Raw genomic sequence first — 56,877 nt, 5'->3', positions numbered from 1 at the left:
TCGCCCCCGTCAGCCATCCCGGAGAGCGTCACCCCGTACGCCTCGGCCCCGGTCTCCCGCAGCCGCGTCACCACCTCCCGCCACACCCACCCGCCGGTGAACGGCCCGGACACCAAAACGAAAACCGCCATCCCGCTCTCTCCTCGTCTCGCGACGCCCTCGTCCGTACGGGCGGCACGGTAGGAACTCCCCCTGGGGGAGGTTCAAGCGCCGGTGACGCGCGGCCCGGCGACCGGCCCCGACCTCAACCGACGCGAGGAGAACGGTGACCGGGATGCGAGAGTGGGGGCGACGCGAAGGAAGGCCGGAGAGGAGGGCGGCGGCGTGGGAACGGACACGGTAACGACGACGGGCGCTGCGGGGACCGCCGGTTCCGTGCCGCGGGAGGCGCCGCGCGCCGCCGCGGTACGGCTGGTCCCGGTCGACCGGGCGCTGCGTCCTGGGGCGGGCAACGAGGAGGTCCGTACCGCGGACCCGCGGGACGCGGCCGCCGTGGAGCCGGCGCCGGCGGGCGCCGACGCCGTGCCCCACCACCCGGGCGGCCCGCCGGACGAGGCGCCGCACCCCGAGCTGCTCGACACCGACGTGCCGGGCACGCACCACGTCCCGGAGGCGACCGGACGCACGGTCGTGTCGACGAACACCCGCCGCTTCGGGGAGCTCCCCGGTCCCGCCGTCGTCGACCGCGCCCCGGTCGACGACGCCGAGCCCGACGCCGGCATCCCGGGCGCGGACCCGGCGGTGGCCCAGGACGGTCCGTACGCCCGGCCGGAGTTCCCCCTTCCGCAGCTCCCGCAGCCCCCGGCCGGACCGTGACCGTGACCGAGGACGACGGCCGATGGAGCATCGGCGAACTCGCCGAGCGGGCCGGAGTGACCGTCAAGACCGTCCGCTTCTACTCCGACCGGGGGCTGCTGCCCGAGGCCGCCCGCAGCGGCGGCGGACACCGCCGGTACGGCCCCGGGGCCCTGGAGCGGCTCCGGCTCATCCGCTCGCTGCGCGCGCTCGACCTCCCCGTGTCGGACGTCGGCCGGATCCTCGACGAGGACGACGCCCTGGAGGACGTCGTCGCCCGCCGGCTGGGCGAGGTGAGCGGCCGGCTGACCACGCTGCGCTGGCGGGAGGCGTCGCTGCGCCTGCTGCGCGACTGCACGCCGGAGGAGCGGGTCGAGCGGCTGCGGCTGCTCGGCGACGTCTCGCTGCCGCCCGACACGACGGCACTCGCGCGTTTCTGGCGGCGCACCCTCCCCGTACGCGTGCCGGCCGCCGTCGCCGCCACCGTCGTGGACGCTGCCGTTCCGCAGCCCCCGGCCGATCCGACGCCCGCTCAGGTGCTGGTCTTCGCACGGCTGCACGCCCTGGTCGCCGGGGCGGCCCCGCCCGTCGTGCACCTGGCGGACACGGACCACCGGCCGGGGGTGCTGTACGCCGGGCTGGGCGAGGCGTACGACCTGGCGGCGCCGGACCTGCGGGCGGGGCGGGCGCCCGCCCGCGGCGAGGCCCTGGACCGCTTCGTCGCCGCCTACGCGGACGCGCTCGGCGCCCGCGACAACCGGGCCTTCCGGCACAGGCTCGCCCGGCTGATGGTCGCGAGCGCGGACCCGCTGATCGGCCGCTACTGGCAGCTCGCCGGCCGGCTGGCGACCGAGCGGGACGGCCCCACCCCGGGGGCCGCCCACGGCTGGCTGTGCGCCGCCCTGAAGTCGGACTTCAGGGGGCCGCCGGGGATCGCGCCGGCTTCGGCGTGGACCTGGTGAACCCGCCGGGAAGCACGGCGGACGAGCACGATGAGGGTCGCCGGGGAAGCTCCGGACCACCGCCTCCTCCGCTGTCGTTCGTGGCACTCGCGTCGGGCTCACGGGCCCACCCGCCCGGGCTCACGCCGGTCGGGATCCGCCGCGCCGCTCGCCGGCGAAAGGGGCGGCCGCCACGAGCGTCGGCATCGCGACGGCCAGGCCCAGCGCCCACCCGAGCCCCGCGTGCAGCAGCAACAGCGCTCCGGCCAGGGCGCCCAGGAACAGGGTCAGGGCGGAGAGCAGCCGGCGCAGCGAGGGAGCGCCCCAGCGGTCCGCCGCCAGACCCGTGAGCGTACGGGTGAGGACGGTGGTCGTGAGGTCGGGGACCGCCAGCCGGTGCACGACGGCGTTCTGCAGACCCATGGCGCCGCCCATCAGGACGAGCACGGGGTAGCGGCTCGCACCGGTCTGCTGGGCGACGAGCGCGGCCGCGAGCAGGATCGTCTGCAGCCCGACCAGCGGACGGAACGGCACGGCCCGCGCTCCCCGCCGCCAGCGCCCGCCCGCCGCCGCACCGAGGAGAAAGGCGCTCAGCGCGGTGAGCGAGGCCGTCGCCGACAGTCCGGCCGCGCCGGCCAGCGCGAAGCCGCAGAAGACCACGTTGCCCGTCATGTTGGCCACGAACACATGCCCGAGACCGAGGAAACTGGCCGCGTCGACCAACCCGCTCGTGAAGGTCAGGACGATCAGCAGCCCCGGGAGCGCACCGAAATGCCCGGTGTCCGGAAACAGCCGCCACGCCCGCGTCCCCGGGGGCCGGTACCCGCCCCCGCTCACCGGCGGTCACCCCCGGGCGCCCCGCATCCACCACGCCGCCGTCCTCCGTCCGTCATGGCCCCAGTGGATCAGGGCCACGGAGCCCCCGCGACCGGACGGCCGAACCGTCGCAACGGTCGCCGAAGCTTCCTGTCGTGTCTGTCGGAACCGGCCGGCTGATCCGAAGGACAGGACCTACCGGTCCGCCGGCTCGCGGAGGCGGGCGAGTTCCGCGTCCGCTCGGCGGACGCCCTCCTGGTAGCCGTGGGCCAGGCCCAGTTCGCGGGCCCGGACGAGTGCCGCTTCCGCGTCGGTCGGGCGGCCCAGGTCGAGCAGCGCCGCGCCGACCGTGGTGTGGAGCATGCTGTGCCGGATGCCGACCAGGCCGTTGACGATGTCGCCGTCGAGGCCGAGTCCCTCGCGGGCGCAGGCGAGGGCCGCGGACGGGTCGCCCGACGAGAGGAGTTGGCGGGAGCGGTGCTCCAGGGCCAGGACCTCCGTCATCACGTCACCCGTGCCGCGTACGAGCGCGACGGCACGCGCCGTGTGGTCGAGCGACTCGGGGGTCACCCCGGTCCGGTCGAGCGCGACGGCGAGGTTGACCAGGGCGGTCGCCTCGCTGGACGGTTCGCCCGCGCGCGCCGCGAGCGGGGGCGCGAGCCGCAGGTGCACCAGGGCCTCGGCGAGCCGGCCGTCCTGGGTGAGCAGCCAGCCGAGCAGCGCCCTGGCCCGTGACTCGGCGTCCGGGTCGCCGACCCGGGCGGCCGAGTCGACGGCGTCCTCCAGCAGCGGCACCCATCCGTCGTGGCTGTTCCACAGGATGTACGGCCACTGGAGGATGCCGAGCCGCCAGGCCCGGTCGTGGTGTCCGGCGGCCCGCGCGGCGGCGACGGCCGCGGCGAGGTTGTCCCGTTCCGAGGCGTACCAGAGCAGCGCGGCGTCCCGGCCCGCGAAGGACGGGGTGGTACGCGGCACCCGGGACTGCGGCGGCGCCACGCAGCACGGTTGGTCGTCGGGCTCGGCGGCCCGTGCGGCCGCCATGGCCGTCAGCGTGTAGTGGTCGAGGAGCCGCAGCAGGGCGTCCTCGTCGGGGTCGAGACTGCGGGCGTAGAGCCGTACGAGATCGTGCAGCGAGTGCCGGCCCGGCGCCCACTCCGTGAGCAGATGGGCGTCGCAGAGCCGGTCGAGGGCCTCGGCGGCGACCGCGGGCGCCCGGTCGAGCAGCGCGGCGGCCGCCTGGCGGTCGAGATCGGTGACCGCGACCACCCCCAGCTGCCGGAACAGCCGGCCCGCCTCCTCCGGCAGCCCCTGCACGGTCAGCCGCAGCGCCGCGGGCACGTCCGCCCCGTCGGCGCCGTCCACCGAGAGCAGGGCCAGCCGGCGCTGCTCGTCGGCGAGTTCCGCGGCCAGGTCCGCGAGCCGCCACCCCGGCCGCGCGGCCAGCTGCGCGGCGGTGACCCGCAGCGCGAGCGGCAGGCCGTCGCACAGCTCGGCGAGCCGGCGGGCGGCTTCCGGTTCGGCGGCGACGCGCTCGGCGCCGACCGCCGCCGCGAGCAGCGCGGCCGACTCCTCGGGCCCGAGGACGCCGAGGGGCACCGGCCGTGCGAGCTCGCTGACGACCAGCCCGCCGAGCCGCAGCCGCGAGGTCACCACGGTCGCGCTCCGCGCTCCGGCGGGCAGCAGCGGCCGGGCGCGGTCGGCACTGCGCACGTTGTCCAGGACGACCAGCAGGGCCCGGTCCTCGGTGAGGGAGCGGTACAGGGCGGCGGCGGCCGTCGCCGACTCCGGCACCTGCCGCGGCGGCACACCGAGCGCCGGCAGGAACTCCCGCAGCACATCGGCCGCGTCGAGGCCGTCGTCGGCACTGAAGCCCCGCAGGTCCGCGTACAGCACCCCGTCCGGGAAGTCCCCGGCCCGTCGATGCGCCCAGTGCAACGCGAGCGCGGTCTTCCCCACCCCGGCGGGCCCGGTGACCAGCGCCACCCGTGCGGTGTCCACGGCGGCGTCGAGCGCGTCGAGCTCCCGCGCCCGGCCGAGGAAGCCGCGGGGAGTGCGGGGGAGGAGGTCGGGGACGGGGAAGGCCGTGGGCGCGGAGGCGGCCGCGGAGCCCGCGGGCGGCGGGCTGGTCGCCGGGGCTCCCCAGGCGTCGGCGGGGGGTCCGGCCTCGGCCGCGGGGGCGGAGGGCGAGGAGGAGAGGGGGAAGGGACCGCCCGCGGCCGCGACGCCGTTCGGGAGGGCGTCGCCGGGGTGGGAACCGGCGGGCACACGGCCGGTGGTGACGGCGCCTCCGGGCTGGGACCCGCCCCAGGCGGGCGCGCCGGCCGAGGCGTGGCCACCCTCGTACGGGAGCCCGCCGACCGACGCCGGGGAGTCGCCCCGGCCGAGGCCGGCGCCCTGGGCGTCGGAGCCGCCTCGGGCGGGGGAGCGGGAGGGCTCGTGGGCGCCGCCGTGGGCGGGTGCACCGCCGTGCGCCGGGTCGTATCCGTGGATGGGCGTGCCGCTCGGACCGTGGGCGCCGCCGTGCGCGGGGGCGCCGCCCGGACCGTGCCCGCCGCCGTGCCCGAGGGTGCCGCCCGGGCCGAGCGGGTCGGCCGGGCCCGGGGAGCTCTGCGGACCTGCCGCGCTCGCGGGACCCATGTGGCCCATGTGGCCCATGTGGCCCATGACGTCCGGCGCCCCGGCAGGACCCGGCCCGCCCGGGCCGCGCCCGGCGTCCTGGTGGCCGGGGGCGCCGCCCGGCAGGTGGCGGGCGGCGTCGGGACCGGGCGCTGCGCCCGGCGCCGACCGGCCCGAGGGCCCGGGTTCGGCGCTGCCGGGCCACGGCACGGCCTGGCCGGACGACGGCAGCCCGCGCAGCACCGCCTCGTACGCGGCGCGCAGCGCGGGACCGGGGTCGACGCCCAGTTCGTCGGCGAGTTGGGTGCGGGTGCGGTGGTAGCAGTCCAGGGCGTCGGACTGGTGGCCGGCCCGGTACAGGGACAGGATCAGCGTGGCCGCGAGGGACTCGCGGAGGGGGTTCGCGGCGGCCTCCGCGCGCAGGATGGCCGCTGCCTTGGCGTGCTCCCCGAGGCGTCCGTAGGCCGCGGCCAGCTGTTCCACGGTGACGAGCCGTGTCTCCTCCAGGGCGCGGGCCGCGACGAGCAGGTACTCGCTCGCGACCGTGCCGGTGAGGGCGGGGCCCCGCCACAGGGCCAGGGCCTCGCGGAGCATGAGGACCGCGTCCCCCGGGTGCTTCTGGTGCCCGGCGAGCTGGACCAGCTCCTCGAAGCGGTGGGTGTCGAGGAGCTGGTCGGGCATGCGCAGCTCGTACGCCTGGGCGTGGGTGGCCAGCTCCACCCCGTAGTCCTCGGCCCCGCCCTGCTCGAACAGCGCCCGTAGCCGCGAGACGTGTCCCTGCACGACGGTCCGGGCGCGGGCGGGCGGGTCCTCCTCCCAGACCGTGTCGATCAGGCGGTCGACGGGAACCACGGCGTTCGCGCGCAGCAGCAGCGCCGCGAGTACGCTGCGCCGCTTGGCGGGGCCGAGCGGCAGCTCACCTGCCTCGGCCGCGATGGACACCGTCCCGAGCAGGCGGAACTCCACCCGGCCCTCCCTGTCACTCTGTTCTCTTCCGTGGGCCTACCAGTATCCCCACGTCCCGGCCCAGGGCCTTTGTCGGAACCCTCCAGACGTGGGATGAGGCCGGAACCGGCGGTCCCCGGCCGAAAGCGGAGGTGTCAGGCGTTGGGGTCGAACGGGATGCCGGCCGGCATGGAGCGGCTCAGGTGGGAGGAGAAGTCGGAGTCGCGGATCTTCAGCGTGGCCGAGCCGAAGTTCGCGCCCGTCAGCTTGTCGCGCAGGCCTGCCGGGTAGCCGTTCCAGCCGACGAGCCGAGGGTGGAACCAGCCGCCGGTGGAGTTCTCGATGCGGTCGTCGGTGGCGTTGGCGAAGCGGTAGCAGTGGGTGGAGATGCCGTCCTTGTGGTAGACGATCTTGGGGTGGGTGCCGTCGAAGCGTACGGCCGAGCGCGCGGCGATCTGGTAGCCGCTGTGCTGCGACACCGACACGTACTTGACCTCGTCGGCGTTGATCCACACGACCACGTGCTCCCAGTCGTGGGTGTGCCCGATGGCGAGGGGGCCGAGGGTGGCCTGGTCCTTCTCGTAATAGCCGGCGTACATGACGGCGCACCAGCCGTTGTTGCACTTCGAACGGGAGTAGCTGTTGGCGGCGGCGAGCTGGGCGGGGTCGTGGCACCGGCCGTTGACGTCGCCGCCGAGCTTGAGGCCGGGGTTGAGGGTGCCGTCGGCGCCTATGGCGGCGGTCATGTAGCAGCCGTCGGTGTCGAAGTCGTACACCGGGGCGAAGGTCTGGTCGAGGCCTTCGGCGTTCTGGGGGAGCGGCGGGAGCACGGCGGCGTGGGCGGTGGCCGGCACGCCGAGGACGAGGAGCAGGGCGCACAGCACGGTGGCGAACGCCGACCGCCGGGCCCTGGACGATGATTGCAGGGGCATGTCAACTCCTAGCGCGGTGAGGGGCGGCCCAGACCCTGGCAGCCGCGCCGACGGACCGTCAAGGCCGCCCACCTGAACGCCGACCGAACGCTCGCGCCGGCGGGTGCGTGCCGGACCGGTCGGGCGTGCGGCCCGTGCCCCGCCGGAGTGGCGCACGGAGCACGTCGTGGTCCGCCCGCACGAGCCCCGCCTGCCGGCCGGTGCCCGGTCACCCGCCTGCGGTGGCATCCCCAACCTGCGCAATCCGCAAGGGAGATGAGGCGCAGGACCTCCTGCTACGGTGGTGCGATGGCATCGGTCAAGCAGTTCCAGGTCACCTTCGACTGCAAGGAACCCGAGCGCGTCGCCCGCTTCTGGTGCGAGGTGCTGGGGTACGTCGTACCGCCCCCGCCGGAGGGGTACGCCACGTGGGCCGACTTCGACCGTTCGCTGCCGCCCGAGCGCCAGGGTGCGGCGTTCGCCTGCACGGACCCCACAGGCGTGGGCCCGCGTCTGTACTTCCAGCGCGTCCCCGAAGGCAGGGTCGTCAAGAACCGGGTGCATCTCGACGTACGGGTCGGCACCGGGCTGGTGGGCGAGGAGCGTCTCGCCGTTCTGGAGGCCGAGTGCGCACGGCTGGTCGCGCTCGGCGCGGTGTGCGTGCAAGTGCTGCGTGCCGACGGCGTCAACGAGTCCTGCATCCCGATGCAGGACGTGGAGGGCAACGAGTTCTGTCTCGACTGAGCCCCCTGCGGAACCGCCGGGGCGGCTCCGCGGGGCGGGCCTGACCGAAGGGGGAGGCCGGCCCCACCGCCTCTGTCTTTCGGCGGAGGTGCACCTCCGCCGTGAGGTGCACGGGCTCGCGGGCCATCGGCGTCGATACTGGTCGGCGTGGTACGCAATCCTCCGTTTTCCGCCTCCGTCCCTGCCCGGCCGTCCCGGGGGACGGCATCCGTGGCGCTGCGGCCCGTGGCGGAGACGGCCGGGGTCGCGTCCGCGGGCCTCGGGGTGTGGGGAGCGGTCGGGTACCTCGACTTCCTGACCCACCCGCTCGCGCAGCTGTTCGCCCTCGTCGTCGGGGTCGGGCTGTTTCCGTTGCGGCGTCGCCTTCCCGCGCCCGTGCTGCCGGTGCTCGCCGTGCTCACGGGGCTCGCGCCCTGTGTCGGGCCGGTGGCCGCCGCGACCGCCTACACCGTCGCCCGGCGGACGGTGTCCGTGCGGCGGCGGGCCCGGTTGCTCGGCGGGGCAGCCCTCCTCGTCGTGGGGTGCGCGACGCTGTCCGCGCCGCTGATCGGGCCGGGGGCCATGCCGTACGGGCTCGCGCTCGGGCTGGTGCTCACCGCGACCGCCGTGGTCGTGCCCGGGCTGGTCGGCACCTCGTACGGGCAGCAGCGACGGCTCGTGCGGGCGCTGCGCGAGCGCGGGGACGCGGCCGAGCGGGCCAGGCGGTTCGCCGACAGCGAGGCCCGCATGCACGAGCGGTCCCGTATCGCCGCCGAGATGCACGACCTCGTCGGACACCGGCTCAGTCTCATCTCGCTGCACGCCGGTGGACTGGAGCTCGCTCTGGAGGCCGCCGACCCCGAGCTGCGTGAGGAAGCCGTACTCGTGCGGCGCACCACCCGCGACGCCATGCGCGAGCTCCGCCAGGCCCTCGGCGTGCTCGGGCCGCTCGGGCGGGACACCGGGTCCGAGGCGCTCACCGACGCCACCGGCACCCGCGCCGACATCGAGACCCTGGTGGCCGAGTCGCGCGACGGAGGCATCGCCGTGGGCCTCGACTGGACCGGTCCCGACCTCGACGCCCGGCCGGCGCGGGTGCGCCGCGCCGTGCACCGGGTCGTCCGCGAGTCGCTGACCAACGTGCACCGTTACGCGCCCGACGCGCACGTCACCGTGAGCGTCACCCACCAGGACGGGAGCGTACGCGTCGCCGTGCGCAACGGCGCCCCGCCCGCCCCACCCGCCCCCCTGACCGGCATCGGCACGGGCCCCCTGACCGGCATCGGCACGGGCCGCGGGCTCACCGGGCTCCGGGAGCGGGTCGAACTCCTGGGCGGGGCCTTCGACGCCGCGCCGCTCCCGTCAGGCGGCTTCCGGGTCGACGCGAGCGTGCCGACCGAACCGGACGACTCCTCCGTCCCCGACCCGGTCCCCGCGCCCGCGCGGTGGGCTCCCGGCGCACCGTCGGGTGGTCCCGGCGAGGACGGTGACGCGGGGCGCCCCGGGCTTCCCCCGGAGCGCCTCACCGCGCACCGGCTCACGCTCGCCCTGGGGCTCGGGGCGTTGAGCGTGCTCATGGTCCTCGGCGTCGCCTTCGTGTACGCGAGCGCGCCGCACCGGGACGCCGGTCCGCGCCCGTTGCCCCGGGTCGGCATGACCTACGACGAGGTGTCGGCCGCCGGCGTCCTGGACAACGCGGCCGTCCGCGCCGCCGCCACCGGGCACGAGCCCCCTCGCCCCACCGGGACGGCCGGCTGCGTCTACCCGTTCGCCGGAGCCACCGAGTCCCGTCCCGGGGCCCTCACCGTCGCCCGCTACTGCTTCGACGCCTCGCAGCGCCTCATCGCCATCGACCGCTTCACCGTCCCGTCGGTCCGGGACGCCTCACCCTGGGAGACCCCGTGACCGGAACCGACCGGCCGCCCGTCCGTGTCCTGCTCGCCGACGACGAGACGATGATCCGGCACGGTGTGCGCCTGATCCTCCGGCACGCCGAGGGCATCGATGTCGTCGCCGAGGCCGCGGACGGACGGCAGGCCGTCGAACTGGCCGCCGCCCACCACCCCGACGTGGTGCTGCTCGACATCCGGATGCCGGTGTGCGACGGGCTCGCCGCGATCGCCCCGCTGCTCGCGCTCGACCCCGCGCCGCGCGTGGTGATGCTGACGACCTTCGGCGAGGACGAGAACGTCGTACGGGCGCTGCGCGCGGGCGCCGCCGGGTTCCTCCTGAAGGACGACGGGCCGCAGGAGCTGATCAGCGCGGTACGGGCGGCCGCCGCCGGCGACGCCGTGCTCTCGCCGGGCGTCACCGGGACGGTCGTCGCACGGATGCTGCGCGCCCACGACCCGCTGGACCAGGGCGGCCCGGCCGCGGACGAGCGGATCGCCCGCCTCACCGCGCGCGAGCGGGAGGTCCTGGCGATGCTCGGCCAAGGCCTGTCCAACCAGGACGTCGCCGACCGGCTCGGCATCGGCACGGGCACGGTGAAGACCCACGTGGGCGCCATCCTGGACAAGACCGGCTCGACCAGCCGCGTGCAGGCCGCCCTCCTGGCCCACCGCACCGGCCTGGCATCCTGACGGGTCCCCGGCCGGGGCGACCCGCGGCCGGGCGGACACGGAGGACCGAACGCCATCCCTCCGCCCTTCGGCGGAGAGCACCCCGCCCCCACCGGTCATCCGGCAGAGGAGCCCTCTTCCCCACCGGACTTTCGACAGAGGCCAAGTCCCGCCTCCAGCACGACCTTTTCGCAGATCAGGGCCGTGAGGATGAATCCGTCCCCGGCCCTCGGAGCTCCTCCCGGGCCGTCGCACGCCAGGCGGAGTTGCCATGTCACAGTCCTTCCCTTCCTCCCGCACCGCCCTCGTGGCGCCGGCCGCCGCACGCGCGACCGGTCTGACCAAGACCTACGGCAGGGGCGAGACCCGCGTCACCGCGCTCGACCGGGTCTCCGTGGAGTTCGCCCGGGGGCGGTTCACCGCCGTCATGGGCCCCTCCGGGTCCGGCAAGTCCACGCTGATGCACTGCATGGCCGGCCTGGACCCGGTGAGCTCCGGCTCGGCCCGGATCGGCGACGTCGAACTGTCCGGGCTGGCCGACCGCGAACTCACCCGGTTGCGCCGGGAGAAGGTCGGCTTCGTGTTCCAGGGGTTCAACCTGCTGCCGACCCTCACCGCGCTCGAGAACATCACGCTGCCCCTGCGGCTGGCCGGGCGGCGGCCGGACACCGCGTGGCTGGACGCCGTCGTCGCCACCGTCGGGCTCGCGGGGCGGCTCGCGCACCGGCCCGCCCAGCTCTCCGGAGGTCAGCAGCAGCGGGTCGCCGTGGCCCGGGCCCTCGTCTCCCGACCCGAGATCGTCTTCGCCGACGAGCCCACCGGCAACCTCGACTCCCGTTCCGGCGCCGAGGTGCTCGGCTTCCTCCGGGAATCGGTGCGCGAACTCGGCCAGACCGTGGTCATGGTCACCCACGACCCCGCGGCCGCCGCCCACGCCGACCGCGTCGTGTTCCTCGCCGACGGACGCCTGGTGGACGAACTCCACGAGCCGAGCTCCGGGGCCGTCCTGGACCGGATGCTCGCCTTCGAGGCCCGCGGCCGTACGTCCTGAGGCCGGTCACCGCCCGCCTCGCGTCCCTCTTCCGCTCCTCCGTCGAAAGCACACCATGCTGCGAACAGCCCTGCGCAACGTCCTCGCGCACAAGGCCCGACTGATCATGACCGTCCTCGCGGTCGCCCTCGGCGTCGCGTTCGTCTCCGGCTCGCTCGTCTTCGCCGACACCACCACGGCCGCCTACCGCGCCTCCTTCGCGAAGAGCTATGCCGGCGTCGCGGTCACCGTCGAACCCACGTACGCCCCGGGCGCCCCCGCCGACCGGCGCGCCCCCGCCCTCGACGACGCGCTCGTGGCCCGGCTGGCCGCCGTGCCCGGGGTGGCCGCCGCCCGGCCGACGGTGGACGGCTCGGTCACGCTCGCCGCGAAGGACGGCTCACCGATGCGCGCCGACGACGCGATGGGCCGACTGGCCACCGCGTACGTCCCCGGGGCCGACGGCACGGACGCGCGCCACCCGCTGACCGCCGGGCGTGCCCCGCGCACGGCCGGGGAGGTGGCGCTGGAGCGGGGCACGGCCGCGGCCGGCGGGTACGGCCTCGGTGACACCGTCGTCCTGGCCGTCGACGGGCCGGTGCTGCGGATGAGGCTGGTGGGCCTCGTCTCGACCGACGACACCCGGGTCACCTCCGGCGGCACCCTCGCCCTCTTCGACCGGGCCACCGCGCAGAAGCTGTTCGCCGCCCCCGGTCGCTACACCGGGATCGACCTGTCCGCCACGCCCGGCACCGACGCGTTCGCACTCGCCCGGCGGGTCGAGGCGTTGTTGCCGGCCGGCCGGGCCGAGGCCTCCACGGCCGCCGCGAAGGCCGCCCAGCAGGCGGTCTTCATCGACACCAGAACCGCGAGCTACTCCCGGCTGCCGCAGATCTTCGCCGTGGTGTCGCTCTTCATCGGCTCGTTCCTCATCGTCAACACGTTCACCATGCTCGTCACGCGCCGCTCCCGGGAGATCGCGCTGCTGCGCGCGATCGGTGCCACCCGCCGCCAGGTCGTCGGCTCCGTGCTCGCCGAGGCCGCGCTCGTCGGACTCCTCGCGTCCGCCGCCGGATTCGCCCTGGGGCTCGGGGTCGCCTCCGTCCTGCCCGGACTTCTCGGCACCGCGGACGACCCCGTGCCGCGAGGACCGCTCGTCGTCGGCCCCGGCCCCGTGCTCGCCTCCCTCGTCGTCGGGGTGGGCGTCACCGTCCTCGCCGCGTGGCTGCCCTCACGCCGTGCCGCCCGGATCGCTCCCGTCGAGGCGCTGCGCGCCGTCGAGCAGCACTCCGCGTCCGCTCCCGGGCCGTCCCGGCTCCGTGCCGCGGTCGGCACGGTCGCGCTGTTGCTCGGCGCCGGCCTGCTCGTCTCCCTGAGCGACGCCGAAGACGCCTCGGACGCGAACCTGCAGACGGCGATGGCCGGTTGCGGCGTCCTCGTGACGGGTCTGATCGTGCTCGCGCCGCTTCTCGCGCGTCCGGTGATCCGGCTCATCGGCCGGCTCACCGCCCGCCTCGGCGTCGTGGGCGACCTGGCCAGGGACAACGCGCTGCGCGATCCGCGCCGTACCGCCGCCACGGCCATGGCCCTGATGGTCAGCACCGCGCTCGTCTCCGGACTGGCCGCCGTCGACCACTCCGCAGGCCGTGCCCTGGACTCCCAGGCGGCCGCGGGACTCGGCGCGGACTACGTCATCGGTACGCGCGGCACCAGCACGACCGCCGTCGACGCGGCCGCCGTCCGACGGGTGGCCGAGCTGCCCGGTGTCGCGACCGTCTCCGCCGTCGCCGACTCCACGTTCTCCGCCGGCGGCTCCGTCCGGCAGGTGTCCGGCGTGGACCCGAAGACCGTGCGGGACGTCATGAGACTCCACTTCACGGCGGGGTCCGTCCAGGACATCGGCCCGGGCCGGATCGCCGTCTCCGGCAGCTTCGCCCGCGAACAGCGGGTCGGTGTCGGGAGCCGGATCGAAGCCGGCATCGGCCCCGGCACCGGGGCGGGCCCCGCCCCCGGCTCTCCGCGGGAGGCCCGTCAGCCGTCCTTCACCGTCGTCGGGATCTACGAGGACAACCCCACCGCCCAGGACGTCCTCGCCCTCCGCGGTGACGTCCAGCGGTACGGCTTCCTGCCCGGCTCCGTGCAGCGGGTCCTCGTGACGGTCACCGGGACCGGCGGCGCCGCGCCCGATCTGGAGAAGAGGCTCCGCGGGGCCGTCGACCACAGTCCCCTGCTGACGGTGCGGAGCCGCGCCCAGCTGGTCCGGGAGCAGGCGGGCGTCGCCGGTGATCTGATCACGCTGGTCGTCGGGCTGCTCGCCATCGGTGTGGCCATCTCCGCGCTCGGGATGGTCAACACCCTCGCCCTGTCCGTCGCCGAACGCACCCGCGAGATCGGTGTGCTGCGGGCACTCGGCCTGGACCGCTCCGGCGTGCGGCGCATGATCCGGCTCGAATCGCTCACGGTCGCCGCGTACGGCACGCTGCTCGGTCTGGTCTGCGGCCTGTTCGCGGCGTGGCGGGTGAGCGGGCTCGCGAACGGGGCCATTCCCCAGTACGCGTTCTCGCCGCCGTGGGGCACCGTCGCCCTGGTCGTCGTCCTCTCGCTCGCAGCAGGCGTCGCGGCGGCCGCGCTGCCCGCCCGCCGGGCCGCCGCGCTCGGACCGCTGCGCGCGGTCGCCGACGCCTGACACGGTCCGGGCGGGGCGCGGTCCGGGGGCGGGGCGCGCGAGGGGCGCGCGGGCCGTCAAGGAAGAGGGCGGCTTCGCCGGATCGTGTGGGACGTGCCGGAAGATCGCGGAACCCGGCGCAGGACACGGCAGGATCGGTGGGGCCGGGGTCGACGACCGACGGGAGCCGTGGGGGCTTCCGGACCCCGGCTCTGAGCGTCGTACGCCGACATCGCCGCTCACCGCCGCCCCCGGACGAGGCTCCGCTCCGGGGGCGTTGGCGTAGGCGGGCCGTCGCCGGTTCGCGGCGGACGCCGGCTTCCCCGGCGTACAGCTCCTCCACGAGCCGCGCGCCCGTGTCGGCTCGGTAAGGGGCGCCGGGGAGCGGCCCGAGCGTCCAGGTATCGAGTCGGACCAGGCTGTCTGACGATTCGTCAGTAGTGGCGGAAATCCTACCTGGACACCCCTACCGGCCGGTTCTACTCTCAAGTCACTTCGCGCGCACCCCCCGCCCCGGGCACCGGACCCCCGCATCGGCACCGCGCAACCGCACGCGCACCAGTTCCGAGTACGCGCTCCGTCCGCTCCGCAGCACGCATCCGCACCTCCTCGCTCCCCACACTCCGACACCGAGGAGATCCCCATGTCCAAGCTGCTCGTCTCCGCGACCGGCCTCGCCGCCGCCGCTGCCCTCACCCTCGGCGCCACGGGCCCCCAGGCCGCGGCGTCGACCACGCTGCAGCCGGCCGGCCACTCCTTCTCCGCCCAGCTCACCGGGAAGGCCACCTTCGTCGCCGGTTCCACGACCATGACCTGCACCGTCTCCGCCTCCGTGCCGACGACCGGCGCCAACAACCAGGTCCCCGCGGCCCCCGCGAACCACAACGCCGCCGGCCCGGTCTCCGCCCCGGTCAACCCGCCCAGCTTCAGCGGCTGTACCACCAGCATCGTCGGCGTGAGCGTCACCGTCACGGCCAACTCCACCAACGGCGCCTGGACCCTCACCGCCCAGAACGGCGCCCCCGCCACCGGCGGATTCACCATCCCGAAGGGCGGCGTCGTCCTGAAGACCAGCGGCTTCGCCTCCTGCACCATCACCGCCTCGCCCACCGGCCCCACCGCCGTCAACGGCACCTGGACCAACGGCGCCCCGTCCACCCTCGCGATCTCGGGCGCCCCCGTCCCGGCCACCGTCACGGGCGGCTTCCTCTGCCCGACGGGCAACCAGTCGGCCACCTTCAGCGCCACCTACCGCATCTCCGACACGACCGACCCGGCGCAGTCGGTCACCGTGACGGGCTGAGCGGATCCCCACGGCCGGCCCGCCGCCCCGCCGGTGGGCCGGCCGACGGCGGACGCCGACGCCTCAGGCCGTGGCCGCGACCAGCCCCGTGGTCTCCAGGGGAAGCTCCACGACCCGTTCGAGGGCGAGACCCGAACGCCTGAGCAGGGCCTTGTAGGCGTCCAGGGAGCGCTCCCGGCCGCCCTCCACCACCAGCAGGTGCAGGTCCCACAGGGCGGCCAGCGTTCCGGTGCCGTCGTCGGTGGGCATCCGGTCCATGACGAACAGCCTCGCGTCCGGCGTGAGTTCGTCCCGCACCCGGCCGAGCAGGCGTACGCAGTGCTCGTCGTCCCAGCGGCCGAGCACCCGTGACAGCAGGTACACGTCGCCGCCCGCCGGCAAGGGGGCGGCGAACATGTCCTGGCCGCGCAGCTCCACCCGGTCGAGGCCGACGGAGGCGGCCAGATGGTCACGGGCCGGCGGCAGGGTGTGCGGCAGGTCGACGAGCACCCCGCGGGCGTCCGGGGCGGCCGTGAGGACGGTGGCGAGCAGCCGCCCGTTGCCGCCTCCGACGTCCACCACCCGCTGCCGCCCGGACAGGCCGAGGGCGGCCGGCACCGCGTCGAAGGCGGCGTTCCCGGCCTCTCCTATGGCCCGCTGGAAACGCCCCGCCGCCTCCTCGTCGTCGGCCAGGTACGCGAGCAGCGGCTCGCCGTGGGCCAGATCGAAGCCGGGGGTGCCGCTGGTCAGGGACTCGGCGGCGTGGCCCCACGCCCGATAGAACTCCTCGCCGTACAGCAGGCACGTGTCGCGCAGCGAGCCCGGCCGGTCCCGGAGCAGTTCGCCGACCGGGGTGGTGCGCCAGCCGCCCTCGCCGTCCGTCTCGAAGACGCCCAGCAGCACGAGGAGGCGCAGCAGGCGGTGGACGACGTCCTCGTCCACGCCGGTGGCCGCGGCGAGCCGCGCGGCGTCGCGGTGGCCGGCGGCCACCAGGTCCGGCAGCCGGAGCCGGGCGGCGACGTGGACGGCCTGGGTGCGCCAGGCGCCGGTGACGAGCTCGATCGCGGCCCGGAGGGCCTGCGGGTCGTCGGTCATGGCAGGGTCTCCTTCTCGATGTGCGATGTGCGATGTGCGGTGTGCCGGTGCCCATGGGCTCGGATGACCCGATCGGCGACGGTGCGAGGCGCGCGGCCCCGGGCCCCAGGGCTTCCTCTCGCCAGGCAAGGGGTCGGGATCACGGCTGGAGGCGGCAGATCCGCCAGCCGTCGGGGCCGCGTTCGTAGCGCAGTCGCTCGTGCAGCCGGCCGGTGCCGTCGGCCCAGAACTCCATCTCGTACGGGACGAGTTCGAGGGCGATGTACGCGGCGGGGCGCGGCTGGCGCCCGGTGGTGGCGAGCCGCTCGGCGCGGGCACGCAGCGCCGCCACCTCGTCGAGGCCGGTCAGCGGGGCGCTCTGCCGGGACGCCACGGTCATGGCGTGGGTGAAGACGGGCCGGGCCGCCCACAGGGCCTCCGCCGCCGTGTCGGGGAGCCGCCGCACCCGTCCGCTCACGCTGATCTGCCGACTGGTCTCCCGCCAGTAGAACAGCCCCGACGCCCAGGGGTTGGCGCGCAGTTCGCGTTCCTTGCGGCTGTCGTGATGGGTGGTGAAGACCAGGCCGGTGGCCCGGACCCGGATCACGGCGACGGTCCGGGTGGACGGCCGTGCCGCCAGGTCGGCGGTGGCGAGCGCCAGGGCCCGCGGCTCGCGGACGCCGGCCGCCTCCGCACCCGCCAGCCAGTCGCGCAGCAGCCCGATCGGATCGGCGGGCGGCGCCGCGTACTCGGGGAAGGGCAGCGCGACCGTGCCGGTCAGGGTCTCCGAACGGCGCTGCTCCGGCCCGGTTCCGGTGGGTTCACACATGGATCCTCCCATGGGCCACGGTGACGGCCTCGCCGCTCACCTCGACGGACACGACGTCCTCCCCGGACCCCTCGGCCCGGGCGAGCATCAGGGAACCGCGGCCCAGTTCGACCCCCTGCCGGATCCGTACCTCCCGGCCGTACGGCACCCGCCCGTGCCGGGCCAGATGCACGGCGAGCGGCCCGGCGGCCGAGCCCGTGGCGGCGTCCTCGACCACCCCGTAGGCGGGCGAGAACATCCGGTTGCGCCAGTGCGTCCCCGCCCCGGCGAAGCAGTTGACGGCCAGGTCCTCGAAGGCGGCGAGCGCCCGGTGGTCGGGCCGCAGCGCCGACAGGGCGGCGACGCCGCCGAAGCCCACGAAGACGTGCCGGGGCCCGTTGCGGTAGACCTCCACCGGCAGGGTGGACGCGGCCACGCCGAGCGCGGCGAGCAGGTCGGCGGCCCGGTCGAAGAGCCGCCAGCGGGGGACCGGCTGACGCATCCGGGCCGCGACGACCCGGCCCGCCCGCCGTTCCAGGGCGAAGGGGACGGGCCCCATCGCGGTCTCCAGGAGCAGCCGGTCGCGGCGGAGGTACGGGCCGAGCGCGACGGCCGTGCCGAGCAGGGGATGGCCGGCGAACGGCAGCTCGTTGACGGGCGTGAAGACCCGTACCCGGGCGTCCCCGCCGGCGCGCGGCGGCAGCACGAACGTCACCTCCGAGAGGTTCATCTCACCGGCGATCCGCTGCATCAGAACGGGCGTCAGGTCGGCGCAGTCGAAGAACACCGCCACCGGATTTCCCCGCAGGGGCTCCCGGGCGAAGGCGTCCACGACGACGTACGGACGCATGTGGACTCCTGTCATCGGCCGCGGGGGCCGCTGGGCTCCCGCAGCGCGTGTCGCGCGGCGCGGGCGAGGATGCCCGGGCCGTCGCCGGTCAGGACGGATTCGGGGTGGAACTGCAGGGTGGTGAAGTGCGGGCCGCGCAGGGCGTGCACCTCGCCGGTCCCCGGGTCCCGGCAGAGGTCCACCGGGCCCACCCCGGCGACCACGGTCCGGTCGGCGGAGCCGCGGGCCGCGAACGTGTTGTAGAAGCCGACCCGTTCGCGCCGGCCGAAGAGGTCGATCTCCCTCTGCACGCCCTGATGGGGCACGTCCTTGCGGACCAGCGGGAGCCCGAGCTCCAGACTGACGAGCTGATGGCTCAGGCACACCGCGAGGAACGGATGCCGGTGCGCGAGCAGCCGGCGCGCCACCGCCCGGACCGTGCCCATCCGCGGATGCCCGGACTCCGCCGGGTCGCCGGGCCCGGGGCCGAGGAGCACCAGGTCGTACGCCTCGGGCGCGAGTTCTCCGTCGTACCGACGGACCGTCACATCAAGTCCCAGTGCGGCGAGTTGGTGTCCGATCATGGCGGTGAAGGTGTCCTCGGCGTCGACCACGAGCACCGTGCGGCCGGCCAGCCCGGGCGACCCGGTGGTGCGTTCCGCGCCCAGCCAGAAGGCCGACAGGTCCGCGTTCCGCCGCTCCAGGGCGGCCCGCACCTCCGGGTGGGTGCCGTACGGGCCCGGTCCGTCGCCCTCCAGGGCGGCGAGCAGCCCGGCCGCCTTCGCCCGGGTCTCGGCCGCCTCCGCGTCCGGGTCCGAGTCGCGCACCACGGTGGCACCCACCCCGATCCGCACCCGGCCCGCCGCGTCGATCTCGGCGGTGCGGATGAGGATCGCGGAGTCCAGCGTGCGTCCGCCGCGCTCGTCCCGCCCGATCAGGGCCACGACCCCGCTGTAGTAGCCGCGGCCCGTCCCCTCGTGGCGGGCGATCACCCGGCAGGCGCTCTCCAGCGGAGAGCCGGTCACCGTCGGCGCGAACAGCGTCTCCCGCAGGACCTCCCGCACCTCGCGGTCCGTGCGCCCCTCGATCAGGTACTCGGTGTGCGCGAGCCGCGCCATCTCCTTCAGGTACGGCCCCACCACCCGGCCTCCGCCGGGGCAGATCCGCGCCATCATCTTGAGTTCCTCGTCGACGACCATCGACAGCTCGTCGCGCTCCTTCCGGTCGGACAGGAACGCCATCACTCCGGGCAGGCTCGGCCCCTCCGGCGGATGCCGGTACGTGCCGCTGATGGGGTTCATCACGGCCAGCCCGTCCCGCAGGCTGAGGTGCCGCTCCGGTGACGCGCCGACGAAGGTGGCCGCCCCGGTGTGCACCAGGAACGTCCAGTAGGCCCCCGACTCCTGCTCCAGCAGACGCCGGAAGAAGGCGAGCGCGGTGTCGGGGCCGTAGTCGCCGAGGTCCACGAGGAAGGTGCGGCGCAGGACGAAGTCGGCGCCCGCGCCCTCGCCGATGGCCTCCCGCACGACCCGGCCCACCATGCGCGCGTACGTCTCGTCGTCGAGGTCGAAGCGCCCGCCCCCGAGTACGGCCGCCGTGCGCGGCAGCCGGGCCAGCGCCTCTCGCACCGGCACCGTCGACTGGCCGGTGACCGTCATGGCGATCAGCGGTGCCCCGTCGTCGGCGCAGCGATAGCCGCGCTCGGTGATCTGCCGGTACGGCACGACCACCAGGGACTCGTGGTGCGCGCCCCGGCCGGCTGTCGGCGGCCCGGTCGGCAGCGGGATCCCGGCGAGCGAGGCGGGCAGCGACACCCGCCCGACGAGCACGTCGAGCACCTCGCCCGCGTGCGCCCCGCCCGCTCCGTCCGACGCGAGGGCTCCGGCCGCCTCGCCCGCCCCGCCCGCGCGGCGCAGCAGCGCGTAGGCGGCAGGCCGGGGTCCCGGGCCCAGGATCGCTTCCAGCGGCTCCGTCATGACAGGACCTCCTCGGTGGTGACGACCATGGCGCAGCGCTCGGCGGCGTAGCGCAGGGCCGCGTCGTGGTACTCCCTGGAGAAGTCGCCGACCGCGTCGGCGACGAGGAAGGCACGGATGTCGTGGGTGAACGCCTCGACGGCCGTCGCCAGGATCCCGACGTGCGCGTACACCCCGCACAGGAGGAGCTGGTCGCGGCCCGCCTCCCGCATCCGGGAGAGCAGCCCGGAGCGGAAGAAGGCGCTGTAGCGGCGCTTGACCAGGAGCCAGTCGCCGGCGGCCGGCGCGAGCTCCGGGGGAACGGCCCGGTCCTCGGGCGCCGCCCGCATGCCGAGCCCCCAGAAGTCCCGCAGCAGACCACGTTCCTGACGGGTCATCGAGCCGGGCTGGGCCGTGTAGGCGACGGGTATCGCCCACTCCGCGCACCGGTCGCGCAACCGGGCGGCGCGGCGGACCAGCTCCCCGCGCGCGGGTGCCGGGAAGGGGGCGAGGAAGTAGCGCTGCATGTCGTGGACGAGCAGTACGGCCCGCCCCGGATCGACCGTCCACCGGGCGGTGTTGACGGGCAGTTCGGCCGCCGACGGCAGCGGATAGGCGGGGATCGCCGGGATGCCGCTCACGACTCCTCCCTCCACGCCCGGACGACGTCGAGCGCCTGCCACGGATTGAGCCGTGGATCGCAGTGCGTCGTGTAGCGCTCGCCGACCGAGTCGAGCTCGTCGTGGTCCGAGGCGCACTCGGTCACCTCGTCCGGTGTGGTCTCCAGGTGCAGCCCGGCCGCCACGCCTCCGGCGCCCTCAACCGCCCGCCGGAACAGGGAGACTTCGCGCCGCACGGTCGGCACGACCCGGGTCTTGGTGCCGTCGGCCGCCTGCACGGTGTTGCCGTGCATCGGGTCGCACAGCCAGCTCACCGGGTGTCCCGCCGCCCTCGCCGCCGCGACCAGCGGCGGCAGGCGGTCGGCGACCAGTCCGACGCCCATCCGGGCGATGAGAGTGAGCCGCCCCGGCGTCCGCGCCGGGTCCAACCGCTCGCACAGCGAGAGCAGTTCGTCCCGGGAGAGGTCGGCGTCGACCTTGCAGGCGACCGGGTTGGCCACCCGGGCGAGCAGCGCCACATGGGCGCCGTCGACGGCGCGGGTGCGCTTCCCGATCCACGGCCAGTGGGTGGTGCCGAGATACAGCCGCCCCTCGTCGTCGCGGCGCAGCATCGGCACCTCGTAGTCGAGCAGCAGGGCCTCGTGACTCGTCCACACCGCGGGCTCGGGGGCGGGGGCGGTCGGGTGCCCGGGCCAGCCCAGGTGCCCCATGACGTCCCCGGCCGCGAGATAGCCGAGCAGGAGGCGCAGCGGGTCGGGCGTGCGGCTCTCCGCGTCCGGCTCGGGACCGTTCACCATGTGGCCCCGGTAGGAGGGGAGTTCACGGCCGTCCACCCGCTCGAACGGGGCGGACCGCGGCTTGGCGTACTGGCCGGCGATCCGGCCCACCCGCAGCACCGGCCGCCCGCCGGCCGCGCGCAGCGCCGCGGCCAGCAGGTCGAGCACGGCGACCCGGCGCCCCACGCTCCCCGCGGACCGTTCCTCCGGGTCCTCGGCGCAGTCGCCGGCCTGGACGACCAGCGCCCCGCCCTCGGCCACCCGGCCGAGCAGCAGCCCGAGCGCCCGCAGATCCTCGGACCGCACCAGCGCCGGCCGGCCCGCGAGGGCGGCCCGGACCCGCCGGGTGTGCCCCGGGTCGGGCCAGTCGGGCTGCTGCGCGGCGCCCCGCCCGCGCATCTCGCGGAGCAGGTCCTCCGCCGCGGTCGCGGTGTTCCGTGCCCGGACGGTCGTGTCGGTGGTCTCGCTCATGTCGGTATCCCCTCGCGTCGTACCGCGGGCACCGGGATCCCCAGGGCGCGCAGCTGCGCGAACGGGTTCATGAACTCGCGGTTGCGCACGATCCGTCCGTCGGTCAGTTCGAACGAGTGCAGGAAGTGGTTCTCGTAGAACCCCTCCGGATAGCCGGGGAAGCGGATCCGGCCGTGACCGTCGCACTCCACCCACACGTGGTTCGGGTCCTGCGTCTCGAAGACGCGGACGCCGTACCACTCCCAGTCGGGGAAGCAGCGCAGCGACCACACGGCGTGTTCGGCGAGCCGGTCCCGGCCGTGGATCTCGATCGGGGCGCCGGTGTCGTTGGTCCACAGGCCGCCGGTGCCGTCCTCGGTGAACAGCTCGTGCCTGCGGAGCCGGTCCTCGCCTCGGGTCGCCATGTACGTCTCGACGGTGCGGCGATTGCGGCGGCGCAGCGCGGCCGCGTCGGCGAACCCCTGCTGCGGTGCGGTGCCGGACATCTCGGGCCTCCAGTGGTGCGTGACGGGCGACGTCTTGCGTCCACCCTCCGCGTCCCGGCGACCCGGGCACCCGGGGCGCCCGGCCGGCCCGGACCCCGAGCGTGAGCGGGACCGGGAACCCGGTTTGGACCGGGACGCGAACGGGTCACCCGCCTCATGCGCCCGGCCCGCCGGGCGGAGGAGGGTGGCTCCTCACGGGCCGGCCACGGGCCCGGGGGCCGCGCCGGCCCACGCGCCGACAGGCGCGTCGTGACGCACCGCGGGACGTGCCCGGAGGGCGTCGCGGGACCGGCCGCGAACGGGAGGAGGCACCGTGGGACGACGCGGGTCAGTCGTGGTGGGGCGGGACCGTGCCGTCGGTGCCGAGGCCCGCGTTGCGCGCCCGGACGATGGCCTGCGCCCGGTCGTTGACCTGGAGCTTGCCGAAGATGTTGGTCACGTGGTTGCGGACCGTCTTGTCCGAGATGGTCAGCCGGCGGGCGATCTGCCGGTAGTCGAGGCCGCACGCGAGCAGGTCCAGGACCTCCAGCTCGCGCGGTGTCAGGTCGGGGAACACCTCCCGGCCCGGTGCGGCCGCGAGCGCCCCGAAGAACGACTGCAGCCGCTCGGCGATCCGTGGCCCGAAGACCGCGCCGCCGCCCGCCACGGTGCGGATCGCGCCGATGATCTCCTCGCGCCCCGCTCCCTTGACGAGATAGCCGCTGGCCCCCGCCCGTACGGCCGCGAGCAGGTTGTCGTCGTCCTCGGACATGCTCAGGACGAGCACCCGGGTCTCCGGCCGCGCGCTGAGCATCCGCCGGGTGACCTCGATGCCGGAGGCGTCCGGCAGTCCCAGGTCCAGCACCACCACCTGCGGCGCGGTCCGCGCGCTGAGCGCGACGGCGTCCTCGCCCGACGACGCCTCGCCCACCACCCGGAACCCGTCCTCCGGCAGCAGTGCGCCGCGCAGGCCGTCCAGGAACATCGGGTGGTCGTCCACCAGGAGCACCGTCACCGCCGACGCGGCCGGGCCCTGGGAGCCTTCATCCGTCATGTCGATTACTATAGGTATACATATGAACGCATGGAGTGAGAACGCGCCGTCGGGTTCCCACCGGGCGGAGGGCGAGCGCCAGCTGGCCGCCGCGGCCCTGTGCGCGGCCGCCACCCTCGCGCTCAGCGGACTCTGGGTCTGCTACCTCCTCGTCAACCTCGGGTCGCCCGGGGTCAAGGAGAGCGCGGAGAGTCTCGGCGTCCTCGTCTACGGGCTGCCCGCCGCCGCGGCGGGCGTCCTCGTCCACGCGCACCGGCCGGGCCGCCCGGTCGGCTGGGCGCTCGTCGTCTACTCGATGGCGGTGATCCTGCCCGCCGTCCTGGCCGCCCCGGTGTGGCTGGAGGCACCCCCCGCACCCGTCCGCACCGCCGTCCTCGTCTTCGAGGCGTTCGCCAACCTGGTCAAGGTCACCCTCTGGTACTCGCTGCCGCTCTGGTTCCCGGACGGCCGGCTCACCCGCCGATGGCGCTGGTACGTGGGGGCCGTGGGCGTCTGGGTGGCGCCGCAGGCCTTCTCGTACGCCTCCGAGCCCGAGCGCTTCGGCCTGCCCAACCCGCTCGCCGACGGCTGGTGGGCCGACGGGACCGCCCTGCTCAACGACCACCTGGGCCTCGCCCAGGAGCTCACCCACTACGCGCTCATCGCCGTGAGCAGCGGGGTGATGCTCGTCCGGATCCGCCGGACCGCCCCCGGCCCCAGCCGGCGTCCCCTGCTGCTGCTCCTCGGCGCCTACCTGCTGTGGGCGGCCGCGCAGAGCGTCGCGTACCACTTCGGCGACCGCTGGCACTGGCCCACCTACTGGCTGATGGTCGGCGCCTCCGTCGTCTGGACGGGCTCCGTCGGCTACCTCGTCGTCCGCACCGGCTCCTGGCGCATCAGCCGCGCCGCCCGCCGCATCCTCGCCGGACTCCTCGTCGTGGCCCTGCTCACCGCCGCCGATGTCGCCGTCGTCGCCCTGCTGGTCGGCGGCATGACGCCCAGCAGTTCCGCGGACGCCCTCGTCCTCGTCGGCCTGGCCTTCCTGATGGGCGCGGGCCTGCGCCGGACCGTCGCCTGGGCCGTCGGCCTCGTCGACCGGCTCTACTACGGCGACCGGGCGCACCCGTACCAGGTGCTGCACACCCTCGCCGAGCGCATCAGCCACGCGGGCAGTTCCCAGGACATCCCCGAGACCCTGTGCGCCACCGTCGTCGAGACCCTGCGGCTGCCCGCCGCCGTCCTCGCCGTGCACACCCGGGCCGGGACGCGCGTGCTGGCCCGCGTCGGCGACCCCGGGGAGCGGCAGCACCACTTCGAGATGCTCCACCACGGCACCGTCGTCGGGCGCCTCTCCGTCGGCCCCCGGGCCGGCGAACCCGTGCTCGACGAGCAGGACACCGTCATCCTGTCCTCCCTCGCCAGCCAGGCCGCCCCCGCCGTCGCCTCGCTGCGGCTCCAGGAGGACCTGCGCAGCAGCCGCGAACAGATCGTCACCGCCCGGGAGGAGGAGCGCCGCCGGCTCCGCCGGGACATCCACGACGGTCTCGGCCCCGCCCTCGCCGGACTGCGCCTCCGGGTCGAGAACGCCACCGCCCGGCTTCCCGCCGGGGACGGCCTGCGGACCGCCCTGCGGGACGTCTCCGACGACCTCGGCATGGCCATCAAGGAGGTGCGCCGGATCACCGACCGGCTCGGCCCCGCACCGCTCGGCGAACTCGGCCTCACCGGCGCGCTGAGCCAGCTGGTCTCCTCCTTCGACTCCTCCTTCGGCCCCTCCGCCGGCGACTCCGTCGACGGGGTCCGGCCGGCCGTCGGCGCCGACCTCGACCCCTCCCCGCTGCCGCCGCTGCCGGCGGCCGTCGAGGTGGCCGCCTACCGGATCGCCGCCGAGGCCCTCACCAACGTGCTGCGGCACGCCCGTGCCACTCGCGCCGAGGTGCGGGTACGGGTCGACGCGGACGCGCTCACCCTCACGGTGGAGGACGACGGCATCGGCCTCTCCGCGGGCGCGAACGGACCCGCGCCCGGCGACCCCCGCGGGGTGGGGCTGCGGTCCATGGCCGAGCGGGCCGCCGAGATCGGCGGGCGCTGCACGGTCGAGTCCCCGGCCCGGCGCGGGCGCGGCACCAGGGTCCGCGCGGTGCTGCCCCGTACGACGGTGGCGGCGGGGGACCCGCCGGCTCCCGCGTCCTTTCCGGCCACAGCGTGAACGGCGTCCTCCCCGGCCTCGGGCGGAACCGGGTGCGGGCCACGGGGTGAAGGGCGGCCTCCCCGGCCACGGGGCCACGGGGTGAACGCCCCCCGGCCACGGGGGCGGAAACGGGTGCGGCCCACGGCGTGGACCCGGTCTTCTCCGGGTACGGCGCGCACCGTGTCGCCTCCGTCGACGGCATGACGCGCAGGGAGCGGCGCCCACCGCGTGAGTGCGGTGGGCGCCGGTGGGGGAGGGCGGCGATGTCAGGGCTTGCATCCGGGGCAGTTCCGGTCCCGGCAGGTGGGCAGGTGTTCCGGCGGCGTGCCCGTCAGCCCGGCGGCCGCCCACGAGGTGCGGACCTTCGAGCCGAAGAGCGCGGCACTCGCGAGAGCCGCGAGGGCAAGCACCGATCCGATGATCTTGCGCTTCATTTCTGCTCTCTTCCTGCAGTCCTCCGCGGGTGCGGATTCGTGTTTCATCGTGACCTTCGGGGTGTCCCGAGCGCATGAGGCCCGTGACCCACTCCGACCCCTTCCGCCCCGCGCGTCACAGCGTGAGCGTCCGGCGGGTCAGGGCCGGCAGGTCCGCCGGGCTCTTCGCCCGCACCGCCGCCCGGACCGGCCGGCGCACGGTCACCGCGTACTCGTCCCGCCACAGCTCGAACATCACGAGCGCCCACACGGTGCCCGCGAGCCGCTCCGACGGCCGGGTGAGCTGGGCGCCGAGCAGCCGCTCCACCGAGCGCCGGCTCAACAGCCCGGAGGCCCGGAGCCGGGACGGCGACAGCGTCTCGCGGACGAAGTCCATGAGGACGCCGCCCGGCACGAGCAGCTCGGACAGTGCCCGGGCCGGTCCGGAGCCGGTGGCCGGGACGTGAGAGGCGAACGGTTCCGCCGCCGCCCACAGCCGCTGCGCCGACCCGGGCAGCACGCCCCGTACTCCGTGCGCGCCGCCGAGCGCCGCCGTGCGCCTCGGTCCGCGGGCCGGGAACACCTCGTCCAGCTCGAAGGCCGTCAGGGCCGCCCGGCGCGACCGCCGGTCCGCCTCCGCGTCGAGCCGCGCCGCCGGCTCCCGCGCCGCGTCGCCCCGGTCGGCGAGGTACGCGGCGTAGTCCCGGCTGTAGAGCCGGGCGCGGTGGGCGGCGGGCACCGGTGCGAGGGACTCGACGTAGCGGGCCGCCCAGTCCGGGGAGGTGTCGCCGACGGCCAGCTCCACGCGCCTCCGCCCGCCCACCAGCACATCGGCGGCGTCGGAGGCCAGGACCGTCCCCAGCCCCTGCCGCCGCGCGCTGCCGTAGGCGGCGTACGCGACGAGGGCACCCGGGTCGGCCTCGGGCAGCCCGAGCCGCCAGGCGAGTGCCGGCAACAACCGGGGCAGGTCACGGGCCGCCCGCCGGTCGAGCGGGTGGCGGTCGGCGCCGGCGGCCGGTGGGCCGGCGGCCGACGCCCCCGAGGCCGTCCGGTCCGCGCACCGCCGCTCCCGGGATTCGCTTTCGGCGCCGGGCACCGGTGCGCCGTACGGCACCGAGCCGGCGTCCGGAAGACGGGAACCGGCCGGCCGCGGTGCCCCGGGTGTCCCGTCCGTGGCCGGCCCGGCGCACGGCAGGTCCGTCCCGGCCGCGTCCCGCAGCAGGGCCGCGCCCTCGTCGGGGGTGCCGAGCAGCGCCTCCGCCGCGGGCCCGGCGCCCCGCCGCCGGTCCCGTTCCCCGGGGGTCCCGCGCCCCGGCCCGGGCACCTGCGGCGTCCCCGCCGGGGAACGCCGGATCAGCCGGAGGTCACGCCCGCGCTCGTACACGGCCGTCGTGGCCGGCGGCAGCGTCCGCACGCCGTCGATCACGGTGGCCCCGCCCAGTGCGCCGCCCACGGTGAGGTACGCGTCGAAGCCCGGCTCGGCGAGCGAGGGACGGTCGGGCAGCAGGGCGATCAGGGCGGGGAGTTCGGTCGCGAAGCGCAGCGCCCGCCGGACCGGGTCCCAGTGGTAGTACAGCGGCACCGATCCGGTGTCGTCGGTCGCGAGCACGAGGAGCGGCGCGCCGCGGGTGTCCGCCAGGGCCGCCGCGTAGCCGCCCTGGAGGCGCTCGGTGAAGGCGGGCCCGTCCGCCTCGTAGGCGGCCCGGACAAGGGCCGCGTGATCGTGCTCGGCGACCGCGCGGCCCCGGGCCTCGAGCCGGGTCAGCAGGGGCAGCCGCACGTCGAGGCGGCCGGCGAGCACGGCCGCCACGCCGCCCGCGGTACTCGCCCGCCCTCCGGCGAGCGCCCAGCCGCCGCCGCGCAGCACCCGGCCGTCGGCATCCGCCTGATCGGCGGCGCCCCGGAGCACGAACGGCGCGATGTCGGTTCCGAACTGACCAAGGATCCGTGACATGGTGATCACGACGCTTTCGCAGGGAGCTGATGACATGCCCCCACGCTCGGCCGCCCGCCGTCCCGTCCACACGGGCACCGGGTCCGGTTCCGCTCCCATCCGGTTCCCGGGACTCGCCGCGCGGGCGCCGGATCTTGGGCATCCTGGTGGCTTGAAGTAGGCCTCGGGAGGGGCGAGTCGGGTGGGGAACCGCAGGGGGGAGCCGTAGCCATGAACGCACGCGAGAATGCGGGGGAGCCGCAGGCCGGGGAGGCGGTGGCCGCGCAGGTTTCCGGAGCGAGGGCACCGGGCGGGGAGGAGCCCGGAGCGGCGGCCCCTGGCTCGAACGGGACGGGCGACCGGGCACCGGACCCCGAGCCCGGGACATCGGACCCCGAGCCCGGGACATCGGACCCCGAGCCCGGGACATCGGACCCCGAGCCCGGGACATCGGACCCCGAGCCCGGGACATCGGACCCCGCGCCCGGGGCACCGGATCCCGCGCCCGGGACATCGGACCCCGAGCCCGGGACGGAGGCCGGGAAGGCGCCCGGAGGGGCAGGTGCAGGCGAAGGTGTCGGTGCCGTCCGGCGTCGCCGCCGGCCGAAGGCGCGGACCGTGCTCCTCTCCGCCCTCGGCCTCTTCGTCACGGCCGTGCTGCTCACCGCCGGAGCCGGCTACTGGGCCTACCAGCACTACACCGGTCGCGTGCAGCGGATCCCGCAGACCTTCCCCACCGACGCCCCGGTGCCCGCCGCCTCCAAGGGCGGGCAGAACTTCCTGCTCATGGGGCTCGACTCACGGTCGGACGTGCCCACGACCGGCAGCGACGCCAAGGGCAAGCTGTGGAAGTACGGAGACCAGCGCAGTGACGCGATGATGCTGGTGCACATCCCCGACGACCACTCCGCCGCCTACGTGGTGTCCCTGCCGCGCGACTCCTGGGTCGACATCCCGGGCCGCGGCCGCGCCAAGCTGAACGCGGCCTTCTCCTGGGGCGGGCCACCGCTGCTCATCGACACGGTGCAGCGGCTCACCGACGTCCGTGTGGACCACTTCGCGGTGATCGACTGGAACGGCTTCCGCAAGCTCACCGACGCCGTCGGCGGCGTGGAGATCCTGATGGCCGACGGCGAGCGGCGGCACATGAACGGCGAGGAGGCCCTCGCGTACGTCGGCGAGCGCAAGAACCTGCCCAACGGCGACTTCGACCGGACGCACCGGCAGCAGAATTATCTGCGCACGCTGCTGGAGAAAGTGATGACTTCCGCGTCCCTGAAGGACCCGCTCCAGCTGAAGAAGACCCTCGACATCTTCACCGAGACGGTGTCCGTCGACGAGCGCTTCGGGGACGACGACATGCGTCAACTGGTCTGGAACATGCGGGAGGTGAGGGCAGGGGACATGACCTTCATGAACGCCCCGGTGGAGGGCACCGGGACGGAGCGGGGGCAGTCGGTGGTCCACCTCGACCGGCCGCGCTGCGCGACCCTCTGGCAGGCCTTCAAGGACGACTCGCTGGAGGCGTACGTGGACACCCATCCCATCGACCGTTTGCGGCCCGCGACCAACTGAGGCTTCGGGGCAGGGGTCTTGACGGGGGCATTGGTCCAGTCCAATCTGTGACCGCTTCCCCTCCTCAACTCCCCCTTGGAGGTACGGTGCTCATCCGCAACCGCCTCGCGGCGTCGCTGAGTGCGGCGCTGCTCGGCGCGGCTGCCCTCGTCGCCGTTCCCACCCCGGCACAGGCCGCCAATCTGCTGACCGACCCGGGCTTCGAGTCCGGCACCCTGTCCGGCTGGACGTGTACCGGCGGGCTCGGCTCGGTCGTGTCCACTCCGGTGCACGGCGGCGCCAAGGCGCTGGCCGGCGCGGCGAGCGCGTCCGACATCGCCAAGTGCGCCCAGACGGTCTCCGTGCAGCCCAACACCGTCTACACGCTATCCGGTTGGGTCCGCGGGGCCTACGTCTACCTGGGCGTCGACGGCGGCGGCTCGACCTGGACGCCCTCCGCCGGCTCCTACCAGCAGCTCTCGCTCAGCTTCACCACGGGCGCGTCCCAGACCAGCGCGACCGTCTACACCCACGGCTGGTACGGGCAGGGCACGTACCACGCCGACGACATCAGCCTCGAGGGACCGGGCGGCGGTGGCGGCGACACCCAGGCGCCGTCCGCGCCGTCGAGCCTCCGGTCCACCGGGCGGACCGCGTCCAGCGTGAGCCTGACGTGGGGCGCCGCGAGCGACAACGTCGGCGTCACCGGCTACGACGTCTACCAGGGCGCCACGAAGGTCTCCACGGTGACCGGCACCAGCGCCACCGTCGGCGGTCTGACCGCGAGCACCGCGTACACCTTCACCGTGAAGGCCCGGGACGCAGCCGGCAACGTCTCCCCGGCGTCCAACGCCGTCACCGTCACCACCGAGGCGGGCGGAGGCGGCGGCACCGGCTTCAAGCAGGCCGCGCCGTACCTCTACCTCGGCTGGGGCGACCCGCCGTCCGCGACCGCGGTGATGAGCGCCACCGGGATCAAGACCTTCACCATGGCGTTCATCCTCTCCTCCGGAGGCTGCAACCCGGCCTGGGACGGCCAGCGGCCGCTCACCGGCGGCGTCGACCAGTCCACCGTCACCGCGATCCGCAACGCGGGCGGCGACATCGTCCCCTCGATCGGCGGCTGGCAGGGCAACAAGCTCGGCCCCAACTGCTCGACACCCGAGGCGCTCGCGGGTGCCTACCAGAAGGTCGTCGACGCCTACGGCCTCAAGTCGATCGACGTCGACATCGAGAACACCGACGAGTTCGAGAACGCCGTCGTCCAGGACCGCATCCTCAACGCCCTGAAGATCGTCAAGGCGAACAACCCCGGCCTGCGGACCATCCTCACGTTCGGCACCTCGACGACCGGCCCGACCTCCTGGGGCAACCGGCTCATCGAGCAGTCCAAGGCGCTCGGCGCGAACATCGACGTGTTCACCATCATGCCCTTCGACTTCGGCGGCGGCGCCGACATGTACGGCAGCACCGTCAACGCCGCCGACGGCCTGAAGAACAAGCTGAAGGCGGTCTACGGCTGGGACGACGCCACCGCGTACGCCCACGTCGGCATCTCCGGCATGAACGGCCTCTCCGACCAGCAGGAGACCACAACGCCGGCCACCTGGACGCAGATCCGCGACTGGGCCAACACCCACCACATCGCCCGGCTCGCCTTCTGGTCCGTCAACCGCGACCGCGGCTGCCCCGGCGGCGGGGTCGTCGAGAACTGCTCCGGCATCAGCCAGACCGACTGGCAGTTCACGAAGATCACCGCCGGGTTCACCGGGTAGGCCGCGCTCTGGGCTCACGCCGAGAGCCCGGCATGAATCCGGAGGACACGGCCTGGCGTCGGACCGCCCGCTCAGTCCGAATCCGGGACTTCCGGGAAGTGGCAGGCCACCTCCCTCGCCTCCCCCGCCGCGGTGATCCGCAGCAGGGGAGGCTCCTTCCGGCAGATCTCCCGGGCCTTCGGGCACCGTGGATGGAAGGTGCAGCCCGGCGGCGGCGCGGCCGGGCTCGGCGGATCGCCGAGCAGGGTGATCCGCTCCCGCGCCCGCTCCGCCGCCGGATCGGGCAGCGGTACGGCCGAGAGCAGCGCCCGCGTGTAGGGATGCGCGGGCGCCCCGTACACCCGGTCCTTCGGCCCGATCTCCACGATCCGGCCCAGGTACATCACCGCGACCCGGTCGCACACGCGTCTCACCACCGACAGGTCGTGGGCGATGAAGAGATAGGCCAGTCCGAGTTCGGCCCGGAGCCGTTCCATCAGATTGACGATCTGCGCCTGGACGGACACGTCGAGCGCCGAGACCGGCTCGTCGGCGACGACCAGGCGCGGCCCCGTGGCCAGGGCGCGGGCGATGCCGATGCGCTGGGCCTGACCGCCGGAGAACTCGTGCGGATAGCGGTCCAGATGCTCCGGGATCAGCCCCACGAGCTCCATCAGCTCGGCCGCCCGCTCCCGCGCCGCGGCGGCCGAACTGCCCTGGATCAACAGGGGGTCGGCGATGATCCGGGCCACCGTGCGGCGCGGGTTGAGCGAGGAGTGCGGGTCCTGGAACACCATCTGGAGATCGCGCCGCAGCGGCTTCAGCGCCCGCTGCGGGAGCCGGCCGATCTCGCGTCCGTCGTACGTGACGGAGCCCGAGGTCGGTTCGAGCAACCGGACGATCATCCGCCCGGTCGTCGACTTGCCACAGCCGGACTCGCCGACCAGGCCCAGGGTCTCGCCCTCGGCGATGTCGAAGGACACGCCGTCGACGGCCCGTACCCGGGCGCCGCGCCCGCCGCGTCCCGGGAAGGTCATGGTCAGGTCCCGCACGGAGAGAAGAGGGGACGCGGCCGCTGTGTTCGGTGTGTTCATGGGGTGACGCCTTCGTACGCGGGGAAGTGGCAGGCCACCGGGTGGGCGGCGGGGCCGGAGAGGACCGGGCGCTCGCCCGCGCACCGGTCCCGATCCGGCCCCGGGACGAGGGCGGGACGCGGGCAGCGGGGCGCGAAGGCGCAGCCCGGCGCGGGATCGAGCAGGGACGGCGGGGAGCCGGGGATGGCCCGCAGGGGAGCGTCGTCCCGGTCGTCGAGCCGGGGCAGCGAGTCGAGCAGCCCGCGGGTGTACGGGTGCGCGGGTGCCGCGAACAGCTCGTCCACCGGCGCCCGTTCGGCCGCCCGTCCGCCGTACATGACCAGGACCTCGTGGGCGACCCGCGCCACCACCCCCAGGTCGTGGGTGATCATGACGACGGCGAGACCGCGGTCCTGCTGCACCCGGGCGATCAGCTCCAGGATCTGCGCCTGCACGGTGACGTCCAGTGCCGTCGTCGGCTCGTCGGCGATGAGCAGATCCGGCTCGCAGACCAGCGCCGTCGCGATCATGACGCGCTGCCGCATGCCGCCCGAGAACTGGTGCGGATACTCGCCGGCCCGCCGCCGGGGCTCCGGGATGCCGACCTCGGCGAGGGCCTCGACCGCCAGCCGCCGGGCGACCGCCCGGCGGGAGCCGTGGTGCACCCGGTGGTGCTCGGCGATCTGCTCGCCGACGGTGTAGTACGGGTGGAGGCTGGACAGCGGGTCCTGGAAGATCATCGCCATCCGCCGGCCACGCAGCCGGTTCAGCTCCCGCTCCGGCAACCCGACCAGCTCGCGTCCGTCGAGCCTGACCGAGCCGGCGACCTCGGCCCCGGTGTGCAGGCCCATCACCGCCAGCGACGTGACGGACTTCCCGGAGCCGGACTCACCGACGATGCCGAGGGTCCGGCCGCGGGGCACGTCGAAGGAGAGCGCGTCCACGGCGCGTACGGGCCCGTGCCGGGTGGGGAACACGACCGTCAGGTCCCGCACCGAGAGGAGGGGTTCCGGGCCGGGCGTCCTCGGGTCTGGCATCAGTACCTCACTCGCGGGTCGACGACGGCGTAGAGCAGGTCGACGCACAGGTTGGCGACGACGATGAAGGCGGCCGCGAGCAGCGTCACGCCGAGGATCACCGGCTGGTCGCCGGTGGCGAGCGCCCCGTAGAAGAGCCGCCCGACGCCCGGGAGGCCGAAGAGGGACTCGGTGATCACCGCGCCCGCCAGGAGTCCGCCGAGGTCCATGCCGAAGAGGGTGAGGATCGGCGTCATCCCGGCCCGGAGACCGTGCTTGACCACCACCGTCCGCCGCGGCAGACCCTTGGCGCGTGCGGTGCGGATGTACGGCTCCGCCATCGACTCGATCATCGAACTCCGGCTCTGCCGGGCGTACATGGCGGCGTACAGGACGGCGAGCGCCAGCCACGGCAGCAGCAGGTTCGTCGCCCAGGACACCGGGTCCGCGCCGAACGGCACGTACTGCGGATAGGGCAGCAGCCCGGCCACCCGGATCAGCCCGTAGATCAGCATCACCGAGGTGAAGTAGACCGGCAGCGAGGCGGCCGCGACCGCGCCGACCATCAGCGCCCGGTCGGTCAGGGTGTCCTTGCGCAGGGCCGCCGTGACTCCCGCGCCCAGGCCGAGCACCAGCCACAGCACGGCCGCGCCCACGGCGAGCGAGGCGGACACCGGCATGCGGTCGACGAGCAGGTCCCAGACGGGCTGGCTGTTCTCGTACGAGTAGCCCAGGCACGGGAAGTCGCACCGCAGCGCGTACGGGCCGCTGCCGACCGTGCGGCCGGTGAAGATCCCGGTCGTGAAGTCGCCGAACTGACGCCAGAGCGGCTGGTCGAGGCCCATGTGGGCGCGGATCGCGGCGAGCCGCTCGGTGCTGCACGACTTCCCGCAGGCGGCCGCGGCCGGGTCCGAGGGCAGCACGTAGAAGATCACGAAGGTGATGGCGGCGACGGCGACGAGGACGCCGAGCACGCCCACGATCCGGCGCCCGAGGTAGCGGATCACGCCCGGCCTCCCCGAGGGTCGAACACGTCCCGCAGCGCGTCCCCGAGCAGGGTGAACGCGAGGACCGTGAGGAAGAGGCAGAGACTCGGCACCGCGAAGTACATGGGGTCCGTGTCGTAGAAGGCGACGCTCTCGGCGATCATCTGCCCCCACGAGGGGGTCGGTGGGCGGACCCCGACGCCGAGATAGCTGAGCGCGGCCTCGGTGGCGATCATCCCGGGGACGATCAGGGTGGTGTACGCGATGACGGGGCCTGCCACCCCGGGCAGCACGTCCCGGGTGAGGATGCGCCAGTCCGAGGCGCCGCTGACGCGGGCGGCGTCCACGTACTCGCGGTGCTTGAGCGACAGTGTCTGCCCGCGCACGATCCGGGCGATGCCGGGCCAGCCGAAGAGCCCGATGACCAGGGTCATGAGCACGGTCCGGTCGACGTCCTTGGCCACCGACATCATCGCGATCATGAAGATGAGGGAGGGGAAGGACATGGTGAGGTCCATGAGCCGGGACAGGACGGTGTCGACCCGGCCGCCGAAGTAGCCGGCCGCGACGCCCGCCGCGACGCCGGCGAGGACCACGATCGCCGTCGCGGCGAAGGCGATGAGCAGCGAGACCTGGGCGCCGTGCACGACCCGGGCGAACAGGTCGCGGCCGGTGACGGGCTCGACCCCGAGCCAGTGCTCGGCGGAGATCCCGCCGAGCGGACCGAGCGGGAGCCCGCCCAGGTAGGGGTCGACGGCCGACTTGTCGAACTCGTCGGGGCGCCAGCCGCCGAGGCCGCTGAGCAGCGGTGCGGCCAGTGCCATGACGGCGAAGAGGGCGACGACGCCGAGCGCGACGAGGGCGGAGGGGCGGCGGCGCAGCTCGGCGCGGGCGAGCCGCCAGGGTCCGGCCGGCGTCGGGGGGCGTGTGGCGGCCGGTGCGGGAGTGGTGGTGGTCATGGCGCCGTCAGCTGCCGCTCTTGGCGGGGTCCTTGAGACCGATCGTCGCGTAGTCGAGCTGACCGCCGTAGGAGGTGTGGCCGAAGGCGCCGGCGATGTTGGGGCCGACGAGCAGCGGCCTGCGCTCGACGACGGCGGGTGCGGTGGGGGCCTTGGCGAGGATCTGTCCGTCGAGCTCCTGCCAGGCCTTGTTCGCCTGCGCGGCGTCGGTCATCGCCGCGATCTCGTCCATGCGCTTCATGGTGGCCGCGTCGCGGAAGAGGGAGTGGTTGCCGGAGTTGCCCTTCTCCTTGATGTAGCGGCCGTCGAACACGAAGGGCAGGAAGGTGGAGCCGGACGGGTAGTCGGGACACCAGCCGGTGTAGACGAGGTCGGTGCGGTTCTTCGTGTCGCCGATGGTGTCGTAGAAGGCCGAGGGGTCGACGGTCTCGATGACGACCTTGATCCCCGCCCGGCCGAGGGACTGCTGGATCGCCTCGGCGACGCCCTTGTCCCCGTTGGAGACGGTGATCCGGGTGCTGAAGCCGTCGGGCTTCCCGGCCTCCTTCAGGAGCTGCCTGGCCTTGTCGACGTCACCGGTGAGCGGGATCTTCAGGGTGTCGGGCTGCTTGCCGCCGGTGAAGAGGGAACCGGGCATGAGCGCGGCGGCCGGGTCGTTGAGCGCGGGGCCGCCGGACGCGGTGAGGACGGCCTCGCGGTCGAGGGCGTACTGGACCGCCTTGCGCACCCGCACGTCGTCGAAAGGGGCCCGGCCGGTGTGCATCTGCACCATCTCGGTGCAGTTGGAGGACTCGGCGAGGAGCCGGGCCCGGACCTCCGGCCTGGTGAGCACCTTGGGCGTGCTCTCGGGGCGCAGCTTGTCCCAGGGGACGGCCGAGGCGTCGGCGCCGGCGGCCGACACGAGCCGGTCGTCGATCTGGTTGGCCTTGAGGCCCATGGTCACGACGATCCGGTCGGGATATGCCTTGCGCACGGTGTCCGTGGCCGGGTCCCAGTGCGGGTTGCGGACGAGGGTGAGCTGCTTGTCGCGGGCGTACGACTCGATCCTGTACGGCCCCGAGGAGAAGGGCCGGTTGTCGTACTGGGGGCCCTTGTCCCGCGCCCTGGGCACCGGGGCGAAGGTGGGGAGCACGGTCGCGTACGGGAACTCGGCGAAGGGCGTGCGGAGTTCGAAGACGATGGTCCGGTCGTCGGGCGTCCTGACCGAGTCGAGGTGCCTGCCGCCGGCGGGGCCCTGATAACCCTCGGCCCCGGCGAGGTAGCGAGCGGCGTAGTCCGGGCCGCCGGGCAGGTCGGGGGAGAAGGACCGCTCCACGTTGTACTTGACGTCCTGCGCGGTGACGGGGGAGCCGTCCTCGTACTTCAGGCCCTTCTTCAGCCGGAAGGTCCAGGTCTTCGCCCCGTTGGACGGGGTCCCGAGGTCCTCGGCGAGATCGGGGGCCAACTCGCCTCCCCTGACGCCTGGTTCGGCCTTGTAGGTGAGCAGGGTCCGGTAGAGCAGGCGGGTGCCGAAGTCCATGTCGCCCATCACCCAGTTGCGGGCCGGGTCGAGGTGGGTGAAGTCCTGGTTGGACAGCACGGTCAGGGTGCCGCCCTTCACCGGGGTGCCGCCCACGATCCCGCCGCTGTTGCCGGTCGCGGGGTTGGCGCCGGCATGACCGCCGCCCGCCCCGCCGGCGGGGCCGGAGCAGGCGGTGGCGCCGAGTGTGAGGGCCGTCAGCACGGCCACGGCGAGGGCGTTTCGAGGGTGCTTGTCCATCAGGAGTCACTTCCGAGTGCAGAGTTCGGACAGCCCGTCCGCCGGTGTCGGGGCGCAAGGCGCCGAGGACGACCTGGGCTGAAAATGTGACCTGTAAAATAGTAATGTGAAATTGTACTGCGCAAGCCCTCGGACACCACAGAGAAGGTTCGCCGCATGACCGTCATCTCCCGCAACCCCGCCGACCCCGCCGACGTCCTCGTCGAACTCCCCGCCCCCGGCGCCTTCGCCGCCGCCGACGCGGTCGAACGGGCCCGCGCCGCCCAGACCGGCTGGGCAGCCGGCGGAGCCGCCGCCCGCTCCGCCGCCCTGAGCGCGGTCGCCGTCGGCATCGAGGCCGCGAGCGCCGAACTCGCGGCACTCGCCGTGCGCGAGGTCGGCAAGCCGCTGGCCGAGGCGCGCGCCGAGGTCGCCCGTACCGCCGCCATCTGGCGCTACTACGCCCAGGCCCCCTACGAGGCCACCGGGGCCGTCCACGACACCGCGGCCGGCCCCGGCCTGCTGCTCACCCGGCGCCGCCCGCACGGCGTCGCCGCACTCATCACACCCTGGAACTTCCCCTTCGCCATTCCCGGTTGGAAGGCCGCGCCGGCGCTCGCCGCCGGAAACGCCGTCGTCCTCAAGCCCGCCCCCGAGGCCACCGCCTGCGCACTGCGGCTCGCCGAGATCGTCGAGAAGGCCCTGCCCGAGGACGTGTTCACCGTGGTCCCCGGGGCCGCCACCGAGGGCGGCGCGCTCGTGTCCGCCGCCGACGTCGTCTCCTTCACCGGCTCCTCCGCCGTCGGCCGGACCGTCGTCCGCTCCGCGGCAGCCCGGGGCATCCCCGTCCAGGCCGAGATGGGCGGACTCAACGCGGCCCTCGTGCTCCCCGACGCCGACATCGCCCAGGCGGCGGCGCACATCGCCGCCTCCGTCGCCGGCTACGCCGGACAGAAGTGCACCGCCACCAGCCGCGTCGTCGCCGTCGGCGCCGCCCTCGACCCGCTGCGCGAGGCCCTGGCCGAGGCGCTGAGGGCCGTGCCCGTCGGTGATCCCGCCGAGGCGGCGACCGTGTGCGGGCCGCTCATCACCGAGGCTGCTCGCGAGGACACCGCCGCCGCCTGGCAGGGCCTGTCCGTCCTCGCCGGCGGCAACGTGCCGGACGCCCCCGGCTGGTACGCGGCGCCGACCCTTGTGGAGAAGGCCGGACCGGGCCACCGGCTGCTGCGCGAGGAAGTCTTCGGGCCCGTCGCCGCACTGCTCCCCGCCCGCGACCTCGACCATGCCGTACGGATCACCAACGCGGCCCGCTACGGCCTGGTCACCTCCGTCCACACCGCCGACCTGGGCGCCGCGCTGCACGGCCTCGACCGGCTCGACACGGGCATGATCCGGATCAACGCCCCCACCACCGGGGTCGACTTCCACCTGCCGTTCGGCGGGGCCAAGGCCTCCAGCCACGGCCCCCGTGAACAGGGCCGGGCCGCACTGGACTTCTACACGTCGTCCCGGACCTACACGCTGGCACCGGCCGGGGCGTAGACCCCGTGCGGCGGACGGGCGCGGGAGTCGCCCCCCCCGGGGCCGCAGTTCCGATGGCGGTCGGGCCGGGGCCGTCGCAGCATGGAAGGAGAGCCGGTCCCGTCCATGCTGCGACCTTGGGAGCGACCATGCCCATGCTGCTGATCCGAATGAGCCCCGCATGAGCGCACTCGTCGCCGTCGCCGGCGCCACCGGCCGGATCGGCCGGCGTGTCACCGGCCTCCTCGTCGACGCGGGCACGCCGGTGCGCGCGCTCGGACGCGACCCGGAGAAGCTGGCCGCGCTGCCGGCCGCGGACACGAGGACGGCGTCCTACGACGACGCCGGCGCGATGTGGGCCGCGCTCGACGGCGTGGGCACCCTCTTCCTCGTCTCCGCCCACGAGGGGCCGGGCCGGGTCAGGACCCACGCCACCGCCGTGGACGCCGCCGTCGCCGCGGGGGTGCGGCGGATCGTCTACCTCTCGTACCTCAACGCCGCACCCCACGCGACCTTCACCTACGCCCGCGACCACTGGCACACCGAGCAGCACATCCGCTCCACCGGTGTGGCCTTCACCTTCCTGCGCGACAGCACCTACCAGGCGGACCTGGCGGCGATGACCTCCCCGGAGGGAGTGCTGCGCGGACCTGCCGGTGACGGCCGGGTCGGGGCGGTGACCCACGACGACATCGCCGACTCGGCCACGGCCGTGCTGCTCGCCACGGGCCACGAGCACGACAGCGCCACGTACGACCTGACCGGTCCGGAGGCGCTGAGCTTCGCCGAGGTCGCCGCCGCCCTGGGACGGGCGAGCGGCCGCACCGTCACCTACGTCCCCGAGACGCGGGACGAGGCCTACGCCTCGCGCTCCGTCTACGACGCGCCCGACTGGGAGGTGGAGGGCTGGGTCACCTCGTACGAGGCGGTCGCCGTCGGCGAGATGGACGACGTGTCCGACGACGTCCACACCCTCACCGGGCACCCGCCGCAGTCCTTCGACGACTTCCTGGCGGCCCACCCGAGGAGCTACCGGCATCTCCTTCCCCGCTGATTAGCTCGTATGTTCGATTGTCGGGGTAGACTGGTCCCATGACAGCGGCACGACCCGGCATCCCGGACATCCCCGGCTTCCAGGGCTCCCTCTTCGACCAGGGTACCGACATCGGACCCGGCCCCCTGGCGGGCGTCCGGCGCACGGAGCTGTGCGACGGCGCCTGGGTCGACCACCTCCCCGGCTGGCTGCGGGGCGCCGACGCGCTGTTCGAGGAACTCGTCACGGGCGTGCCCTGGCAGGCCGAGGAACGCCGGATGTACGACAACGTCGTCGCCGTCCCCCGTCTCCTCGCCTACTACCGGGAGGGCGCCCCGCTCCCGCACCCCGCCCTCGTCGAGGCCCGCGACGCGCTCGGCGCCCATTACGCCGGCGAACTGGGCGAGCCCTTCGTCACCGCCGGCCTCTGTCTCTACCGGGACGGGCGCGACAGCGTCGCCTGGCACGGCGACCGCACCGGCCGCTCCGCCAGGCAGGACACGATGGTCGCGATCCTCGCCCTCGGCGACCCCCGCGACCTCGCCCTCCGCCCCCGCGGCGGCGGCCCGGTCGCCCTCCGGCTCCCGTCCGGCCACGGCGACCTCCTGGTCATGGGCGGCTCCTGCCAGCGCACCTGGGAACACGCGGTCCCCAAGACCACCCGCGCCGTCGGCCCCCGCATCAGCGTCCAGTTCCGCACGCGGGGGGTGGGCTGAGTCCTCGGCCGCCGGGGGATCGGACCAGGCCCGGCCGCGCCGTCAGCGCAGCTGGCGCCGTACCAGCTCGTGGAAGAGGCCGTTCGGGTCGGCGAGGAGTTCGGCCGGGGTGCCCTGCTGGACGACCCGGCCGTCCGCCATCGCGATCACGCGGTCCGCGTCCATGATCGTGGAGAGCCGGTGGGCGATGACGACGCGGGTCGCGCGCAGCGCCCGGGTGGACTCGATGACCACCCGCTGGGCCTCGTTGTCCAGGGCGCTCGTCGCCTCGTCGAGGAAGAGGACGCGCGGTGTGCGGATGAGGGCACGGGCGATCATCAGGCGCTGGCGCTGACCGCCGGAGATCGTGCCGCCGCCGTCGGAGAGCATGGTGTGCAGGCCCATCGGCATGGCCTGGACGTCCTCGGCCAGGCCGGCGAGCGTGATCGCCTGCGCGACCTCCTCCAGGGTGAAGTCCTCGGCCCCGCGGACGCAGTCGAGGATCGAGCCGGACAGCGGCTGGGCGTTCTGCAGGACGACCCCGCACTGGCGCCGTACGGCCGCCTGGTCCAGGGCGGCCAGGTCCTGGCCGTCGTACAGCACGCTGCCCTCGGTCGGCCGGTCGAAGCCGATCAGCAGCCGCAGCAGCGTCGACTTCCCGCACCCGCTCGCCCCGACGATCGCCACGAACTCCCCGGGCGCCACGCGCAGGTCCACACCGTCGAGGACGAGCGGGCCGTCCTCCGCGTAGCGGTACGACAGCTGCCGGGCCTCCAGGGCGCCGGTCAGCACGCCGGGCCGGGCCGCGCCGCCGCGGACCTCGGGTGCCGCGCTCAGGATCGGCTCGACCTGCTCGAAGACGGGCAGGACCGCCGCCACCGACAGGAGCGCGCCGGTCAGCTGGGTGACCGAGGACAGCAGCATCGTCAGGGCGGTGCTGAAGGTGAGGAACTCGGCTGCGGACATGCTGCCGCGGGCCGGACCGGCCAGGAGGGCGAACATCACCAGCGTGCACAGCGGCAGGCACACCGCGCCGAGCACCCCCAGGGTGTTCTGGATCCTTCCCACGCGCTGCTGCAGCACCCGGGTCCGGGCGAACTCCCGTGCCCAGGCGGCGTAGGCGAAGCTCTCCGCCGCCGCCACGCGCAGCTTGGGCAGCCCGCGCAGGGTCTGGTACGCCTGGTTGTCGAGGCGGTTGCCGAGCTCGATCAGACGGCGCTGGTAGCGCAGCTGCCACAGCCCCAGACCCAGGAACACCGCGCCCACGACGAGGAGCATCGCGAACGCCACCAGCGCCAGCGGCACGCTGTGCACCAGCAGCAGGACCAGGTTCATCACGCCGACGGTGACCGCCTGCAGGCAGACCGGCGCCACACCGGACAGCATCCGCCGGATCGCGCTGATGCCCATGGCCGCGTTGGCCAGTTCGCCCGTGGAGCGACCGGCGAAGAAGGTCGCCGGGAGGCGGAGCAGGCGGTCCCAGACGGCCGGCTGCAGCGTCGCCTCGACGCGCCCCTCGATCCGCAGCAGGGCCACGTTCTGCAGCAGCAGGAACGCGGCGCCGACCACGGCGGCCGCGACCAGCGCGAGCGAGGTCCGCACGATCAGGTCGTTCTCCGCCGCCGGCACGAACTCGCCGAGGATCCGGCCCGTGGCCACCGGCACCGTCGCTCCCAGGACGACGGAGACCAGCCCGCCGAGCAGCAGGTCCCGCAGCTCCAAGCGGTTGCCCCGCACACAGAACCGCAGCAGCCGCGGCAGGCTCGGCCGGCCCTCGGGCAGCGGGCGGTAGAACATCACGGCCCGCGGCTCGAAATCGGCCTCGTTCCCGTCGTCGACGCGCTCCCGTCGGCCGCCCGGCTCGACCGCCACGTAGCCGCCGCGCCGCCACAGCAGCGCCACCGGCGACCCGTCCGCCTCGCGCCGACCCACCAGCGGACCGCAGTTCTCGCGCCACCAGCGGCCCCGCAGCCCCACGGTGCGGGTGCGCACGCGGGAGGCGAGCGCGATGCCCTCGACCGGGTCGGTCCGCTCGTCGTCCGTCCCCGCGCCGGGCGCCTCGGACAGGGCGATCCGGGCGTCCGCCGCGACCAGTCGGCACACCGCGAGCGTCGCGTCCGCGCCGCCCCGCCGGGCGCCCCGGCCGGAGCGCCCGATGGCGTCGAGCAGCGCGCGGTCCGCCTCGCTGCCGGCCGCCCGGCCCGCGGCGAGCCCCGCGGCTGTACGGTCCTCGTGGGCGCGCTCCCGCTCCTCGATCCAGTGGTCCAGGGCGTACAGCAACCGGTACTGCTGCTCGACCATGCCTTGCCACATGGTCGCGTCGACGAGCAGGGTGCCCGCGGCCTCCGCCTCGTAGGCGGCCCCGTAGCACACGCTGCCGGGCTCGATCCGCATCCACACGACGTCGTCGTCGGTCCCGTGCGAGGAGGTGTCGGAGGCGCCGCCGAGCGGGGCCTCGTAGAGCACCCGGAGGCCGCGGCCGATGCCGAGCGCGAAGGCGTTCTCCAACGGGCTCAGGGCGGCCGGGGCGGCCGCATCCGGCCCGTACCGGCCGTCGTACCACCGGCCGTCCGCCCCCTGCCCGTCCGCCGGCCACTGCCCGGTCTGCCATCCGTCGGTCTGCCATCCGTCGGTCCGCCACGAGCCCGGGTGTCCCTGCTGCCCGTACGCCGGCCGGTGCAGCTCCCGCAGCTCCACGCGGCGAAGCAGGCACTCGCGGGACGGGCGGCCCACCAGGGTGTGGCCGGGGCCCTCGGCGGGGCCGAGGAGCAGTGCCCCGGCCTCGACGCGGCCGAGGAAGTGCCAGGCGCCGAGCTGCGCGGCGTCGACGGCGAACAGGTCGAGGCTGCCGTGCACGACCAGCCACAGCACGGACGGCCCCTCCAGGGAGAGACTGCGCAGGTCCGAGCCGTCGACCGGGGTGCCGAGTCCGCCGAGCGCCGCGACCACGGGGTCGTGGGCGGAGGTGACGGCAGGGTCGACGGCAGGTACAGGGCCAGGGGCGGCGGGCCGGGCCGGGACGACGGCCGGGTCGTGGCCGACGACCGCGTGACGGCCGGCGCCGGTGCCGTCCAGGGGCGTCGTGGCGGGGTGCGGGGTCGTCACCTCAGTGCTCCCTGACCAGTTCGGCGTACGGGCCGCCCGCGGCCACCAGGTGTTCGTGGCGGCCGCGTTCGACGACCGTGCCCCGGTCGAGGACCAGGATCTCGTCGCTGTCGCGGACGGTGCTCAGCCGGTGCGCGATGACCACGCACGCGCAGCCCCGCCGCCGCAGGTTGTCGATGACCTCCCGTTCGGTCACCGCGTCCAGGGCGCTCGTCACCTCGTCGAGGACGAGCACGCTGGGGTCGCGGACCAGCGCCCGGGCGAGTTCGAGGCGCTGGCGCTGTCCTCCGGAGAAGTTCCGGCCGTCCTGCTCCACCCGGCTGTGGATGCCGCCGGGGCGCCGGGAGACCACGTCCAGGACGGCGGCGTCGGAGAGCGCGGCGACGACCGCCTCGTCGGGGACCGAGGGGTCCCACAGCGCGATGTTGTCGCGGACGGTGCCCTCGAAGAGGAAGACGTCCTGGTCCACGAAGGAGACGGACGCGGCGAGCGCGCCGCGCGGGATGTCCTCGACCCGCATTCCGTCGACGCGGACGGCGCCCTCCCACGGCGCGTACAGGCCCGCGATGAGCCGGGAGACGGTGGACTTGCCGCTGCCGGAACCGCCGACGAGGGCGACCTGCTGCCCGGGGCCGACCGCGAGCGAGAACTCCTTCAGGAGCGGCGCGTCGAGCGGGCTGTAGCCGAAGGTGACCCGGTCGAGCTCCACGTGGCCGGTGAGGCGGCGGGCGCCGCCGGGGTCGCGCCGGGTGTGGACCGGGTCGACGGGGAAGTTCTCGACGTCCTTGAGCCGGGTGACGTCGGCGGCGAAGTCCTGGATCCGCCCGGCGACGCCGTTGAGCCGCGTGATGGGCGCGGTGAAGCCCGTCACGAGGGCCTGGAAGGCGACGAGCAGACCGACCGTCAGATGCCCCTCGACCGCCCGCAGTCCGCCGATCATGAGGATGAGCGCGCTGTTGAGCGCCGCGAGGGTGGGCGCGACGATCGCCAGCCACGCGCTGGGCACGCCGAGCCGCTGCTGCACGTCGAGGGTGACCGCGTGCTGTCCCGACCAGCGCCGGAAGAAGCCGCTCTCGCCGCCGGTGGCCTTGATGTTCTCGATGAGCTGCAGACCGCTGTACGAGGTGTTCGTCAGGCGCGCGCTCTCCGCGCGCAGCTTGCGGGTGCCGGTGGCGCGGACGTGGAGGGTGATCCGCATGGCGACGACGTTGAGCAGCGCGACGCCGATGCCGACGACGGTCAGCTGCGGGTCGTACGTCCACAGCAGCACGGCGTACAGCAGCACCACGACGGCGTCCACGCCGGCCGCCGACAGATCGCGGGCCAGGGTCTCGGCGACCGCGTCGTTGGACCGGAGCCGCTGGACCAGGTCGGCCGGGCTGCGCTGCGCGTAGAAGGCGACGGGCAGCCGCAGCAGGTGCCGCAGGAAACGGGCGCCGCCCAGCGTCGAGGACACGATGCGGCCGCGCAGCAGGTTGGCCTGCTGGAGCGCGGTGAGCGCCGCGGTGAGCACGAGCGCGGTCGCCATCGCCGCGAACAGCGTACCCAGCAGCGACGACCGGCCGCCGATGAGGAACATGTCGATGTAGGTGCGGCTGAGGGCCGGCACCCACGCGCCGACCGCCACCAGCAGCAGACTGGACAGCACGGCCGCGGCCATGGTGCCGGAGGTGCCGCGCAGCCGTCCCGGCACGGCGCCCAGGACGCCCGGCCTGCGGCCGCCGCGCCGGAAGGAGGGGCCCGGTTCGAGGACGAGCACGATGCCGGTGAAGGCCGGGTCGAACTCCTCCATGGGCACGAACCGGCGGCCCTTGCCCGGGTCGTTGATCCACACGCCCCGGCGGCCGAGGCGCCGGCCCATCCCGTCGTAGACGACGTAGTGGTTGAACTCCCAGAACAGCACGGCCGGGGCGGCGACCTCGGCGAGCGCCGCGAGGTCCATCTGCATGCCCTTGGCCTGGAGGCCGTAACTCCGAGCCGCCTTCAGCAGGTTGCTGGCACGCGAGCCGTCCCGCGACACACCGCAGGCGATGCGCAGCTCCTCCAGCGGCACGAAGCGGCCGTAGTGTCCGAGGACCATGGCGAGGGCCGCGGCGCCGCACTCGACCGCCTCCATCTGGAGCACGGTGGGGGTGCGCACGGTCCGGGGCCTGCGGCGCGGGATCGAGCGGCCGCGAGGGGCCGGGCGGGGCCGGGTGCGGGTGGACTTCTTGCGCGGGTTCACGGGAGCAGCCAGTCGACGGGGCGTTGCGAGGAGAGGTGGACGGACCCGGAGACGGGGGTTCCGGAGCCGACGGCGTACGGCGGGCCGGCCGCGGACGACCAGGCGTAGCCGGACTCGGTGGCGGCGGAGCGCTTCAGGGACACCAGGACCGCCACCGGGCTGCCCTGCCGGGTGAACTCGGCCGCGAGCCCGTCGTCCCCGAGAAAGCCGGCGATCTGCGCCCGTGTCTGGGGGGCGCTGCCCACCGCGGTGACCCGGGCGCGCAGCACCCCGTACCGGTCGCGGGCGACGGACCGGACGCTGAGGTCGACGGAGGCGCCGGTCCGGATCGAGGAGGTGTCGCCGCCGGCCGGTACGTACAGGACGGCGATCAGCGGGTCGTCGGGGCCGGTGACGCGTTCGACGGTCGCCACGTCGGCGCCGGTCGTCACCACGGTGCCCGTCCTGGCGAAGAGCGCGGTCACCCGTCCGGCGGCCACGGCGCGCACGGGACGGTCGCCCTGCTCGGTGCGGACGGTCACGAGCGGCTGCCCTGCGGACACCGGCCTGCCCTCCGCCACGAGGACCTCGGTGACCTGTCCGGCGACCGGACTCTGCAGCAGATAGCGGCCCTCGGCGTGCGTGAGGATGCCGGGCGCGCTCAGTTCGGAGGTCACGGTGCCGGTGAAGGCCCAGAACGCGGCGACGGCCGTCACGAGGACCGTCACCGCCAGCACCAGCCGCCCCTGCGGGCGCGCGAAGCGCACCGGAAGGTCGAGTTCGTCGGGCGACTGCAGCTTGGAAAGCGCCTTTTGGCGAAACTGCATGGCTCATCCTTCGACTGCGTTTCCCGCACTCCGGCCGGAATTCCGCCCGCCGCGACTCGAATCCGGCGGGTACGGCCGTGAACCCCGGAACGGGAAAGGTCCCGGGGTTCACGGCCGCGGTTCACTCAGAGACCGGCGAGGCCGGTGACGACGCCGGCGTTCACCGAGACGCCGGTGATGCCCTGGGCCAGGCCCGGGACGCCGTTGGCGATGCCCTCGACGCCCTGCACGGTCTGCAGCGAGCCGACGGTGCCGAGCAGGTTGGTGACATCGCCGGTCACGGCGCCGACGAGGCCGCCGTTGACGCTGATGACACCGCCGGAAACGGCGTCGAGCTCGGTGTCGGCGATCTCACGGGTCTCGAGGTCGTTACGCATGGGAGCGCACCTTTCATCTCAATGGGGGGAATCCGTCTACCGCCGCGGCTGCCCGGCGAGGCTCGGCGACGATGGGGGGAAGCCACCCCTCCGTTTCGCCGCGGCGGGCCAGATCAAAGCACGCGAACGCCTGCCCGAGCCAATTCCGTTGACGCCTTTTCAGGGCCGGTTGTGACTCCCCGGTCGCCGGCCGTGCAGCATGTTTCACCGAATGGCGACAGCTTCTCCTCAGGACCGAGTAACAGAATCGCCCGCCCCCGGCACCTCGGGGGAGGAACCGGGCGTACTCCCGCAGAAGGGCACCCCCCTCGCGCACCCGCGCGGAGCGGCCGAGGAGGGCCGGTCCGCAGCACGCACACAATGTGCAAGTTTTCGGCAGGCGGCGCCGGGGTCTCCGCGAAGGGTTCACAGCCACCCGGCGCGCTGCGCCTGCAGCGCCATCTGGAAGCGGTTCGCGGCGCCGAGACGCGCCATCAGGATCTGCAGCCTGCGGAACAGGGTGCGCCGGCTGATGCCGAGTTCACGGGCGATGACCTCGTCGCTCGCACCGCCCGCGAGCAGCCGCAGCAGCCGCCGGTCGGCGGGGGCGAGACCGGCCGGGCGGGTGGCGCGGCCGTGGAAGGGCAGGGCGTTGTTCCAGGACTGCTCGAAGAGGGCCACGAGCGCCGAGAGCAGCCCGCACGGCTGTACCACCAGCATCGTGTTCACCACGTCCGCCTCCTGGATCGACAGCGACACCAGCGCGTACGCGTCGTCGATGATCAGCAGCTTCACCGGCACCGACGGCAGCACCCGGGCCTGCTCGCCCGCCTCGATGCACGGCTCGACGACGTCCTTCAGATGCCCCGGGTGCTCCAGCGACTCACGGGAGTACACGACCCGTTGGGTCACCCCGCGCGCGAGCGTCGCCAGCGCGTCCTCCGTGGCGCCGACCAGGGGCACGTACGGCGGCGACTCGAACTGCCGGATCTGCTCGCGCGCGCTCGCCCACGCGTGCCGCATCCGGCGCCCGATCGCCTCCCCGGTGACGACCTCCACGAGACCGTCGTTGTACGCGGCGAGCCGGTGCCGGCGGAACGACTCGAAGGCCCCGCCCACCGCGATCCGGGACTCCTCCAGCTCCGCCGCCCGGTGCCGGGCCAGGATCTCCAGGCCCGCCGCCGGGGGCACCGGCGCCACCACGTCGCCGTCCGCGTCCGCCGCGCTCGCCAGACCGGCGTCCACCAGCTCGCCGTACGCCGCCGCGAGCGCGGCGCCGGTCACGTCCGCCGCCTCGCCGATCGAACCGAGGGGGGCGGGCGCCCCGTCGAGCAGCGCCAGATAGACCCGGGCCGCGGCCCCCTCGATGCCCAGGAGCCGCAGCGCCTCGCCCAGTCTCTCGTTCGTCATACGCCCATTGTCGGCGCCGCCGGGCCCGCCGCGTGTCCGATCAGTGCCACTGGCACTCCTCGGCACCCACGGCGCGCGCGGGCGGCTAGCGTCCCTGCCGACGTGACGGGAACCGACCCGGACGAACACGAAGGGGTACGACGTGGCCAAGGGCCGAAAGAACGGTCTGTACGCAGGGATCTCCGACGAGCTGTCCGCGCTCATGCGCACGGGCTGGGCGGACACCGAACGGCGCGACCTCACGCTCGACGAGCAGGCCCCCTACGCGGCCCGCCGCCGTGCCGCGCTCTCCGCCCGCTTCCCCGGCGAGCGCCTGGTGATCCCCTCCGGAAACCTCAAGACCCGCTCGAACGACGACACCTACCCGTTCCGGCCCTACTCCGGCTACGTGCACCTCACCGGCGACCAGGCCCGGGACTGCGCCCTCGTCCTCGAACCACGCGCGGACGGCGGCCACGACGCCTACTGCTACCAGCTGCCCCGCGACAGCCGCGACGACGACGAGTTCTGGAGCGGCTACCACGCCGAACTGTGGATGGGCCGGCGCCGGTCCCTCGCCGAGTCCGAGCGCGTCCTCGGCCTGCCCTGCCGCGACGTCCGCACCGCCGCCCGGGACCTGGCCGCCTCCCTCGCGCCGACCCGCATCGTCCGCGGCGTCGACCCGGCCCTGGAGGCCGCCGTCGCCACCGACGAGGAGCGCGACGCCGACCTCGAAGAGGCGCTGAGCGAGCTGCGGCTCGTCAAGGACGCCTGGGAGATCGGCGAGATGCGCAAGGCCGTCGACTCCACCGTGCGCGGCTTCACCGACGCCGTCGCCGAGCTCTCCCGCGCCGTCGACACCTCCGAGCGCTGGATCGAGGGCACCTTCTTCCGCCGCGCCCGCCTGGAGGGCAACTCCGTCGGCTACGGCTCGATCTGTGCCGCCGGCGACCACGCCACGATCATGCACTGGACCGACAACGACGGCCCCGTGCGCCCCGGCGACCTGCTCCTCTTCGACGCCGGCGTCGAGACGAACAGCCTCTACACCGCCGACGTCACCCGCACCCTCCCCGTCAGCGGCACCTTCACGCCGGTGCAGCGGCAGGTCTACGACGCGGTGTACGAGGCCCAGGAGGCCGGCATGGCCGCAGTGAAGCCGGGGGCCGCCTACCGCGACTTCCACGAGGCGGCCCAGCGCCACCTCGCGGCCCGGCTCGTCGAGTGGGGCTTCCTGGAGGGCCCCGCCGAGCGCGCCTACGAGCTGGGCCTCCAGCGCCGCTTCACCATGGCGGGCACCGGCCACATGCTCGGCCTCGACGTCCACGACTGCGCCCAGGCCCGCAACGAGGAGTACGTCGACGCCGTCCTGGAGCCCGGCATGGTGCTCACCGTCGAGCCCGGCCTGTACTTCCAGCCGGACGACCTCACCGTCCCCGAGGAGTGGCGCGGCATCGGCGTCCGCATCGAGGACGACCTGCTCGTCACCGAGGACGGCCACGAGAACCTGTCCGCCGGCCTGCCCCGGTCCTCCGCCGAGGTCGAGGCCTGGATGGCCCGCCACGCCGGCTGAGCGCGCCCGGCCGGGGAGGCGGCGCCGTGCCCACGGGGGGCACGGCGCCGCGAACCCTCCGCGAATGGACCGGCGCAGGGGCTGGAGCTAATGTCGTTACATAGGCCATAGGTGCGCCGACGCTCCCGCGGTCAGGCAGTTTTGCAAGCCTCCAAGCCCCGCGGTGGAGGGCTCCAGGGCGCGCGGAAGGAGCCTGCAATGACCCGTACAGTGCGCGCGGCGATCGCCGTCGCGGGAACCGCGATCCTTTCCCTGAGCGTGGTGGCCACGAGCGGCGTCGCCCAGTCGGCGTCGGGCTCGGACCAGCGACAGGACATCAAGATCGGGCTGCTGCTTCCGGAGAGCAAGACCACGCGGTACGAGAAGTTCGACAAGCCCTACATCGAGCAGAAGATCCAGGAGCTGGCCCCAGGCGCCCAGGTCGACTACTACAACGCCGCCGAGAGCGCGACCACCCAGCAACAGCAGGTGAACACCGCGCTCGCCAAGGGCGACAAGGTGCTCATCCTCGACGCCGTGGACGCCAAGTCGATCCAGTCCTCGGTCGAGAAGGCCAACAAGGCCGGCGTGAAGGTCGTCGCCTACGACCGCCTCGCCCAGGGCCCGGTCGACTCCTACGTCTCGTACGACAACCACAAGGTCGGCGAGTTGCAGGGCAAGGCCCTGCTCGCCGCGCTCGGCGACAAGGCCAAGTCCGGCGTGATCGTGATGCACAACGGATCGCCCACCGACCCGAACGCCGCCGAGTTCAAGGCGGGCGCGCACTCCGTGCTCGACGGCAAGGTGAAGATCGGCAAGGAATACGACACCCCCAACTGGGACCCCAACAACGCCAACCAGCAGATGTCCGGTGCCATCAGCGCGCTCGGCAAGGACAAGATCGTCGGCGTCTACTCCGCCAACGACGGCCTCGCGGCCGGCATCTCCACCGCCCTCAAGGCCTCCGGCATGAAGGTGCCGCTGACCGGCCAGGACGCCCAACTCGACGCCATCCAGCGCATCCTGATCGGCGACCAGACCATCACGATCATGAAGCCGTACAAGCCCGAGGCCGACATCGCCGCCCAGATGGCCGTCAACTTCGCCGAAGGCAAGCCGCTCCCGAAGGACCTGGTGCCCATCACCGTCACCAACGGCAGCGGCAACAAGGTGCCGGCCAACCTGCTGACCCCGGTCGTGGTCGACAAGACCAACATCAACGACACCGTCGTCAAGGGCGGCCTGTACACGGTCAACGAGATCTGCACGCCGACCTACGCGGCCGCGTGCAAGCAGGCCGGGCTCCAGTAACCGGCCCGTTACGGGCCCCGGTATGGGTCGGAGGCGGTTGCGGTGCCGGAAGCACCTGTGCTCACGCTTCGGGGGATCTCCAAACGGTTCGGCGCGGTCCAGGCCCTGTCGGAATTCGACCTGGAGGTGCACCCCGGTGAGGTCGTCGCCCTGGTCGGCGACAACGGCGCCGGCAAGTCGACCGCCGTCAAGGCCATCGCCGGGGTGAACCCGCCCGACGGCGGGGTCATCGAGTGGCAGGGGAAACCGGTCTCCATCAACCGGCCCCACGACGCCCAGAACCTCGGCATCGCCACCGTCTACCAGGATCTCGCGCTGTGCGACAACCTCGACGTGGTCGGCAACCTCTTCCTCGGCCGCGAGCTGCGCCGCTTCGGCGTGCTCGACGAGGTCCGCATGGAGCAGCGCTCCCGCGAACTCCTGGAGACCCTGTCCATCCGCATCCCCAGCGTCCGTATCCCGGTCGCGTCCCTGTCCGGCGGCCAGCGCCAGACGGTGGCGATCGCCCGTTCCCTCATCGGCGACCCCAAGGTCGTCATCCTGGACGAGCCCACCGCCGCGCTGGGCGTCGAACAGACCGCCGAGGTCCTCGACCTCGTCGAACGCCTGCGGGAGCACGGCCTGGGGACCATCCTCATCAGCCACAACATGGTGGACGTGATGGCCGTCGCGGACACCATCGTGGTCCTGCGGCTGGGCCGCAACAACGGCGTCTTCGACAAACGCGCCACCAGCACCGAGGAGATCATCTCCGCCATCACCGGAGCAACGGAGAGCGCCGTGACCCGGCGTCAGGCCCGGATCCGCGAACAGCGGCAGTCCCGCGGGGAGGAGGAGCGATGAGCGGCGACCGGAAGAGCGGCGGACCCGGCGGCCCGTCCGACCAGCGGGCCGCGCCCGAGTCCGTACCCGCCGTCGACAGCCGGTTGATCGTCCGCGAGGAGGGCTTCCGCGGCTACGTCGGCGAGTTCCGGCGCAAGCTGCGCAGCGGCGAGCTGGGCTCGCTGCCGGTCGTCGTCGCCATCGCCATCATCTGGACCGTCTTCGGCAGCCTCGACAGCACCTTCCTCTCCGCCCAGAACCTCTCCGACCTCAGTCAGCAGATCGTCGGCACCGGCATGATCGCCGTCGGTATCGTCTTCGTCCTGCTGCTCGGGGAGATCGACCTCTCCGTCGGCTCCGTGAGCGGCCTGTGCGCGGCCGTCTTCGCCGTGCTCAACGTCCTCAACGGCATGAACGAATGGCTCGCGCTGCTCGTCGCCATCGCCGGGGGAGCCGCCGTCGGACTCATCCAGGGCTTCTTCTTCGCCAAAGTGGGCGTGCCCGCCTTCGTCGTCACCCTGGCCGGCAACCTCTTCTGGAACGGCCTCATGCTCCAGGTGCTCGGCAGCACCGGAACCGTCAACATCCCGAGCGAGAGCATCGTCTCCAAGCTCTACTCGACCATCTTCCACAGCCCCGCCACGGCCTACGTCGCGGCCGGCGTGGGCGTCGGGCTCTTCCTGCTCGCCTCGCTCCAGGACGCCCGACGCCGCCAGACGGCCCACGTGCCGTCGCGGCCGATCGCCGAGATCGTGCTGCGCACGGTCGTCATCGGCGCCATCGCCTTCGCCGCCGCGTACATCCTCAACCAGTACCAGGGGCTGCCGCTCGCCCTGCTGATCTTCCTGATCCTGCTGGTCGTCCTCGACTTCGTGCTGCGCCGCACGCGCTACGGCCGGCAGATCTTCGCGGTCGGCGGCAACATCGAGGGAGCCCGACGGGCCGGCATCAGCGTGGCCTTCGTCCGGATGAGCGTCTTCACCGTCGCCGGCACCATGGCCGCGGTGGGCGGCATCTTCCTCGCCGGCCAGATCCAGTCGGCCAGCCAGACCTCCGGCGGCGGCAACCTCCTGATGAACGTCATCGCCGCGGCCGTCATCGGCGGCACGAGCCTGTTCGGCGGCCGCGGCTCGGTGTGGTCGGCCCTGCTCGGCGCCCTCGTGATCGGCTCCATCCAGTCCGGCATGAACATCATGGGCGTCAGCAACGCCGTCCAGTTCATGATCACCGGCGCGGTGCTGCTCGCCGCGGTGGTCGTCGACTCCCTGTCCCGCCGCAGCCAGAAGGCCGCGGGGCGCGCCTGATCCCGTTCGGAGGCGCGACCCGCGACCCTCGCGGCCCGGCGTCGCTACGGCTGCTGGAACCGCACCTCCGGATGCGTGGTGCTCGGTCCCGTCAGCAGCGGCTGCGGGACGCCCTTCAGGTGCTCGTCGAAGAACGCGGTGAGATAGGCGCGCGTCACGGCCAGCGCCCGGTCCGCCGGGATGGGCCCGGCGGGCAGCCCGAAGTGACGCTGGAGCACCGGCGCGTCCGAGAAGGTGAAGTGGTCGGAGCCCGCGACGGTGAGCCAGCGCTTCCAGCCGTCGAGCGCCCGCCAGGTGGTGTCCCAGGTGGCGTCCTCGCCGCCCGGGCGGTGGGTCTCGTCGTCCGTGCCCAGGAAGAGGAACGGGCGCCCGCCCAGGCCGCCGGCCGGCAGGGTGTCCCAGAAGGCGCCGTCCATGTTCACCCCGGCGTCGATCCGCCGGTCCGCGAGCATCGCCGTCGCTGCGCTCGCACCGCCGATCGAGTGACCCGCCATGCCGATCCGGGTCCGGTCGATCGTCCGCGCGTAGGCCCAGGACGGGCGGGGTCCGGTCAGCCGGTCGAGCACGAACCGCACGTCCGCCGCCCGCGCCGCCGTGACGTCACCGCCCTTCGCCCGCCCGTCTTCCAGGGCCGTGCAGGCCACGCAGGTGAGGATCCGCCCTCCCGGCACCGCGGTGCCCGAGGTCTCGTAGGCGTGGTCGACCGAGGCCACGACATAGCCCCGGGAGGCGAGTTCGACGGCCACGTTGGTGAGCGTGAAGCGCGGCACTCCGAACCCCGGCGACAGGAGCACCAGCGGATGGCGCCCCGGAGCGGGCCGCGCGTCCTCGGCGCTGTACGTGCCCATGCCCGCCAGCGCGCGCACCGACGCCGGATCCGTCACACCGACGCCCTGCAGGACCAGTCGCGCCTCCTCCTCGGTCGCGTACGGAGCGGGCCGCCCGTGCCCCTTGCGGGACGCGGGGTAGTGCAGCGTCACCATGAGCTCGCGTCCGTCGGCCTCGGGCACCCAGGGGTCGGGCCGGGAGCGGTCGACGAGGTGGAGCACGGAGGTCCCCACGCCGAGCTTCCCGGTGGGCGCCGGAAGCTCGAGCCGGCCGACGGAGGCGGGCGAGGCGGGAGAGCCGGGTGAGGACGTGGAGGGTGCGAGGGCGGTGGGGACGGGGGAGGAGCGGAAGGTGGTGGAGGCGGGCGCCGAAGGGGTCGCCGCCGTCGCGGGCAGGGTGGTCGCCGGTAACGCGACCGCGCAGGCGAGAAGGGCGGCCGCGGCCGCTCGAGTCAGTTTGACCATGCCCAGGACGCTACGGCGACCGCCGCGCGACCCGCGTCAGACCACGGTCGTAACCCCTGCCGCCCGGGTAGCCCCGAAGGCGGACGCCGACGTACCCCTCATGGCGCGTGCGCAGGGCGATCGGACCCCCCGGCCGCCGTCTGCGGATGCGGCCCACCGCGTGGTCCGGGATCCTGTACGGGACAGGGGGGCCACTCTAGGAGGGCCGCGATGTCCGTGATGGACAAGCTCAAGCAGATGCTCAAGGGCCACGAGGAGCAGGCCGGACACGGCGTCGACAAGGCCGGCGACTTCGTCGACGGGAAGACGCAGGGCAAGTACGCCGGCCAGGTCGACACGGCCCAGGACAAGCTCAAGGAGCAGATGGGCGGAACGGCGCAGCAGCCCCCGGAGGAGCCGCCGCAGCGGTGACCCGAGGCACCGCCCGCCGGTGCCTGAACACGCCGGTGCTGCCACCCTCCACGGAGGGTGGCAGCACCGGCGCGTTCACCGCGTGGCCGTCCGGCGCCCGCCCGCGCGCGTGCTCTCCTCCAGGGCGTCGACGATCGCCGCGGCGAAGGCGTCCAGGTCGGCCGGGCGGCGCGAGGTGATCAGCGGATGGCCGCCGGAGCGGTCGACGACGACCTGACGGTCGTGCCAGCTCGCCCCGGCGTTCTCCAGGTCCGTGCGCAGCGAGGGGTACGAGGTGACGTCACGGCCGCCGACCACACCGCTCTCCAGCAGGAGCCAGGGTCCGTGGCAGATCGAGGCGACCAGTTTGCCGGCGTCGGCGAAGGCCGAGACCAGGCGCTGCGCCGTCACCTCGGTGCGCAGCCGGTCGGCGTTCACCGTGCCGCCGGGCACGACGACGGCGTCGTACTCCTCGGCGGCCGCCTCGGCGAAGGTCGTGTCCGGCTCGACGACGACGCCCGGCCGACGGTCGGAGACCAGGGTGAGCACGGGTTCGTGGCGCCGTGCCGCGACCGTGACGCGGGCTCCCGCCTCGCGCAGGTGCGCCATCGGCATGCGCAGCTCGTCCTGCTCGGTGCCGTAGTTCATCGTCAGGAAGAGGATGTTCGTCCCGTCGAGCGTCACGATGGTCGCCCCTTCGGTGTCCGGCGCGTCAGTGGCCCAGAGAGCGCTTCAGCTCCGCCTTGTTCATCTGTGACCGACCGTGCAGATTTCGCCGCTGGGCTTCCGCGTACAGCTGGTCGTAAGTGGGTCCCTCCGAGCCGCTGTGCGAGCGCAGTCCGCCGCGGCGCGAGGAGGACATGTCCTGGATGGAACTCTTGCTGGCGGTCTTGGCCTCGCCGGCGCGAGCGCGCTCCTTGTTCACGGTGCGGGCCGCGATCTCCTCCGCGCGCTCCGTGCTCTCGCCCCGGTCCAGGGCGCTCTCCTTGATGTGCTCGTACTGGCGTTCGCGCTTGGCGTTCGATCCGCGGGGCATGTCCCGCTCCTTCCGGCAATGAATGGCCTTCCCCCCACCGCTGCCCGGACTGACGGGGTTCATGCGGCGTGCGGTGTCAAAGTGGTCCAAACCGGGAATCATCCCTACTGGACGCTCGACCGACGGACCCCGCCGCCCCACCCCGGCGGCGCAGGCCCATCGCAACCGTCGAAGGAGCCTCATGTCCCCCCACACCGTCCGTACCGCTTCCGCTTCCGCCACCTCGGGGGCCGCGATGCGACGCGACGCGCTGCACGGCCTGCCCGAGATCGACCGGCCCACGCAGGTCTCCACGGACGACGCCCAGACGCTGTCCGCCGCCCTGCTGACCCGGCTGCGGGAACTGGACCCGGGAACCCCCGAGCACGCCTACGTACGCAACACCCTGGTGGAGCTCAACCTGAGCCTGGTGCGGTTCGCCGCCCGGCGGTTCAGGAACCGGCCCGAGCAGCGGGAGGACATCGTCCAGGTCGGCACGATCGGCCTGATCAAGGCGATCGACCGCTTCGACCCGGACCGCGGGATCGAGTTCTCGGCCTTCGCACTGCCGACCGTCGTCGGTGAGATGAAACGATTCTTCCGGGACACCAGCTGGGCCGTCCGGGTCCCCAGGCGGCTCCAGGAGCTCCGGATCGATCTGGCCAAGGCGGGCGACACCCTGGAACAGCGGCTCGGTCACCGCCCGACCCGCGCCGAGGTCGCCGAGCACCTCCATCTGCCCGAGGACCGCGTGGCCGAGGGCGAACTGGCCTCCCGCGGCTACACCGCGCGCTCGCTCGACGTCTCCGCGACCGACGAGGGCGACCCCCCGCACACCGGCCTGCGGCGGCTCGCGACGGCGGAACCCTCCTACGAACTCATCGAGGACCTCACCTCGCTCAAGCCGCTCATCGCCCGCCTCGACGAGCGCGACCGGCGCATCCTGATCCTCCGCTTCGGCGAGGACCTCACCCAGGCCGAGATAGGCGAGCGCGTCGGTCTCTCGCAGATGCACATCTCCCGCCTGCTCACCCGCATCCTCGCCGAGCTCCGCGCGGGCCTGCTCAGCGACCCGGAGGACGATTCCCCGGCCGCGGCGGACGACGAAGGCGGCCTCGCGGCCGGCAGCG

At 74.2% G+C, this 56,877-nt stretch carries 47 protein-coding genes (2 of these 47 cut by a window edge); 20 read left to right on the top strand and 27 right to left on the bottom strand.

The window, feature by feature from the left end; translation table 11 throughout:
- A protein-coding gene (locus ACIRQF_RS04180) for an alpha/beta hydrolase (RefSeq protein ID WP_404088684.1) crosses the window boundary here: on the bottom strand, positions 1-131 show its 5' end (the start). It extends 1,378 nt beyond the left edge of the window; the window shows 131 of its 1,509 coding nt (coding positions 1-131); it begins with the start codon at positions 129-131; the stop codon falls past the left edge of the window.
- A gap of 193 nt (positions 132-324) precedes the next feature.
- Here ACIRQF_RS04180 and ACIRQF_RS04175 point away from each other — a divergent pair, with 193 nt between their 5' ends.
- Together ACIRQF_RS04175 and ACIRQF_RS04170 are read left to right on the top strand one after the other, a co-directional pair.
- The gene (locus ACIRQF_RS04175; protein ID WP_404088681.1) at positions 325-816 is read left to right on the top strand and encodes a hypothetical protein; all 492 of its coding nucleotides are present in this window, start codon (positions 325-327) and stop codon (positions 814-816) included.
- Positions 817-818: 2 nt separating this feature from the next.
- Positions 819-1,757, top strand: a complete 939-nt coding sequence (locus ACIRQF_RS04170) for a MerR family transcriptional regulator (protein ID WP_389751478.1) — start codon at positions 819-821, stop codon at positions 1,755-1,757.
- Between the two features lie 120 nt (positions 1,758-1,877).
- On the opposite strand, the gene ACIRQF_RS04165 is transcribed toward ACIRQF_RS04170, so the two are convergent.
- From ACIRQF_RS04165 to ACIRQF_RS04155, 3 genes are all read right to left on the bottom strand, one after another.
- Positions 1,878-2,573 carry a YoaK family protein gene (locus tag ACIRQF_RS04165; protein ID WP_404088678.1) on the bottom strand — a complete coding sequence of 232 codons (696 nt, stop codon included), beginning with the start codon at positions 2,571-2,573 and terminating at the stop codon, positions 1,878-1,880.
- Between the two features lie 174 nt (positions 2,574-2,747).
- Positions 2,748-6,134, bottom strand: a complete 3,387-nt coding sequence (locus ACIRQF_RS04160) for an AfsR/SARP family transcriptional regulator (RefSeq protein ID WP_404088675.1) — start codon at positions 6,132-6,134, stop codon at positions 2,748-2,750.
- A 134-nt stretch (positions 6,135-6,268) separates the two neighbouring features.
- Positions 6,269-7,045 (bottom strand): NPP1 family protein, encoded by a 777-nt coding sequence (locus ACIRQF_RS04155; RefSeq protein WP_404088672.1) that lies wholly within the window; start codon positions 7,043-7,045, stop codon positions 6,269-6,271.
- A gap of 288 nt (positions 7,046-7,333) precedes the next feature.
- Between ACIRQF_RS04155 and ACIRQF_RS04150 the strand changes: the two genes are divergently transcribed.
- The 6 genes from ACIRQF_RS04150 (at position 7,334) to ACIRQF_RS04125 (ending at position 15,306) form a co-directional block, all read left to right on the top strand.
- Positions 7,334-7,768 carry a VOC family protein gene (locus ACIRQF_RS04150; protein WP_376636791.1) on the top strand — a complete coding sequence of 145 codons (435 nt, stop codon included), beginning with the start codon at positions 7,334-7,336 and terminating at the stop codon, positions 7,766-7,768.
- A gap of 216 nt (positions 7,769-7,984) precedes the next feature.
- Positions 7,985-9,652 carry a sensor histidine kinase gene (locus ACIRQF_RS04145; protein WP_404089523.1) on the top strand — a complete coding sequence of 556 codons (1,668 nt, stop codon included), beginning with the start codon at positions 7,985-7,987 and terminating at the stop codon, positions 9,650-9,652.
- 50 nt (positions 9,653-9,702) lie between these two features.
- A complete protein-coding gene (locus ACIRQF_RS04140; RefSeq protein WP_389751639.1) occupies positions 9,703-10,329 on the top strand; it encodes a response regulator in 627 nt (208 codons plus the stop codon).
- Between the two features lie 250 nt (positions 10,330-10,579).
- Positions 10,580-11,359 carry an ABC transporter ATP-binding protein gene (locus tag ACIRQF_RS04135; RefSeq protein WP_404088669.1) on the top strand — a complete coding sequence of 260 codons (780 nt, stop codon included), beginning with the start codon at positions 10,580-10,582 and terminating at the stop codon, positions 11,357-11,359.
- Positions 11,360-11,414: 55 nt separating this feature from the next.
- Positions 11,415-14,024, top strand: coding sequence for an ABC transporter permease (locus ACIRQF_RS04130; RefSeq protein WP_404088665.1), 2,610 nt, complete (start codon positions 11,415-11,417; stop codon positions 14,022-14,024).
- A 622-nt stretch (positions 14,025-14,646) separates the two neighbouring features.
- Positions 14,647-15,306, top strand: a complete 660-nt coding sequence (locus tag ACIRQF_RS04125; protein ID WP_389751495.1) for a hypothetical protein — start codon at positions 14,647-14,649, stop codon at positions 15,304-15,306.
- 63 nt (positions 15,307-15,369) lie between these two features.
- On the opposite strand, the gene ACIRQF_RS04120 is transcribed toward ACIRQF_RS04125, so the two are convergent.
- From ACIRQF_RS04120 to ACIRQF_RS04085, 8 genes are all read right to left on the bottom strand, one after another.
- Positions 15,370-16,380 (bottom strand): methyltransferase, encoded by a 1,011-nt coding sequence (locus tag ACIRQF_RS04120; RefSeq protein ID WP_404088661.1) that lies wholly within the window; start codon positions 16,378-16,380, stop codon positions 15,370-15,372.
- 139 nt (positions 16,381-16,519) lie between these two features.
- Positions 16,520-17,188 (bottom strand): phenazine biosynthesis FMN-dependent oxidase PhzG, encoded by a 669-nt coding sequence (phzG, locus tag ACIRQF_RS04115; protein ID WP_404088658.1) that lies wholly within the window; start codon positions 17,186-17,188, stop codon positions 16,520-16,522.
- The gene (locus tag ACIRQF_RS04110; RefSeq protein WP_382482867.1) at positions 17,181-18,017 is read right to left on the bottom strand and encodes a PhzF family phenazine biosynthesis protein; all 837 of its coding nucleotides are present in this window, start codon (positions 18,015-18,017) and stop codon (positions 17,181-17,183) included. The genes phzG and ACIRQF_RS04110 overlap by 8 nt, the downstream gene beginning before the upstream one ends.
- Before the next feature lie 11 nt (positions 18,018-18,028).
- Positions 18,029-19,972: an anthranilate synthase family protein gene (locus ACIRQF_RS04105; protein ID WP_404088655.1), complete on the bottom strand. Its 1,944-nt coding sequence runs from the start codon at positions 19,970-19,972 to the stop codon at positions 18,029-18,031.
- The gene (locus ACIRQF_RS04100) at positions 19,969-20,592 is read right to left on the bottom strand and encodes an isochorismatase family protein (RefSeq protein ID WP_404088652.1); all 624 of its coding nucleotides are present in this window, start codon (positions 20,590-20,592) and stop codon (positions 19,969-19,971) included. Before ACIRQF_RS04100 ends, ACIRQF_RS04105 begins: the two co-directional genes overlap by 4 nt.
- Complete coding sequence (locus ACIRQF_RS04095; RefSeq protein WP_404088649.1) at positions 20,589-21,818, bottom strand: 3-deoxy-7-phosphoheptulonate synthase; 1,230 nt, start codon at positions 21,816-21,818, stop codon at positions 20,589-20,591. Before ACIRQF_RS04095 ends, ACIRQF_RS04100 begins: the two co-directional genes overlap by 4 nt.
- Positions 21,815-22,303 carry a PhzA/PhzB family protein gene (locus ACIRQF_RS04090; RefSeq protein WP_382482874.1) on the bottom strand — a complete coding sequence of 163 codons (489 nt, stop codon included), beginning with the start codon at positions 22,301-22,303 and terminating at the stop codon, positions 21,815-21,817. Before ACIRQF_RS04090 ends, ACIRQF_RS04095 begins: the two co-directional genes overlap by 4 nt.
- A 328-nt stretch (positions 22,304-22,631) precedes the next feature.
- Complete coding sequence (locus ACIRQF_RS04085; protein ID WP_376636802.1) at positions 22,632-23,336, bottom strand: response regulator; 705 nt, start codon at positions 23,334-23,336, stop codon at positions 22,632-22,634.
- 22 nt (positions 23,337-23,358) lie between these two features.
- Between ACIRQF_RS04085 and ACIRQF_RS04080 the strand changes: the two genes are divergently transcribed.
- Positions 23,359-25,524: a sensor histidine kinase gene (locus tag ACIRQF_RS04080; RefSeq protein ID WP_389751516.1), complete on the top strand. Its 2,166-nt coding sequence runs from the start codon at positions 23,359-23,361 to the stop codon at positions 25,522-25,524.
- A gap of 248 nt (positions 25,525-25,772) precedes the next feature.
- Here the strand turns inward: ACIRQF_RS04080 and ACIRQF_RS04075 are convergent, their stop codons facing one another.
- Positions 25,773-25,940 carry a hypothetical protein gene (locus ACIRQF_RS04075; protein WP_376636804.1) on the bottom strand — a complete coding sequence of 56 codons (168 nt, stop codon included), beginning with the start codon at positions 25,938-25,940 and terminating at the stop codon, positions 25,773-25,775.
- 115 nt (positions 25,941-26,055) lie between these two features.
- Entirely contained in the window at positions 26,056-27,873 is a 1,818-nt protein-coding gene (locus tag ACIRQF_RS04070; protein ID WP_404089520.1) for a hypothetical protein, read from the bottom strand.
- A 597-nt stretch (positions 27,874-28,470) separates the two neighbouring features.
- Between ACIRQF_RS04070 and ACIRQF_RS04065 the strand changes: the two genes are divergently transcribed.
- The gene (locus ACIRQF_RS04065; RefSeq protein WP_404088643.1) at positions 28,471-29,427 is read left to right on the top strand and encodes an LCP family protein; all 957 of its coding nucleotides are present in this window, start codon (positions 28,471-28,473) and stop codon (positions 29,425-29,427) included.
- Between the two features lie 86 nt (positions 29,428-29,513).
- Entirely contained in the window at positions 29,514-31,181 is a 1,668-nt protein-coding gene (locus ACIRQF_RS04060) for a carbohydrate binding domain-containing protein (protein WP_389751520.1), read from the top strand.
- Positions 31,182-31,252: 71 nt separating this feature from the next.
- Here the strand turns inward: ACIRQF_RS04060 and ACIRQF_RS04055 are convergent, their stop codons facing one another.
- The 5 genes from ACIRQF_RS04055 to ACIRQF_RS04035 are packed head-to-tail and all read right to left on the bottom strand — an operon-like array spanning position 31,253 to position 36,953.
- On the bottom strand, positions 31,253-32,254 hold the full coding sequence (locus tag ACIRQF_RS04055) for an ABC transporter ATP-binding protein (RefSeq protein ID WP_404088639.1): 1,002 nt from the start codon (positions 32,252-32,254) through the stop codon (positions 31,253-31,255).
- On the bottom strand, positions 32,251-33,270 hold the full coding sequence (locus tag ACIRQF_RS04050; RefSeq protein ID WP_404088636.1) for an ABC transporter ATP-binding protein: 1,020 nt from the start codon (positions 33,268-33,270) through the stop codon (positions 32,251-32,253). Before ACIRQF_RS04050 ends, ACIRQF_RS04055 begins: the two co-directional genes overlap by 4 nt.
- Positions 33,270-34,256, bottom strand: coding sequence for an ABC transporter permease (locus ACIRQF_RS04045; RefSeq protein WP_376636810.1), 987 nt, complete (start codon positions 34,254-34,256; stop codon positions 33,270-33,272). Before ACIRQF_RS04045 ends, ACIRQF_RS04050 begins: the two co-directional genes overlap by 1 nt.
- The gene (locus tag ACIRQF_RS04040; protein ID WP_404088631.1) at positions 34,253-35,194 is read right to left on the bottom strand and encodes an ABC transporter permease; all 942 of its coding nucleotides are present in this window, start codon (positions 35,192-35,194) and stop codon (positions 34,253-34,255) included. The genes ACIRQF_RS04045 and ACIRQF_RS04040 overlap by 4 nt, the downstream gene beginning before the upstream one ends.
- A 7-nt stretch (positions 35,195-35,201) precedes the next feature.
- Positions 35,202-36,953: an ABC transporter substrate-binding protein gene (locus ACIRQF_RS04035; RefSeq protein WP_404088628.1), complete on the bottom strand. Its 1,752-nt coding sequence runs from the start codon at positions 36,951-36,953 to the stop codon at positions 35,202-35,204.
- 156 nt (positions 36,954-37,109) lie between these two features.
- Here ACIRQF_RS04035 and ACIRQF_RS04030 point away from each other — a divergent pair, with 156 nt between their 5' ends.
- The 3 genes from ACIRQF_RS04030 to ACIRQF_RS04020 all read left to right on the top strand — a co-directional run bounded on the left by ACIRQF_RS04030 (position 37,110) and on the right by ACIRQF_RS04020 (position 40,202).
- Positions 37,110-38,474, top strand: a complete 1,365-nt coding sequence (locus ACIRQF_RS04030) for an aldehyde dehydrogenase family protein (RefSeq protein WP_404088625.1) — start codon at positions 37,110-37,112, stop codon at positions 38,472-38,474.
- Between the two features lie 160 nt (positions 38,475-38,634).
- Positions 38,635-39,507, top strand: coding sequence for an SDR family oxidoreductase (locus ACIRQF_RS04025; protein WP_404088622.1), 873 nt, complete (start codon positions 38,635-38,637; stop codon positions 39,505-39,507).
- A 38-nt stretch (positions 39,508-39,545) separates the two neighbouring features.
- Entirely contained in the window at positions 39,546-40,202 is a 657-nt protein-coding gene (locus tag ACIRQF_RS04020) for an alpha-ketoglutarate-dependent dioxygenase AlkB (RefSeq protein WP_404088620.1), read from the top strand.
- A 42-nt stretch (positions 40,203-40,244) separates the two neighbouring features.
- Here the strand turns inward: ACIRQF_RS04020 and ACIRQF_RS04015 are convergent, their stop codons facing one another.
- The 5 genes from ACIRQF_RS04015 to ACIRQF_RS03995 form a co-directional block, all read right to left on the bottom strand.
- On the bottom strand, positions 40,245-43,130 hold the full coding sequence (locus tag ACIRQF_RS04015; protein WP_404089518.1) for an NHLP bacteriocin export ABC transporter permease/ATPase subunit: 2,886 nt from the start codon (positions 43,128-43,130) through the stop codon (positions 40,245-40,247).
- A 157-nt stretch (positions 43,131-43,287) separates the two neighbouring features.
- Positions 43,288-45,450, bottom strand: coding sequence for an NHLP family bacteriocin export ABC transporter peptidase/permease/ATPase subunit (locus tag ACIRQF_RS04010; protein WP_404089516.1), 2,163 nt, complete (start codon positions 45,448-45,450; stop codon positions 43,288-43,290).
- A gap of 56 nt (positions 45,451-45,506) precedes the next feature.
- The gene (locus ACIRQF_RS04005; protein ID WP_382482888.1) at positions 45,507-46,316 is read right to left on the bottom strand and encodes an HlyD family efflux transporter periplasmic adaptor subunit; all 810 of its coding nucleotides are present in this window, start codon (positions 46,314-46,316) and stop codon (positions 45,507-45,509) included.
- 125 nt (positions 46,317-46,441) lie between these two features.
- Positions 46,442-46,693, bottom strand: a complete 252-nt coding sequence (locus ACIRQF_RS04000) for a hypothetical protein (protein ID WP_376636818.1) — start codon at positions 46,691-46,693, stop codon at positions 46,442-46,444.
- A 405-nt stretch (positions 46,694-47,098) separates the two neighbouring features.
- Entirely contained in the window at positions 47,099-48,082 is a 984-nt protein-coding gene (locus ACIRQF_RS03995; protein ID WP_376636819.1) for a LuxR family transcriptional regulator, read from the bottom strand.
- Between the two features lie 142 nt (positions 48,083-48,224).
- Between ACIRQF_RS03995 and ACIRQF_RS03990 the strand changes: the two genes are divergently transcribed.
- The 4 genes from ACIRQF_RS03990 (at position 48,225) to ACIRQF_RS03975 (ending at position 53,050) form a co-directional block, all read left to right on the top strand.
- Positions 48,225-49,634 carry an aminopeptidase P family protein gene (locus ACIRQF_RS03990; RefSeq protein ID WP_404088616.1) on the top strand — a complete coding sequence of 470 codons (1,410 nt, stop codon included), beginning with the start codon at positions 48,225-48,227 and terminating at the stop codon, positions 49,632-49,634.
- 198 nt (positions 49,635-49,832) lie between these two features.
- Complete coding sequence (locus ACIRQF_RS03985; RefSeq protein ID WP_376636821.1) at positions 49,833-50,924, top strand: substrate-binding domain-containing protein; 1,092 nt, start codon at positions 49,833-49,835, stop codon at positions 50,922-50,924.
- Between the two features lie 42 nt (positions 50,925-50,966).
- Complete coding sequence (locus tag ACIRQF_RS03980; protein WP_376636822.1) at positions 50,967-51,767, top strand: ATP-binding cassette domain-containing protein; 801 nt, start codon at positions 50,967-50,969, stop codon at positions 51,765-51,767.
- The gene (locus ACIRQF_RS03975) at positions 51,764-53,050 is read left to right on the top strand and encodes a sugar ABC transporter permease (RefSeq protein ID WP_382482892.1); all 1,287 of its coding nucleotides are present in this window, start codon (positions 51,764-51,766) and stop codon (positions 53,048-53,050) included. Before ACIRQF_RS03980 ends, ACIRQF_RS03975 begins: the two co-directional genes overlap by 4 nt.
- A 44-nt stretch (positions 53,051-53,094) precedes the next feature.
- Here the strand turns inward: ACIRQF_RS03975 and ACIRQF_RS03970 are convergent, their stop codons facing one another.
- Positions 53,095-54,342: an alpha/beta hydrolase family protein gene (locus ACIRQF_RS03970; protein ID WP_404088611.1), complete on the bottom strand. Its 1,248-nt coding sequence runs from the start codon at positions 54,340-54,342 to the stop codon at positions 53,095-53,097.
- Between the two features lie 210 nt (positions 54,343-54,552).
- On the opposite strand from ACIRQF_RS03970, the gene ACIRQF_RS03965 reads away from it, so the two are divergent.
- Complete coding sequence (locus ACIRQF_RS03965; protein ID WP_376636825.1) at positions 54,553-54,753, top strand: antitoxin; 201 nt, start codon at positions 54,553-54,555, stop codon at positions 54,751-54,753.
- Between the two features lie 75 nt (positions 54,754-54,828).
- Here the strand turns inward: ACIRQF_RS03965 and ACIRQF_RS03960 are convergent, their stop codons facing one another.
- Positions 54,829-55,416 (bottom strand): DJ-1/PfpI/YhbO family deglycase/protease, encoded by a 588-nt coding sequence (locus ACIRQF_RS03960; RefSeq protein ID WP_376636826.1) that lies wholly within the window; start codon positions 55,414-55,416, stop codon positions 54,829-54,831.
- A 28-nt stretch (positions 55,417-55,444) separates the two neighbouring features.
- Positions 55,445-55,768, bottom strand: a complete 324-nt coding sequence (locus ACIRQF_RS03955; protein WP_382482896.1) for a plasmid stabilization protein — start codon at positions 55,766-55,768, stop codon at positions 55,445-55,447.
- A 181-nt stretch (positions 55,769-55,949) separates the two neighbouring features.
- Here ACIRQF_RS03955 and ACIRQF_RS03950 point away from each other — a divergent pair, with 181 nt between their 5' ends.
- Positions 55,950-56,877, top strand: the 5' portion of a protein-coding gene (locus tag ACIRQF_RS03950) for a SigB/SigF/SigG family RNA polymerase sigma factor (protein ID WP_404088606.1). 11 nt of this gene lie beyond the right edge of the window; only the first 928 of its 939 coding nucleotides appear in the window; its start codon is at positions 55,950-55,952; its stop codon lies beyond the right edge, outside the window.

The organism is Streptomyces sp. NPDC101191 (assembly GCF_044767915.1).
Classification (GTDB): Bacteria; Actinomycetota; Actinomycetes; order Streptomycetales; family Streptomycetaceae; genus Streptomyces.
Note: the sequence above shows the minus strand (reverse complement) of the source record. Positions and strands in the feature narration are given on the sequence as shown.

Excerpts from the sequence above, each read along its gene's own strand:
- ACIRQF_RS04155 (WP_404088672.1), bottom strand. The coding sequence starts at position 7,045 with ATGCCCCTGCAATCATCGTCCAGGGCCCGGCGGTCGGCGTTCGCCACC.
- ACIRQF_RS04150 (WP_376636791.1), top strand. The coding sequence starts at position 7,334 with ATGGCATCGGTCAAGCAGTTCCAGGTCACCTTCGACTGCAAGGAACCC.
- ACIRQF_RS04140 (WP_389751639.1), top strand. The coding sequence starts at position 9,703 with ATGATCCGGCACGGTGTGCGCCTGATCCTCCGGCACGCCGAGGGCATC.
- ACIRQF_RS04135 (WP_404088669.1), top strand. The coding sequence starts at position 10,580 with ATGTCACAGTCCTTCCCTTCCTCCCGCACCGCCCTCGTGGCGCCGGCC.
- ACIRQF_RS04130 (WP_404088665.1), top strand. The coding sequence starts at position 11,415 with ATGCTGCGAACAGCCCTGCGCAACGTCCTCGCGCACAAGGCCCGACTG.
- ACIRQF_RS04125 (WP_389751495.1), top strand. The coding sequence starts at position 14,647 with ATGTCCAAGCTGCTCGTCTCCGCGACCGGCCTCGCCGCCGCCGCTGCC.
- ACIRQF_RS04120 (WP_404088661.1), bottom strand. The coding sequence starts at position 16,380 with ATGACCGACGACCCGCAGGCCCTCCGGGCCGCGATCGAGCTCGTCACC.
- phzG (WP_404088658.1), bottom strand. The coding sequence starts at position 17,188 with ATGTGTGAACCCACCGGAACCGGGCCGGAGCAGCGCCGTTCGGAGACC.
- ACIRQF_RS04110 (WP_382482867.1), bottom strand. The coding sequence starts at position 18,017 with ATGCGTCCGTACGTCGTCGTGGACGCCTTCGCCCGGGAGCCCCTGCGG.
- ACIRQF_RS04105 (WP_404088655.1), bottom strand. The coding sequence starts at position 19,972 with ATGACGGAGCCGCTGGAAGCGATCCTGGGCCCGGGACCCCGGCCTGCC.
- ACIRQF_RS04095 (WP_404088649.1), bottom strand. The coding sequence starts at position 21,818 with ATGAGCGAGACCACCGACACGACCGTCCGGGCACGGAACACCGCGACC.
- ACIRQF_RS04090 (WP_382482874.1), bottom strand. The coding sequence starts at position 22,303 with ATGTCCGGCACCGCACCGCAGCAGGGGTTCGCCGACGCGGCCGCGCTG.
- ACIRQF_RS04085 (WP_376636802.1), bottom strand. The coding sequence starts at position 23,336 with ATGACGGATGAAGGCTCCCAGGGCCCGGCCGCGTCGGCGGTGACGGTG.
- ACIRQF_RS04080 (WP_389751516.1), top strand. The coding sequence starts at position 23,359 with ATGAACGCATGGAGTGAGAACGCGCCGTCGGGTTCCCACCGGGCGGAG.
- ACIRQF_RS04075 (WP_376636804.1), bottom strand. The coding sequence starts at position 25,940 with ATGAAGCGCAAGATCATCGGATCGGTGCTTGCCCTCGCGGCTCTCGCG.
- ACIRQF_RS04070 (WP_404089520.1), bottom strand. The coding sequence starts at position 27,873 with ATGTCACGGATCCTTGGTCAGTTCGGAACCGACATCGCGCCGTTCGTG.
- ACIRQF_RS04055 (WP_404088639.1), bottom strand. The coding sequence starts at position 32,254 with ATGAACACACCGAACACAGCGGCCGCGTCCCCTCTTCTCTCCGTGCGG.
- ACIRQF_RS04050 (WP_404088636.1), bottom strand. The coding sequence starts at position 33,270 with ATGCCAGACCCGAGGACGCCCGGCCCGGAACCCCTCCTCTCGGTGCGG.
- ACIRQF_RS04040 (WP_404088631.1), bottom strand. The coding sequence starts at position 35,194 with ATGACCACCACCACTCCCGCACCGGCCGCCACACGCCCCCCGACGCCG.
- ACIRQF_RS04035 (WP_404088628.1), bottom strand. The coding sequence starts at position 36,953 with ATGGACAAGCACCCTCGAAACGCCCTCGCCGTGGCCGTGCTGACGGCC.
- ACIRQF_RS04030 (WP_404088625.1), top strand. The coding sequence starts at position 37,110 with ATGACCGTCATCTCCCGCAACCCCGCCGACCCCGCCGACGTCCTCGTC.
- ACIRQF_RS04025 (WP_404088622.1), top strand. The coding sequence starts at position 38,635 with ATGAGCGCACTCGTCGCCGTCGCCGGCGCCACCGGCCGGATCGGCCGG.
- ACIRQF_RS04020 (WP_404088620.1), top strand. The coding sequence starts at position 39,546 with ATGACAGCGGCACGACCCGGCATCCCGGACATCCCCGGCTTCCAGGGC.
- ACIRQF_RS04005 (WP_382482888.1), bottom strand. The coding sequence starts at position 46,316 with ATGCAGTTTCGCCAAAAGGCGCTTTCCAAGCTGCAGTCGCCCGACGAA.
- ACIRQF_RS04000 (WP_376636818.1), bottom strand. The coding sequence starts at position 46,693 with ATGCGTAACGACCTCGAGACCCGTGAGATCGCCGACACCGAGCTCGAC.
- ACIRQF_RS03995 (WP_376636819.1), bottom strand. The coding sequence starts at position 48,082 with ATGACGAACGAGAGACTGGGCGAGGCGCTGCGGCTCCTGGGCATCGAG.
- ACIRQF_RS03985 (WP_376636821.1), top strand. The coding sequence starts at position 49,833 with ATGACCCGTACAGTGCGCGCGGCGATCGCCGTCGCGGGAACCGCGATC.
- ACIRQF_RS03975 (WP_382482892.1), top strand. The coding sequence starts at position 51,764 with ATGAGCGGCGACCGGAAGAGCGGCGGACCCGGCGGCCCGTCCGACCAG.
- ACIRQF_RS03970 (WP_404088611.1), bottom strand. The coding sequence starts at position 54,342 with ATGGTCAAACTGACTCGAGCGGCCGCGGCCGCCCTTCTCGCCTGCGCG.
- ACIRQF_RS03965 (WP_376636825.1), top strand. The coding sequence starts at position 54,553 with ATGTCCGTGATGGACAAGCTCAAGCAGATGCTCAAGGGCCACGAGGAG.
- ACIRQF_RS03955 (WP_382482896.1), bottom strand. The coding sequence starts at position 55,768 with ATGCCCCGCGGATCGAACGCCAAGCGCGAACGCCAGTACGAGCACATC.